43 protein-coding genes, 1 tRNA gene and 1 other RNA gene (2 of these 45 cut by a window edge) are annotated in these 57,671 nt (G+C 41.4%); 16 read left to right on the top strand and 29 right to left on the bottom strand.

All coding sequences use genetic code 11. From position 1 onward, the window contains the following. Positions 1 to 814 carry the 3' portion of a pectate lyase family protein gene (locus ACT29H_RS11090; protein ID WP_444821698.1) on the top strand. 716 nt of this gene lie to the left of the window's left edge, so the window shows 814 of its 1,530 coding nt (coding positions 717-1,530); the start codon falls outside the window, past its left edge; it ends in the stop codon at positions 812 to 814. On the opposite strand, the gene ACT29H_RS11095 is transcribed toward ACT29H_RS11090, so the two are convergent. The 20 genes from ACT29H_RS11095 to ACT29H_RS11190 form a co-directional block, all read right to left on the bottom strand. After that, positions 811 to 2,001, bottom strand: a complete 1,191-nt coding sequence (locus ACT29H_RS11095; protein ID WP_444821699.1) for a glycosyltransferase family 4 protein — start codon at positions 1,999 to 2,001, stop codon at positions 811 to 813. The genes ACT29H_RS11090 and ACT29H_RS11095 overlap by 4 nt on opposite strands. A gap of 111 nt (positions 2,002 to 2,112) precedes the next feature. Continuing rightward, positions 2,113 to 3,177, bottom strand: a complete 1,065-nt coding sequence (locus ACT29H_RS11100; protein WP_444821700.1) for a glycosyltransferase — start codon at positions 3,175 to 3,177, stop codon at positions 2,113 to 2,115. 241 nt (positions 3,178 to 3,418) lie between these two features. Continuing rightward, on the bottom strand, positions 3,419 to 4,861 hold the full coding sequence (locus ACT29H_RS11105) for a glucosamine inositolphosphorylceramide transferase family protein (protein WP_444821701.1): 1,443 nt from the start codon (positions 4,859 to 4,861) through the stop codon (positions 3,419 to 3,421). Next, positions 4,858 to 5,949, bottom strand: coding sequence for a glycosyltransferase family 4 protein (locus ACT29H_RS11110; RefSeq protein WP_444821702.1), 1,092 nt, complete (start codon positions 5,947 to 5,949; stop codon positions 4,858 to 4,860). The genes ACT29H_RS11105 and ACT29H_RS11110 overlap by 4 nt, the downstream gene beginning before the upstream one ends. Continuing rightward, on the bottom strand, positions 5,946 to 7,082 hold the full coding sequence (locus ACT29H_RS11115) for a glycosyltransferase (RefSeq protein ID WP_444821703.1): 1,137 nt from the start codon (positions 7,080 to 7,082) through the stop codon (positions 5,946 to 5,948). Before ACT29H_RS11115 ends, ACT29H_RS11110 begins: the two co-directional genes overlap by 4 nt. Then, positions 7,079 to 8,302: an asparagine synthase-related protein gene (locus ACT29H_RS11120; RefSeq protein ID WP_444821704.1), complete on the bottom strand. Its 1,224-nt coding sequence runs from the start codon at positions 8,300 to 8,302 to the stop codon at positions 7,079 to 7,081. The genes ACT29H_RS11115 and ACT29H_RS11120 overlap by 4 nt, the downstream gene beginning before the upstream one ends. Positions 8,303 to 8,306: 4 nt before the next feature. Beyond that, on the bottom strand, positions 8,307 to 9,485 hold the full coding sequence (locus ACT29H_RS11125; RefSeq protein WP_444821705.1) for a sugar-transfer associated ATP-grasp domain-containing protein: 1,179 nt from the start codon (positions 9,483 to 9,485) through the stop codon (positions 8,307 to 8,309). A gap of 19 nt (positions 9,486 to 9,504) precedes the next feature. Further along, a complete protein-coding gene (locus ACT29H_RS11130; RefSeq protein WP_444821706.1) occupies positions 9,505 to 10,668 on the bottom strand; it encodes a sugar-transfer associated ATP-grasp domain-containing protein in 1,164 nt (387 codons plus the stop codon). 49 nt (positions 10,669 to 10,717) lie between these two features. Next, the gene (locus ACT29H_RS11135; protein WP_444821707.1) at positions 10,718 to 11,548 is read right to left on the bottom strand and encodes a glycosyltransferase family 2 protein; all 831 of its coding nucleotides are present in this window, start codon (positions 11,546 to 11,548) and stop codon (positions 10,718 to 10,720) included. After that, positions 11,541 to 12,803 carry a glycosyltransferase gene (locus ACT29H_RS11140; protein ID WP_444821708.1) on the bottom strand — a complete coding sequence of 421 codons (1,263 nt, stop codon included), beginning with the start codon at positions 12,801 to 12,803 and terminating at the stop codon, positions 11,541 to 11,543. Before ACT29H_RS11140 ends, ACT29H_RS11135 begins: the two co-directional genes overlap by 8 nt. Positions 12,804 to 12,901: 98 nt before the next feature. Beyond that, a complete protein-coding gene (locus ACT29H_RS11145; protein WP_444821709.1) occupies positions 12,902 to 14,284 on the bottom strand; it encodes an MATE family efflux transporter in 1,383 nt (460 codons plus the stop codon). Beyond that, positions 14,259 to 15,515 (bottom strand): O-antigen ligase family protein, encoded by a 1,257-nt coding sequence (locus ACT29H_RS11150; RefSeq protein ID WP_444821710.1) that lies wholly within the window; start codon positions 15,513 to 15,515, stop codon positions 14,259 to 14,261. Before ACT29H_RS11150 ends, ACT29H_RS11145 begins: the two co-directional genes overlap by 26 nt. After that, a complete protein-coding gene (locus ACT29H_RS11155) occupies positions 15,499 to 17,850 on the bottom strand; it encodes a polysaccharide biosynthesis tyrosine autokinase (RefSeq protein ID WP_444821711.1) in 2,352 nt (783 codons plus the stop codon). Before ACT29H_RS11155 ends, ACT29H_RS11150 begins: the two co-directional genes overlap by 17 nt. A gap of 3 nt (positions 17,851 to 17,853) precedes the next feature. Continuing rightward, positions 17,854 to 18,618, bottom strand: coding sequence for a polysaccharide biosynthesis/export family protein (locus ACT29H_RS11160; protein ID WP_444821712.1), 765 nt, complete (start codon positions 18,616 to 18,618; stop codon positions 17,854 to 17,856). A 714-nt stretch (positions 18,619 to 19,332) separates the two neighbouring features. Then, positions 19,333 to 19,890 carry a peptide deformylase gene (gene def / locus ACT29H_RS11165; protein ID WP_444821713.1) on the bottom strand — a complete coding sequence of 186 codons (558 nt, stop codon included), beginning with the start codon at positions 19,888 to 19,890 and terminating at the stop codon, positions 19,333 to 19,335. Positions 19,891 to 19,992: 102 nt separating this feature from the next. Beyond that, positions 19,993 to 20,409: a Holliday junction resolvase RuvX gene (ruvX, locus tag ACT29H_RS11170; protein WP_444821714.1), complete on the bottom strand. Its 417-nt coding sequence runs from the start codon at positions 20,407 to 20,409 to the stop codon at positions 19,993 to 19,995. Between the two features lie 128 nt (positions 20,410 to 20,537). Further along, complete coding sequence (gene ppdK, locus ACT29H_RS11175) at positions 20,538 to 23,243, bottom strand: pyruvate, phosphate dikinase (RefSeq protein ID WP_444821715.1); 2,706 nt, start codon at positions 23,241 to 23,243, stop codon at positions 20,538 to 20,540. 544 nt (positions 23,244 to 23,787) lie between these two features. Next, positions 23,788 to 24,798 carry a dihydroorotate dehydrogenase-like protein gene (locus ACT29H_RS11180; RefSeq protein WP_444821716.1) on the bottom strand — a complete coding sequence of 337 codons (1,011 nt, stop codon included), beginning with the start codon at positions 24,796 to 24,798 and terminating at the stop codon, positions 23,788 to 23,790. 479 nt (positions 24,799 to 25,277) lie between these two features. Continuing rightward, positions 25,278 to 28,814 carry a pyruvate:ferredoxin (flavodoxin) oxidoreductase gene (gene nifJ, locus ACT29H_RS11185; protein ID WP_444821717.1) on the bottom strand — a complete coding sequence of 1,179 codons (3,537 nt, stop codon included), beginning with the start codon at positions 28,812 to 28,814 and terminating at the stop codon, positions 25,278 to 25,280. A gap of 157 nt (positions 28,815 to 28,971) precedes the next feature. Next, the gene (locus ACT29H_RS11190) at positions 28,972 to 30,138 is read right to left on the bottom strand and encodes an AAA family ATPase (protein WP_444821718.1); all 1,167 of its coding nucleotides are present in this window, start codon (positions 30,136 to 30,138) and stop codon (positions 28,972 to 28,974) included. Between the two features lie 371 nt (positions 30,139 to 30,509). On the opposite strand from ACT29H_RS11190, the gene ACT29H_RS11195 reads away from it, so the two are divergent. Further along, complete coding sequence (locus ACT29H_RS11195) at positions 30,510 to 30,809, top strand: hypothetical protein (protein ID WP_444821719.1); 300 nt, start codon at positions 30,510 to 30,512, stop codon at positions 30,807 to 30,809. A gap of 161 nt (positions 30,810 to 30,970) precedes the next feature. Here ACT29H_RS11195 and rho read toward each other — a convergent pair whose 3' ends face one another. After that, a complete protein-coding gene (gene rho / locus ACT29H_RS11200) occupies positions 30,971 to 32,749 on the bottom strand; it encodes a transcription termination factor Rho (protein WP_444821720.1) in 1,779 nt (592 codons plus the stop codon). A gap of 397 nt (positions 32,750 to 33,146) precedes the next feature. Between rho and ACT29H_RS11205 the strand changes: the two genes are divergently transcribed. The 3 genes from ACT29H_RS11205 (at position 33,147) to ssrA (ending at position 35,485) form a co-directional block, all read left to right on the top strand. After that, complete coding sequence (locus ACT29H_RS11205) at positions 33,147 to 34,016, top strand: sigma-70 family RNA polymerase sigma factor (RefSeq protein ID WP_444821721.1); 870 nt, start codon at positions 33,147 to 33,149, stop codon at positions 34,014 to 34,016. A gap of 361 nt (positions 34,017 to 34,377) precedes the next feature. Then, positions 34,378 to 35,028 carry a ribulose-phosphate 3-epimerase gene (gene rpe / locus ACT29H_RS11210; RefSeq protein WP_444821722.1) on the top strand — a complete coding sequence of 217 codons (651 nt, stop codon included), beginning with the start codon at positions 34,378 to 34,380 and terminating at the stop codon, positions 35,026 to 35,028. A gap of 55 nt (positions 35,029 to 35,083) precedes the next feature. After that, positions 35,084 to 35,485, top strand: a transfer-messenger RNA (tmRNA) gene (gene ssrA / locus ACT29H_RS11215). A 373-nt stretch (positions 35,486 to 35,858) separates the two neighbouring features. Here ssrA and ACT29H_RS11220 read toward each other — a convergent pair. Together ACT29H_RS11220 and ACT29H_RS11225 are read right to left on the bottom strand one after the other, a co-directional pair. After that, positions 35,859 to 36,845, bottom strand: a complete 987-nt coding sequence (locus ACT29H_RS11220) for a nucleotidyl transferase AbiEii/AbiGii toxin family protein (RefSeq protein ID WP_444821723.1) — start codon at positions 36,843 to 36,845, stop codon at positions 35,859 to 35,861. Next, a complete protein-coding gene (locus ACT29H_RS11225) occupies positions 36,842 to 37,564 on the bottom strand; it encodes a DUF6088 family protein (protein WP_444821724.1) in 723 nt (240 codons plus the stop codon). The genes ACT29H_RS11220 and ACT29H_RS11225 overlap by 4 nt, the downstream gene beginning before the upstream one ends. Before the next feature lie 984 nt (positions 37,565 to 38,548). Here ACT29H_RS11225 and ACT29H_RS11230 point away from each other — a divergent pair. The 5 genes from ACT29H_RS11230 to ACT29H_RS11250 all read left to right on the top strand — a co-directional run bounded on the left by ACT29H_RS11230 (position 38,549) and on the right by ACT29H_RS11250 (position 45,377). Further along, a complete protein-coding gene (locus ACT29H_RS11230; protein WP_444821725.1) occupies positions 38,549 to 39,556 on the top strand; it encodes a zinc-binding alcohol dehydrogenase family protein in 1,008 nt (335 codons plus the stop codon). Positions 39,557 to 39,559: 3 nt separating this feature from the next. After that, positions 39,560 to 40,225, top strand: a complete 666-nt coding sequence (locus tag ACT29H_RS11235) for an NAD-dependent epimerase/dehydratase family protein (RefSeq protein WP_444821726.1) — start codon at positions 39,560 to 39,562, stop codon at positions 40,223 to 40,225. 939 nt (positions 40,226 to 41,164) lie between these two features. Then, entirely contained in the window at positions 41,165 to 42,895 is a 1,731-nt protein-coding gene (locus tag ACT29H_RS11240) for a cellulase family glycosylhydrolase (RefSeq protein ID WP_444821727.1), read from the top strand. Positions 42,896 to 43,188: 293 nt separating this feature from the next. Continuing rightward, positions 43,189 to 44,352, top strand: coding sequence for a DUF418 domain-containing protein (locus tag ACT29H_RS11245; RefSeq protein WP_444821728.1), 1,164 nt, complete (start codon positions 43,189 to 43,191; stop codon positions 44,350 to 44,352). 317 nt (positions 44,353 to 44,669) lie between these two features. Next, complete coding sequence (locus ACT29H_RS11250) at positions 44,670 to 45,377, top strand: cytidylate kinase-like family protein (protein WP_444821729.1); 708 nt, start codon at positions 44,670 to 44,672, stop codon at positions 45,375 to 45,377. Between the two features lie 79 nt (positions 45,378 to 45,456). On the opposite strand, the gene ACT29H_RS11255 is transcribed toward ACT29H_RS11250, so the two are convergent. The 3 genes from ACT29H_RS11255 to ACT29H_RS11265 form a co-directional block, all read right to left on the bottom strand. Further along, complete coding sequence (locus tag ACT29H_RS11255) at positions 45,457 to 46,311, bottom strand: fructosamine kinase family protein (protein WP_444821730.1); 855 nt, start codon at positions 46,309 to 46,311, stop codon at positions 45,457 to 45,459. 85 nt (positions 46,312 to 46,396) lie between these two features. Further along, positions 46,397 to 46,876: a low molecular weight protein-tyrosine-phosphatase gene (locus ACT29H_RS11260; RefSeq protein WP_444821731.1), complete on the bottom strand. Its 480-nt coding sequence runs from the start codon at positions 46,874 to 46,876 to the stop codon at positions 46,397 to 46,399. 56 nt (positions 46,877 to 46,932) lie between these two features. Then, entirely contained in the window at positions 46,933 to 47,115 is a 183-nt protein-coding gene (locus ACT29H_RS11265; RefSeq protein WP_444821732.1) for a hypothetical protein, read from the bottom strand. An 83-nt stretch (positions 47,116 to 47,198) separates the two neighbouring features. On the opposite strand from ACT29H_RS11265, the gene ACT29H_RS11270 reads away from it, so the two are divergent. Together ACT29H_RS11270 and ACT29H_RS11275 are read left to right on the top strand one after the other, a co-directional pair. After that, on the top strand, positions 47,199 to 47,525 hold the full coding sequence (locus tag ACT29H_RS11270) for a hypothetical protein (protein ID WP_444821733.1): 327 nt from the start codon (positions 47,199 to 47,201) through the stop codon (positions 47,523 to 47,525). 205 nt (positions 47,526 to 47,730) lie between these two features. Further along, positions 47,731 to 49,047: a sigma-54-dependent transcriptional regulator gene (locus tag ACT29H_RS11275; protein ID WP_444821734.1), complete on the top strand. Its 1,317-nt coding sequence runs from the start codon at positions 47,731 to 47,733 to the stop codon at positions 49,045 to 49,047. 49 nt (positions 49,048 to 49,096) lie between these two features. Here the strand turns inward: ACT29H_RS11275 and ACT29H_RS11280 are convergent, their stop codons facing one another. Then, positions 49,097 to 51,562 carry an ATP-binding protein gene (locus ACT29H_RS11280; RefSeq protein WP_444821735.1) on the bottom strand — a complete coding sequence of 822 codons (2,466 nt, stop codon included), beginning with the start codon at positions 51,560 to 51,562 and terminating at the stop codon, positions 49,097 to 49,099. Between the two features lie 926 nt (positions 51,563 to 52,488). On the opposite strand from ACT29H_RS11280, the gene ACT29H_RS11285 reads away from it, so the two are divergent. Next, positions 52,489 to 52,562: transfer RNA gene (locus ACT29H_RS11285), tRNA-Met, on the top strand. 96 nt (positions 52,563 to 52,658) lie between these two features. Here ACT29H_RS11285 and gap read toward each other — a convergent pair. Together gap and ACT29H_RS11295 are read right to left on the bottom strand one after the other, a co-directional pair. Next, the gene (gene gap / locus ACT29H_RS11290) at positions 52,659 to 53,651 is read right to left on the bottom strand and encodes a type I glyceraldehyde-3-phosphate dehydrogenase (protein WP_444821736.1); all 993 of its coding nucleotides are present in this window, start codon (positions 53,649 to 53,651) and stop codon (positions 52,659 to 52,661) included. 1,149 nt (positions 53,652 to 54,800) lie between these two features. Next, a complete protein-coding gene (locus ACT29H_RS11295) occupies positions 54,801 to 55,154 on the bottom strand; it encodes a DUF6249 domain-containing protein (protein ID WP_444821737.1) in 354 nt (117 codons plus the stop codon). Positions 55,155 to 55,292: 138 nt separating this feature from the next. On the opposite strand from ACT29H_RS11295, the gene ACT29H_RS11300 reads away from it, so the two are divergent. The 3 genes from ACT29H_RS11300 to ACT29H_RS11310 all read left to right on the top strand — a co-directional run. Next, positions 55,293 to 55,871 carry an RNA polymerase sigma factor gene (locus ACT29H_RS11300; RefSeq protein ID WP_444821738.1) on the top strand — a complete coding sequence of 193 codons (579 nt, stop codon included), beginning with the start codon at positions 55,293 to 55,295 and terminating at the stop codon, positions 55,869 to 55,871. Between the two features lie 12 nt (positions 55,872 to 55,883). Further along, positions 55,884 to 56,291 carry a hypothetical protein gene (locus tag ACT29H_RS11305; RefSeq protein WP_444821739.1) on the top strand — a complete coding sequence of 136 codons (408 nt, stop codon included), beginning with the start codon at positions 55,884 to 55,886 and terminating at the stop codon, positions 56,289 to 56,291. A 283-nt stretch (positions 56,292 to 56,574) separates the two neighbouring features. After that, positions 56,575 to 57,671 carry the beginning of an endonuclease MutS2 gene (locus ACT29H_RS11310; protein WP_444821839.1) on the top strand. Its footprint extends 1,405 nt past the window's final position, so 1,097 of the gene's 2,502 nt are visible here — the first part of the coding sequence; it begins with the start codon at positions 56,575 to 56,577; the stop codon falls past the right edge of the window.

Genomic DNA, 57,671 nt, shown 5'->3' on the forward strand with positions numbered 1-57,671 from the left:
ATCTCATAGTCTCCACAATGAAGGAGAACATTCAAAAGGTTTATTAATGTTAAATAACCTGCATGAAATATCTATCATCAAAAATCTTTTTGCGCACAACATGAATCGTAATCCTTTGATTTCAAGCAACAGTCAAGATATTCATGTGGTAAATAATTTAATTTACAACTGGGGCCCCATCAAACCTGGATATGGAACACATACGCAAATATTTAAAGACGAACGTCCTATCAATGATGCGGTAATTTATCGTAACTTCTATCGTAAAGGGCGTACCAGTTCAGATCTACCTTTGTTTCGTACTGGAAACTGGTACTTGGTTGACGGGTCCACTTTCTTCATTGACGAAAACTATATTGATGACAATGGCGATGTTAATCCCATAAAAAAGGTTAGCTCATCTTACATTTCATATCCTGAATTTTATGCCTCTTTTATGGTAGACGCGCCACCCTCCAGATGGGACAGCAACTATGATGACATCCTGAAAATCAATGAGGTTGAAGACTATGTTTTGAAAAATGTAGGCGCCAGATATCCCATTTTAGATAATGTAGATGCAAGAATTATTGAAGAAACCAGGACTTATTCCGGTGATTTCGTAGACTCCCCTGATGATCGAGGCGGTTATCCTTCTCAATTCCAAGGAGATGTTCCACAAGACTCTGACGAAGATGGGATCCCTGACAAATGGGAAATAGCCAAAGGTCTTGATCCCAATTCATCCCAAGATGCTAAAGAATATACCATTTCTTCCTATTACACCAATTTAGAAATGTATATCAATGAATTAGCAGGTGATTATCAGCTTTAGTCACTAGAAAAATAACTTTTACTTCCCCTGAGTTCCGGAAATTGATCCCGGCGATTCAGGGGTTTTTTATGCTCAATCATCCAACGGTAAATTTGAGCATACCGCTGGGCCAGTTTTTCCCAATTGTATTCATTTTTCAATTTTCTATAGGCTTTACGAGCTACTTCAATGGCTTTAGCTTCATCCTTAAAGATAAAAGTCATTTTTTGGGCCAGATCATCGGAATTGCCCGACTGAAAAAAGAAAGCCTCGCTATCGTCAAAAACTTGCCTATTGCCCGGAATATCACTGCAAATAAGAGGCACTTGAGCCGAGGCTGCTTCCAACAACATATTTGACATACCTTCATGATAGCTTGGAAAGACGAACAATCTCGCATTTTTAAGATAGGCCATCAATAATGATTTATCTTTAATAATATCAATAAACCGGACATCGAGTGCCTGAGATATTTCATCCAGTTTTCGGGCATACTCAGGAGAATGGGAGCGATTTCCAATAACAAGCACTCGACCTTTATAATTAATTTTCACCAAAGCTTCCAACATCAAATGAGCGCCTTTGGATTCCATAATTCGGCCAGAGGCAAAGAGCACATAATCTTTTTCATCAATATCCGGTAATTGAGCATCTTCCTCAAACACAATGCCGTTAGGAATAAATAATATTTTTCTTTTTGTCCGAGTCTGAAACAGCTCTGCCACAGGCCTATTCACCGTAGTAACCACATCAGCCGGCATTTTAAAAAAAAGCCACTCCATAAAGCGAAAATACTGACGCACTGGCCAACTCCACTTGGCGGCAAACTGAGGACGAGCTCTATGACCAGAGACGACACGAAACCTAAGTCTCAACAAGGGAACTATAAAAGCCGCATCCACATGGAACACATGTATCACGTCAAAGTCCCCTGCCAGCAAACAATGCCAGGTAGCTCTCAAATAGTAGTATATAGTATTCAGTGCGCCAATAAAAAACTTTTTATACACGATTTGTTCTACTCCATCGTACACACCAGTCTTTCGGAAGGTATGGGTATCGGTATTAAAAACCACAAAATGAAATTCATCTTTTAAATAGAACATCATGTTTTCTCCGGCACGCGCCGAGCCGCCAAAGGCAGGCAGTCCCTTAAGACCAATCACCCCTACTTTTGGTTTGGAATATTTTGATTTTCCGCTTTTCATATCTTTTTTATATACCTCTTAACTAGCATGTTGCCAAGATTTTCATATAATGAACCCATTATGATATTCGCCTATAAACCTCTTAATAAAAAAATAAATTCATTTCAAGTTTTAACCGATAATCCTTTCATCCAATAGCTCTCGATAACGGTAAAAAAAATGTTGCGTTGAAAACTTCTCTTTAACCAACCGAAAACCATAATCTCCCATCTTTTGCCTAAGTGGGTAATTTTCAATGAGTTTTTCTAAAATTTCTGCTATTACCTCTGGTGATTTTTTAGAAACTAAAAAGCCGTTTTTTCCGTCTTCCACCAAGTGATTATTATCTCCAACATTGGTAGCCAATATTGGCAAACCAGAGGCCATAGCCTCCATAATTGAATTTGACAAGCCTTCCTTTAATGAAGTGGAAAGATAGATGTCGGCCCTCTGGAATAACTCTCCAATATTTGAAGGATCCGTCATTATTTCGACACAGTCGTTTAGTTCTAAATCTTCAATCCATTTTCTAATATCAGCTTCCTGTGCACCGTAGCCGGCAATAACATATCTGAATTTCACCCCTCTCTTCTTCAGCAATTGTATGGATAACAACGCAGTGCAATAATCTTTTTGAGGAAGAAAACGTGCTGCGGTAAAAACAATTGGAACATCAGACTCATTACGCACCGGCATCTCTTCATTGGTATCGATGGCATTGTGAATCACCACCATCTTATCAACACGAAAGCCCTGTTTCGCAAGAATTTGAGTGCCCGAATAATTATTAAAAATAGTTTTATAAGAGATGTGATTATGCAATAGTTTTTGCCATTTCAATTTGGAGGGGGCAATTTCACAATTGCGAATACCTCCAAAAACAAGAGGTACACCAGCCAGCTTCCCGGCAATACCTCCCGCCAAATTATTGACCAATAAAAAATTAAACAAGCAAGACACTTTATTCTTCCTAAAAAAGCGCCACAACTGAAATAATTTGACTCCAAAATTTCCATTCAGAAAAGTCACATTCAAATTGTGCTCTTTAATAAATTCCTGAAAAGCGGGTGCGACTACACTTTTGTCCCACACAAGCAAAAATACCGGATATTGTTTACTGAGTTCCCTGGTCAGCATAAGACTTTGTTTTTCAGCGCCACCCACACTCAATTGTTTTATAAAAACAGCAATTACCATAATGACTAAATCATTTATTTTTTCCAAACAACTTTATTCTGTATGATCTGAAGGTTCGCAATGCTACTTTTTCCGCACAAGGGAAAACATGCATCATTCCACTATTTATTCACCTGATTAATGACAGTCATCCACTCATCGGCACATAACCTACCTAAAACATTATCACAATGAAACTTGCACAACACCCCTAAATTTATAAATACACTTATTGTGGCAAAAATCGTCATACTCGTTTCATTTAATAATAACAATCTCCCATTAAACGGTCATTGTTAACTGCCACAGTGTGAAAAGAAGACAATTTACTGTACCATGGGAAAAGAAATTCTCCTTCAACCGACTCCGAATACTCATATTCTGATAAGATATCTACTCGGCATAATTTCATCCCCCCTCCATATTTGTGAAGACAATTTTGAGTCGGCCGATACAATTTCCCATTAAAATTAAATAGCGGCCCTGCCGGTCTGGCATGTCTGATATCAGAAACCACGGGATTTTGGGGATGAGCAACCCATTTCCCCTGAATAATATCATCGGTATAAAACAAATACAAATCCTGGTACGAAGAAGCATATGCTTTAGGCTTTTTAACTGAAAAAATCCACCATTTATTATTATGGTAAAATGGTGTGGTATCCACCCATTTCTCATTTTCAAAAACCGTTCTGAATGGCTCCCAAACGTCCGGAAAATGAAGAGCTCTGTAAATGGTCAAATTGTTTCCCTCGCTATTTTCTGGGATCATGTACCATTGGCCCTTTTCTGAGAAGACAAAAGGATAGGAAAGGTGGGTGGACAGGTTAAGCACCACTGATGGGTTTTCTAAAGGTTTTAGCGTATTTCGATCCAAAGTCGTAACCGAGATATGTCCTTTTTCGTTCACTTCCTCTTCAATGAAAAGATATAAATTATCCCCTGCATCGACCAACATAGGATCAGCCCACTCAACCCCTTTGGGGGGAGAAATAACTTCTCCGCGAACACGCTTCATAAGCTTCAAGGACTCTACAGTCATGATGATTAGCCTCCATCTGGGAACAAGGTAATTTTCCCGAAATTTTTGAAAAAAATCCCAGAAGGGAAATTTCAGCACTTTCAAAAAAGCTCCACCTTCTATATCAGACAATTGCGCCAAACACAATCGATGCGGTTGCCCATAGATCAAATAATCGAAAACCCGTTCCAAGTTATGTCTTAAAAAACCAGTGTTTTTACCCAATGTATAACTTCTAACCTGGAAAAAAGCCTGATAACATTTTTCTCGCCCAAGCTCGTTCAAGACAAGCGGACGTGCCTGAGCAAGAAAATAAAGCCAAAAAAACCACAAACCGCTAATACCACTTGCTATTATTTTATTTCCTCTTTGAACTGATACTCCATTCGTATCCTTAGTAATTTCTAAAATACTATTTTGATGTTTTTGAGAATCCATTGCCACGAATGGTGTTCCATTTATTTCTGAAACTACAGGAAACAAGGTTGTCAAATCAACGGGTTCAAAAACTTTTTTGATGGACTTTGGGAAAAACATAAAAGGAAAAAAACTCCCCTTTTTCCGTCGATTTTTAATAAGTACCTTGACTTCTACATTATTATCTTTTGAATATTCAATAAGCATATTTGCAACCCAGCGGGCCACCCATTTATGCTCAAAGATGACAATCAGCTGATGCTTCATAGTTTAACTACTTCTTTGTAAATATTTTCATATCCCGTCACCATCTGATCAATGGAATATATTGAGGAGACAATATCTCTTCCTTGCCTACCAAACTTCAGAGATAGTTCTTTGTTATCCAATAGTGTAATGATCTTCTTGCCCATTTCTTCATAATCGTCCTGCGGCACTAAAAAACCACTTTTACCTTCTTGAACCACTTCATTTATCCCAAAAACGTTGGTAGCCACCACCGGTTTTTCAAACAGCATATACTCTAATAGGCTGTTGGACGTACCTTCCCCAAATGAAGCCAAAACACCTACGTCGAAGATGGATACATAATCCTCCACATTTCTCACCTTGCCTGTAAAAATGAAATGTTTTTCTTTCCCTGAAGGAACCATTTCCTTGATTCGTTGCTTATCCGGACCGTCCCCAACAATGAAAAATACTACATCATCTCTTTTATCGAGGACATATCCGGCAGCCTTCATATACATAGAGAAATTTTTTCTCCAGTCGATAGTAGCGACCATTCCCACCACTTTCAGATTTTTCCTAATTTCCAATCGTTGTCTGACTTCTTCATTTTCCGGAACATTCACCATTCGATCAAAATTAATCCCATTTCGTATCAAGCGTCCTTTATTTTTCGAAACTTTATATACCTGAAGTCCTATTTCCGAATTAGAAATGATAACATCCGAGAAGGGGAATGTACACCTTACCCGAAACCAGTCGGCCGATAAGAAACGCAACCGGGAGTTGGCGATCATTCCATTAACAAATGGCTTTTTGTACAACAAGATATAAGGCAATCCGACAATTGCTGGCAACCCCCCCCACGAATGAACCAGGTCTGGATTAAACTGCCCTGCTCTCCTGAAAAAAGACCAGGCAACACGGGGATCTGCCCTAAATTGCCTTTTTAAATAAACCAGTTCAACATTGGGAAAACCATATATCTCTTCATAATGCACCTCGTTTTTCAACAAAAGAACCAATACCTGATATTCACCCTGCTTTGAAAGAACACGTAAAAGTTCCACAAGTCGTCGCTGTTTCCCTCCGTCCCGCAAACTTTCTATGATCATTAAAATTCTCATGAGTAGTTTTTTTCACGTTCAAGTATCCATTTATTAATGGCTTCCGCTCTTTTGTTCCAGGTATGGCGATCGCAGAAGTGGTCATAAGCTTTCATTGCTATAGCCTTTCGTTTTACCTCATTATTCGTTAAAAGATCCAAGGCCCCCACCCATCTGCTTTCGTCGGAAGGGGGCACCAGCATGGCACAATCTTCCGTCAACACCTCTCTCAACACCGGCATATCACTAACAATAATAGGTTTACATGCCGACATATATTCAAATATCTTTAAGGGTGACATATATGAACTGGTAGAATAAGCTTTTTTTTCGGAGACAAAAACTTCCGGTTGATAAGGAGCCAGTAACACATCACAGGCATTGCGATACAAATGAACCTCAGAAGGTGGGAGAAATCCATAAAAAAAGAGGTTGTCAGGAATTTCATACCTGGGATCTATATCATCTGATAATCCCCCGATTATATGAAACCCTACTCCGGGCATTCTATGTGCCATTCCGATAATAATATCAACCCCTCTGCCTTTGTAAACATTTCCAAAATATCCTGCATTAAAGGGCAAACTCCCCTTCAATTCACCTTTGACATCTAATGGTTTTGCATCGGCACCATCATGAGCCACGAAAATATTTCCAGGAGGAGTCCCCCTTTCCACGTATAAATTTTTCAAAGCAGAGGAAATGGCCACCATCCCCAAAAATCGATGGGCTTTAGAAAAACGGCGAAAAAAAGAGGCCAGCCATTTATGTCCGGTATGATGTAAGAGGACGTGTGCCTCATACACAAATCGACACCTCAGGAAGGAAAAAAAGAAAGATGATACGGGCGATCTGGTATAAGCTATATCCGGACGATAAAACAAAACTTCCATCACAGCTCTGAATGCCAAGTAGAAAGCAGATAAACGACCGGTTCCTGGGCTTTTTAATAGTTTAACTTCAAAACAATCTTCCACATCATAATAGCGGAACAATTCCTGTTTGTTGGTAAATTGCTTTGAACTAAAGGCCAAAAGTTTAACCTTTATTCCCTGTAGGGCAAATGCTCTGCACATACGCATCACATGGATACTACTGGCTTTTCGGCCCGGAAGCTGCACTTCTGCCACATATAACATTCTTTGATTCTTCATAACTTTTTCCCTGCTTTTAAATGAATTTCAAGAGAAACAAGTCCCAGGATTAGGTTTCCGTGATTTTGGATGTTGTTTTGAGTTTCTTGCCACAAAATATCGGGATTTATGGTTTCGGGTAGAATTTTGCGTTGCTGCAGATCGCTCAACTGCGACTTTATCAGATTTTTGAACTTATCATCCACAACGAGTCTTTCTGAAAAATTGAAATAATTGATATTTGGATCTTTCCACCGCCCCAATCTTTTTTTAACCCCAAACATTTTTTTTCTAAACTGGATTCTCCATCCGGATGCTCCAAGAGGCAATCCTAAATTATTTTTAACCGGTAGCGCAAAAAGATTTGGCTTCCACCATTGCAGGAACTCTTTAAAAAATGTCTGATCCCGCTTTTGCTCCTCTTTAAGTCCCAAAAAAAATCCTATTAATTCAGGTTCATTGAATGGTGCTCTATGATCAAACCCGTTCAACATGACATGTGGTGCAATATACTTATTCTGACGATTTAATAGGTCTAAGCCTTCTTCATAAGTAAGAAATCCCTGTTCCGGCAAGGGTCTCACTAATTTCTCGTAGGAATAGGCTCGTCCACCTTCAAGTAATCGTTGATCAGCCCCCTTTACAAAAGCGTTACCATCCAGAAATTTCAATTCAGCCTCATTCATCGACCGCGCCAAAATTCCACGAATATGATCGCCTGTTATAGCTTCTCCAAGAAATCCCGACCAATGGACACTGCTTGAAAAATCACGCTTTATAATTCTGTAAGGTGCATGGTAAAACAATAGCGTTTGATGATCCATGCTTCTGGAAACATCCAATAATTCATCCAGCGAATAATCATACTTTTCCAGAGGAATTTGAATATTATTGACACCTACCGATCTGGCCACCCGCGCTGCAATTTCATAATCAAACGAACCGGGTATTCCATAAGTATATGTAACAATGTTTGAGGCATCGGTAAACTGAAGCAATCCCCCCAGTACGGCTCGACTGTCAAGTCCGCCACTTAAGGGGACAACACAGGTTTGCCCTGGAGAAAAGGCTGCGGCAAATGATTTCAGTAACCTTTGCCGAACTGTTTTAAAAAGTTCTTCTTGAGTTAAATCATGCTGCCTCCATTGGGTAATATTTTTCGGAAGTCGAACGATTTGTTTCGGATAATCCAGAAAGTATCCCAATTCAAGGAAGGACATTATTTTTGAGTATTGTTCCATTCTTTTAACGAATTATATGCCTGAATGATTTTCTTTTCATCCGACAATATTGGATAATTTCATCGGTAAACGGACCAAATAAAGGTCCGTTGCATTGCTGCAAAATATCAACTCCCACATCGAAATTATTCAGTTCGATTAATCGTACCTGAGCCTCAAAATCAACACAAAAATCAAAACCTATCAATCGGGTATAAAACTGTTTTTCGGCTATTTTTTTTGCAATTTCTACAATTTGGTCATAGTGATACAAAATGGTGCCCTGTTTTGCCTCCCCAACACCGATGCTGTCATAGACATTTCCGTCAATATCGCAAACCACCCCATTAAGTTTTCCGTCTGAAGTAACTCCGCACGCTTTTCCCCCCATACTGATATTATCCAGCCAGGCTCCTTCCTTCCCCACTCTCAAAATACTATGAAGAACATGAACCGATTCATCTTTTACCGACCGATAGGTGTAAACTCTCACCGTATTCAACGATGATTTATTAAATCCGGCATAAAATGGATGCTGTACAACAAATTGTTGAAACAAAAAGTTATCTCCCATTCTTTCATCCAGCCATTTCCGATTAACAGGTTCTTCATCACAAAACAAACCTTGCCCGTTGCTTTTAAGAATAGAAATATTTTTTCCCCCTTGCGATGCAATCGCATATTTAAATACAACTCGTTGATGTTCGGCAGCCAGTTGTTTCAACCAATCATCCACATCTACCACCTCACAGTATGCTGAATCATAATACCTTCCGTGGATTTTACGCAAAAAAACATCCGGCAATACTTCCCGATCTATCAATAAGTGATACAAATTCTTATCGGCAAAACTGCGAGAGTATTCAACATTATTGAGCATAGGCTCTATATGGGTAAAGAATAAACTATCAGGAACATAATCAGAACTCTTGACCTGCGAAAAGGCAGGATACACATTCATAAAGAGAGCAGGAACCCTGGATGACAAAGCCTTCCATTTTTCCTTATACATTTTGAGGTCCTGTTTATCTATAACATTTGGACCCGTTTTCATCACTGTATACAATCTCAAGCCCTCCAGATAAGAATTAAAAAAAGTATAATACCCGGAAAAGGCCCTCAAAAACTTTTTCGCACCTCCATACCCCAGCCCCAAAATTCTCTTATATTTTTTTGCTAACAAATATTTAATATCAGATGCCATTATATTCAGTTCTATTTAATTAAATTCTCAAAAAATCAATTTTCTTTTTCGACTTACAATATTCTATCACTTCATCGGTAAATTCCCCTAAAAATGGATATCCAAATATTTGAACTCCATTTCCCGCTTCTGATAAATTAAGCTCAACCAATCTAGGACGTCCCGAAATATCTATATTAATATCGAAGGCTGCCAACCGGTGATAAGGCAGTTGCAACGTGATTTTTTTTACCAAATCATGCATTTCCTCAAAACCAGGAGCCTTATCTAAGTCCTCTATCTGTGTTTCAGGCTCATTAGGGAGCGTGTTAGATGCAACCAACTCCATTGTTTTTCCGGGAAGAACGGTCCCATCCGGTTTTATGTAAAAAGCCACACCTCCGGCCTTAAGGTTATCAACCACACTACCCGCTTGTCCGGCTTTTAAAATAGAATGAAGAATATGTACCGTCTCGTCGACGGGTGAACGATAGGAATAAATCCGGATGGTATTAAAAGACGAAGGATTAAACCTCTCATAGTAAGGATGCTGCTCCAAAAATTCCTGAATAACGAAACTATTTTGATAAAATTTTACCAGATACTTTAAATCCAGTTCAATCTTCTGATTCAAACATTTCCATTGACCCGATTTGTCACGTTCAAACACAATAATATTTCTCCCGCCCCATGAATCCACCGCTGGTTTTATTAAAATCTTACTATAAGATTTTAATTTGTTATCTAAAAATTTCTCCGGATCATTGATAATATTGCCCCCAAAATCGAGATAAAGACCATTGATGTATCGAAGAATAGATAACGGTTCATTGTCAATGCCGAACAGTTTGGCGTAATTTCCTTTTTCAGAATAACCCCACGACATCTGCTTATCGTTCAGTATGGGATCTATGGTAGTAAAATAAACACTACTGGGCATAAAATCGATACTCCTATTCTTGCCATAAAAGCAATAAATCTCCAGTTCTTTTTTAGAAATCAAAAAGGAATCACTCCAGGGCAACCATTTTTTGCGATACTGCCGAAACAGGTCATTATTTATTCGAAATTCTTTAGGAATGTAGTGTTTCTTTTCCGAATATTGATCCATATACTGTAGATCATACCTCAGATAATACAGTTTGGCGGCAGCAGTTCTCATCGCCTTATAGGTAAAATCTACCATTTTAGTTTTGGTGCTCATGTCCGGCATTTTTTAAAATTCAACTAATAACAAGTCTGGAGACAATTCATCACTTATAAATCTCATTTTTAACCTCTTCCTTAATCAGCCGTCGAGTTCGTCTGTTCTTTTCATAGGCTTGGCGAACTAGGTTAAAATAACGAACCATTTTTCTCAGCAGAGATATTCGGGATAAGAGACTACTATAATTTTTCCTCAAATAGTAGATCTCTTCCATGGCTTTATCTGACTTTTCCTTGCCTAAGCCATACACCGATTTAGACTCTTCATGATTACGATAAGCCCCCATAAATACGGGGATGTGGAAAAAACGTGTTTCATCAAGAAAGCGGTACCAAAGATCCGAATCCATTACAAAATGCAATGACTCATTCAATCCTCCTACCTTATGCCAAATACGAGATGTAAAAAAGGTCGTTTCCTGCGGTATTCGTAGGGCAAACCTGGCCATTCTTCTTGACACCGCCACCGGCTCAAAAACATCCACTATTCTTCCTTTATTATCTATAACGACCCTGTCGCCATAGACCAATTCGTAGTTTGGATATTTTTGCATAAAATGAACCGCAATACTAACCGTTTCTGCATACAAAATATCGTCAGAATTAAGCCAGTTGTATATTTCCCCGGTGGCATGAGCAAACCCTTTATTTATAGCATCACTCTGCCCGTTATCGGGTTCACTGACCCACCAAGCCAAACGATCTTCATACTTCTTGATAATATCCACACTGCCATCGGTTGAGCCTCCATCCACCACAATATACTCTATATTGGGATAGGTTTGATTCAGTACTGAAAGTATGGTCTCCTCCAGAAATTCTGCCTGGTTATATGAAGGGGTTACTATTGTAACCTTAGGTAGATTTATTTTATTCATAATTTCGCTGGGTAATAGATCCAAATATTTGTTTTAATTTATTTCCGACAATTTCGGGTGAAAACTGTTCTTCCATTTTCGTTCTTGCCGCTACTTGCATGGACTTGTAGGTATCAACCGGCATAGTCACCATTCGCTCCAATGCATCAGCCAATAATCTGGTATCAGTATCTTCCACCAGCAGTCCGTTCTTTTCATGATCAATCATATCAGAAATTCCACCAATATCGAACGCAACTACAGGTGTTCCACAGGCCAGGGATTCCAATACCGTATTGGGAAGATTATCCTCTAATGAAGGCAAAACAAAAGCCGTACTGGCAGCATAATATTTTGCCAGCTCTTCTTTCTCCCGAATAAAACCAAGATTTATAACCCTAAATGGAATCTTTTCAAGCACGGGTGATTCTTTAGCTCCAAAAACCAGAAAAACCAAATCTTCAGCTGGTATCCTTCCCTCAAGTTTGGAGAGCGCTTCTATCAGCAAATGAGCTCCTTTACGGGTGTCATGCAGAGAATTCACCGCACCAAACAACAATGCCTTTTGATGAGGCTTTATTCCCAACGATTTGCGAAGTACCTCTGATGGCATCGGCTTGAATGTTTCCAGTTCAATGCCATAAGGAACCACCTCAAGAGGCCTTTTTCCAAACATCCCGCTTTTTCTAACCATATCGGCCATCCAGTTACTGGGACAAACAATTGTGATATCCAAGTCCTTCCAATTTTCATATTTTTTTCGCCATAAATAGCGACTCCAATCATGTTGATGCGGATATTTCAATTTAGGACAGTGCCCACACCCCGACTGAAATCCCTCACAATCGCCCGGATAGTGACATCCGCCTGTAAGCGCCCAAACATCATGAAAAGCCCAAACAATAGGGACTTTGAACTTACCAATTTCTTTTACCGACAAAAATTCGTCATTAATCCAGTTTAAACACAATATATCGGGTTTCAACTTTTTAATTCTCCGAAATTGAAAACGAGGGAGCAAAGAAACCGACCAATAACCTTCGCCCGGTATTTTTCTTTTAGAAATTTTTTTTCGCTCCAGTTTAAATAAATATTTCACTAGTTTACGTACCGGCCACGAAGGTTTCATACTGACGATGCCTTCACCCGGCTTTTCCACATTCAAAGACGCAAATGTGGTGTTCCCACCAACCTTACGAAAGGCATTAAAATATCGATGTGCTGCAACTGCCGCCCCACCTTTGGTTTGATTGGTATTTAAAAAAACAACATGCATTGTGATATGGTTAGATATTAAACTTACTGATTTTAAACGACAGTACTACACTATCCTTTTATTCTCCTGAAATTCATTGTATTTACAACAAACTCAACTCATTGATTCCAGATTCCCCGGGCGGTCCCGTTTATGATCTTTTTATATTGAATGGGGTGTAAAACAGCACCAAAAGCAAGACAAAGAATTGTTCCAAGAATGACGCCTCCAGATCCCATTCCCATATGCTTTGCAAAAAAGACAGAAACAGGAATATTAATTAAGGCTATTATGATGGACATGTAAAGCTGCAATCTGATCTTTCCAACTCCATTAATGAGATAAACAAAAATATTATTCCACGTTTTTATGGTAAAAAATAACATCATCAGCACTGATAGATGAAATGGCACCTTCACTAATTCACCGATCCAAATTCGGTACACCCATCCCGATAAGGCAAGCATGATTAAACTTCCCAACACTGAAATCCCCCACAACACCAGCAACTGATTAATAGACTTTCGAATCCAACGAAACTCTTTTTTCACAAATGCCTGGGTAAATGCCGACCAAAACGGTTCTAATACAATCATAAACAACATCTCGGTTATCCCGAAAAATTTTCGGGCCACATTGTATGGCACAACATCAGAAGGTCCGGTTATTTGAGAAATAATAATATTATCTGTCGAAAACATCACAATTACTGAAATCTGGACAATAAAAAACTGAATGCCCACAGAGGCAAGGCTTCGGAATTTATGCCAATCCACGTACCTGATGGATGGCCGTATTTTTTTGTATCGACCCGAAAACAAAATAATGGAAGCAATCGCCTGAACCATCAATACCGAACCACTAGACAAGACGCCAACCACCACCAGACTTCCAAACATAATCCGGTATTTTAACGCTATCCAAATGCCAATAAAAAACAACACACTGGAAATGGACTGCAACATCTGACTTAGTGCAGGGCGCTGATCTGCAACCAATATTATCCCTATCAACTTCAGCACAAAACGTATGGCAAAGAAGGAAAACACGATTAACAGCGTAGAAACAAGCATCCCTTCGTAGCTGTCTGAAATAGCAACAATCTTAGGCCAGTTAAGCGTTAATGCACCTATAATCAACAATATCAGCATTAGAAAACTTATCATGCTAATAATGGCATAAGTGGAACTAACATAAGACCGGGCCAATTTTGTATCTTTTTGGGCGAAAGCCTCAGCCAGTTTATTCCTAAGACCGGTTCCCAATCCGATATTAAAAAAGCCAAACCAATTGATGATTCCCCCAACAGTCAACCAAACGCCATGCAGTTCTGTGCCCAAAAACCTTAATGTTAACGGAAAACGAAGATAACTGATACCCACATCCACCCCACGTAAAGCTAGCAGGCCGAGAATATTTTTCTTCAGACCTTCTCCTCTTTTGGTTTCCGATTTTAAAAACCGCTTTTTAACAATATTAAACAGATTCTTCTTTTGAGCCATAATAAGATGCAAACAAATAACACAATATGAGTCCAAACGTAAAGATCCAATAATAGACCATCGTTACGTTTGCCCACCAAAACACCATAAATCCGAAAAAACTTCCATAAAAACCGGACTTCTTAGCTACTGCCCACAACCTTGCTGTTATTAATCCCCAAAAAAGAACGGCAATAGAGGTCCCAACGATTCCATATGAAAACAGGAGTGACAAATATCCCACGTGGATTTGTGAGGATCGATTGGCAATAGCAACAAGGACATCTTCAGTCAGGTGCTGTCCGGTCCCGAAAAAAGGGTTGTCGGGAAAAAACAGGCCGAAAATTTCAAATGCCAGCAACCGAGTATTACCTCCTGCTTCATCAAGCAATCGTTCATCAATATATTGGGAAACATCATATCCCACCAACTGAAGCACAAGCCCCATCATTAATGCCAATACTGCAAACCCAATGATGGCGACTATTGAATTTCTGATAATTCTTTTTTGATAAAACAAGGCAGGGGCTGCTGCAATAAAAAAACCAAGCTGTATGTATCGTGAATTATTCACCACTGCAATAAAAAATGATAAAATCAGAATTAGTACGGGAATCCTGTTCTTTTCTTTGATTTCATACCCGACAACCAAGGCTACTATTGGCAAAAAAGACAAACCCACATCGTTAACATCCGTAAAGCCAAAAATAGATAATCTTCTCACCTGAAGCACATTGGTCCCCCAATCATAATGCAACATGGATTCTTTGAATTTGGCTGGTGTGAAAAAAAAGGGATCATAAATCACCTGCAATAAGGAAACAAGGGCCCCCAACACAATTAATCCCTTCATCAACCGGACCAAAGTCTCTATCAATTTCTCTGAGAACCTTAAATTATCGACAACAAACAATACCGCGACTGTTTGAAGCGTACGATTGAGAAAAAACTCATAAAAGATTCCTTTTCTGGCTATGGTATCCTTCCATAAAACAAGATCCCATGTCATAAAATAGAGCGCCAATAAAATACCTACCGGCAGGTAATTCCGAAAAATCACATTTTGTGTACCCCGTCCCAACAACAACATCAGCGCTAGCACAACAATGGAACTACCGTATATCCGCCCAAAACCTTGTTTAGCGGTATAGTAATCCACAAAACAGATTAACGGGGAAAGTACCAATGCAATAAAATACCAATGGCCCCAAAAATTAAAAGAATATACACGTTTATTATTTTCTGTAACCATACTTATAGTTATAATATCGCCGGTTCAACCCCAGAGATACATCATTAAGAATTAAGCCTACCTTTTTGGCTTTAAACTCTTTCATATTGTGTATGGTCTTTTTCAATACAGTCAGAGGGGTATAACCGGCCCGGGTTACCATCAAAACAGCATCGGCCAAAGGAATTGTTGCCCTTGTATCTGCTACGATAAGCGGGGCTGAATCCAATACCACATAATCAAAATGCTTTTTAACTTCGGACAACATTTCCCTGAATTTTTCAGATTCAAGTATCTCACTTGGATTGGAGGGCATATTTCCCGATGGGATTATATAAAAATCCTCCTCTGAAGTAGGATAAATAATGCTCTTCAAATCGACTTCCCCATTTACATAATTAACCAGTCCTGATTTTTTTCTCAACTCAGGGGCATAAGCCGACACCAAACGGGGACGTCTTAAATCCAATTCAATAAGTAGTGTCGGCTTTTTCAACTTGGATAGAGAACGAGCCAAAAAATAGGAAGTAAACGTTTTGCCTTCACCCTGAACCGAAGAAGAAATCAATATCAGTTCTGATCGGCTGGATTGAATATTCCCGTCCTTACAAAAGGCTAAAAGATTACTTCTAAGAGTACGAATAGACTCTGCCTGTGAAGAAAACTGATTATCTCCCAATAATTTTTTCAAGGATCTGGTGTGCAATATTTCACCAAGAAAAGAAACCTCATCAAGATCTAAGAAATCCTTCTCATCTTTTACCTTACCATATATATTATCATAAACTAAAGCGATCATGGTAGAAAATAACAAGGCCAGAAAAACAGCAAACCCGGTTATTTTTTTTGATTTAGGACTAACCAATCCGGAATAAGACGGCGGATCAAACACCTCATAATCGGGAAGGTTAGAAGCTCTTGCAATCTGCGCTTCCGCTTTCTTCTGCATCAAATAGGTATAAGTCTCGTCGTTGAGGCGAAAATCGCGATGAAAAATTTGCAGATTTCTTTGTGTTTCGGGCAATTTTCGAATTTGCTCTTCAATTCCCGCCAGCCGGGTCTCCGTTTTTCTCAGATCTTGCTCTGCAATATTTAATGCATACCGCACATTCTCCCGAATGGTTTTTCTCAGGTTACTGATGCGTCCTTCAACTTGACTCAATAGTGGACTTTTGGTTTGTTGGTTTTCGATTAATCGGGTTCGCTGACCTACCAAACCAATGTACTCTTCCATAAGAATACTCAATGAATTATTGTTCAAGGCCATCACGGCCGACATAGAATATTCGGTATAATCGTCATCTCTGGAGATCTGGTCGGAAAGATATTGAAGATAATCAACCTGCGATTCAAACTCTTGTTTTTGATCTCTCACTTTGGAAAGTTCACTATATAGCCTTTCGGCACTTTGACTCACATCCAAAACATCGCGCACCGACTGATATTGCTGGAGCGTTCGCTCGGCCCTCTTTAGAGAATCAGACACCGACTCCAACAATTGGTCAATATAATCAATGGTTGAATTGGCAATATGGTTTTTACGTTCCAGGTTATTCTCAATGACTGTTTCCAGAAAAGCCTGAAGAAAATCCATTCCTTTGGAAGGATTACCGGTTCTAATACTTACATTAATGACGGTTCCGTTTAAGTTGGCAGGTTCCAATATCAGCCGACTTTTGTAGGATGCCACAAGCTGATCATCCGTTAATATCCGAAACTTATAACTATTCTCATCCTCATTTATCGTTTCTCCTTCCCAAAAAATAGTAAACTTAAAATACTCACTCTCAATAGGTTTCCCAAATTCACCATAGACCGAATACTCCAACCCTTCAACTTTACTGGTAAATAATTGATTTATAAAATCATAAACACCTCCGGAACCTTTCTGAATAAATAGCCGGTAGCGCTCCTTGGACAATACTTCCAAATTATAATAAACCCCTGTTAGTTGAGGGAAAGAGCCGTCAATCACCACTTTAAACGGAGTGGAATTATACAGTTCTTCATCCTTAAAGAATGCCGTTGACTTATAATATTCTATCCGAGTGTTAAACTTGGATATAGCTTCGCGTATAATTGGTGATGCCTGAATCGTGAGTAAGCTGTTTTCAAAATTGTTTCGCCCGGCAAATAATTCCGACCCAGGAATAAATGAACTGGGATCCTGAACCCCTCTCTCACGAACATGTACCACCAGTTTGGCACTCATTTCATGGATATAAGGTTTCGTCTTTAAATAAAAGTAGGACAATCCAATAAAAACAACCAGAAAAACTGGATATAGTTTCCAATATTTAGCTAGACGGCGAAACACATTTCGCACGTCATCAGAAACTTGATTTTTCTGAATCATAAATTAGTCCTCCTTAATATAATCGATGATTAACAATGAAGTTGTAGCCGCTGAAAGAATTAAAGAGAACGGAACTCGGTCAATACCCCAGATTCTTCTGTTCAATGGTTCCACATACACCACATCTCCCGATTTTAGGTAATAGAAATCAGAGATAAAAAGATTCTTATCCGTTAAATTGATGGTGTTTTTTCTAATGCGGCCATTGCTTTCGCGGATAACCACCACCTTTTTACGATCACCATACTCTTGAATATCACCTGCCAAACCAAGGGCCTGAAAAATGTTTATATTTTCACCGGAGTAAAAGTATCGGCCCGGATTTTCAACCATCCCTATCACTGTAACATTCTTATTTACGAAAGATACTTTCACCGATGGTGAATAAAAATAACTCTTAAGTTCCTCCTGTATTTCCATGGCCACCTGATCCACCGTCTTTCCGGCAACAGAGGTTTTACCCAATAGAGGTAAATCTATGTTTCCCTCTTCATCCACCTGATAGGATATGAGGGAATAATCGGTACTGTTACCTCCGCCCATTCGGACTTCCCCGGCAGAAAGCATGTCCGGATTATCTTCATTGAAACTGCTGACATTGATATATAACTCATCAAACGTCTGAATAAGCGCTCGTTTCTGCTCATTCAGGAATTCTACTCCCAAATCTTTTTTATTTCCTTTATCCTGAACATAAACCATTTTTCGGCGGGTCATACATCCCGATGAAATCGCAATAATTAGGCTGAATATTAATATTTTTCGCATACTATTTAATCTTTGTTTTTAACAAAAATAGAGAAGGTTTAGCCACAATGTCAATTTGTTTTTTATCAGTAGTAGATACGGAGAATCCCTAAAACCGGGATAAAAAGTTCCTGTATGCCTCTTATTAGGCTCTATCAAGCAATCAGTTATATTAACACAATACCACTAGGTAACCAATTAAAGAAAAAGATTATTCATTTGACAAAGTAGTAACTTGACGGGGTGAAAGATTTTTATTTTAGGATAAACAAACTTTCCAACCCCCTCTCATCACCATAAAAGACCTTCCAAACGGGCTATCTTTGGCGATCCAATTTCATTAGTATAAAATTTATCTATTTCATTGGTATAATGGAACTCGCATGGCTTACCAAAATTTATACATGTTCTTTTGTGGTCCAAATCGCCATGCTCGTTTCATTGGAGCATAAGAATATTGAAGAATGTATCAATCTGTACCGGCAATGCCATCTTTTCCTGTTCCAAAACTTTGGAACCAAAGATACCAGACAAGCAATACAGACTTTTATCAATAAAAAGGAGTAAAATTTGTAAAGAAGGAAAAGGAATGCAATTAAACTGGACAGTAAATATTTTGGAGCATTCCTCGAACCTTCTGTTTCATGGAATCCATCACTATATTTCAGGACGACGATTTACTCAACTGAAAGTAGAGGGTCAGGGTTGGGCAAAAAAGCATTTTCTCTGAAATTTCTATTTGGCCACCTTAATTCTATAATTCACATTAAGTTTTCCTTTACTGATGGCATTAAGTTTTCTTTTGAGCAATCGTTTTTTTAATGGTGCCAGATGGTCCACAAACAGAATACCCTGAATATGATCATATTCATGCTGGACAACACGTGCAGCCCACCCATTAAATATTTCTTCATGTTCGTTAAAATCGATATCCACATATCGGATTTTTATTCTGGAGGGCCTTGATACTTCTTCACTTATTCCAGGGAGGCTCAAACATCCTTCATGATCAATGACCGGTTCACCGTCCCGTTCAATGATCCGCGCGTTAATAAACACCTTTTTAAATTCAGCCAATTCAGGAAGATCTTCCGCCATGGGGGTGGCATCAATTACAAAAATTCTTTTTGACAAGCCAATTTGCGGTCCGGCAAGGCCAATCCCTTCTGCTTTATACATGGTCTCATACATATCTTCGACCAGCTGTTTAAGCTCACCTTTTTCTTCAGGCAAAAAATCTGCAGCCTCTTTTCTCAAAACAGGATGTCCGTAGACAACTATAGGATATATCATTTTTTTAATATTAGATTATCGGATTATTAGACTTTTAAAATTAGTCACTCTGTTGATGAGGTTGTATATTGATTTTAAAAGCATACACTCTTCAAACAAACGCTACGGGGTATTTTCTTCCAGATAGGTTTGCAGGATGATAGTAGCACTTATTTTATCTACCAGAAATTTGTCTTGCCTTTTCTTTTTGGAAATGCCGGCGTCGATCATGGTCTGGAAGGCCATTTGGCTGGTGTATCGTTCATCAACCATGTAAACAGGGATGTGCGGATATTTGTTTTTCAAAGACCTCACAAACGGCCTGATATATTTCATAGACTCTGAATCCTCGCCTGAATCCTGGATGGCATAACCAACCACAAAAGCTTCGACCTCTTCTGTGGCAAGATAATTCTTTATGAATTCATAAATCTTTGCCGTAGGGATCGTATCCAGCCCGTTGGCAATGATCTTTAAAGGGTCGGTTACCGCAACTCCCGTTTTCTTTTTCCCATAATCGAATGCAAGAATTCTTCCCACAACAATAAAATTAAACCGCAAAATTAATAAAAAAAGCGGGACCTCTAGAGCCCCGCTTTTGAATTAAAATATCTTCACTTGCCTGACCAATCATATTTTTTTATGATTAAGGCATTTACCCGAGACTCCTAACGCACCGACGCCTGGGCCGCTGCCAATCTGGCAATAGGTACCCGATAGGGTGAGCAGCTCACATAATCCAGTCCGGTTCGGTGGCAGAACTCTACCGAAGAAGGTTCACCCCCATGTTCGCCGCATATTCCCACTTTCAGTTCCGGTTTTACACCTCTGCCGCGTTTGGTTCCAAGCTCAACAAGTTGACCGACACCTTTCTGATCCAGCACCTGGAAAGGATCTTCTTTTAAGATTCCCTGATCCAGATAAACAGGCAAAAATTTACCTGCATCGTCACGTGAATAACCAAAGGTCATCTGTGTAAGGTCATTGGTTCCAAAAGAGAAAAAGTCGGCTTCCCTGGCAATATCATCAGCGACAAGAGCAGCTCTAGGTATTTCGATCATAGTTCCTACAAGATAGTCAATCTTGTCACCCCTCTCTTCAAAAACTTTATTGGCCGTTTTATGAATTACTTCGGCCTGAAGTTTAAATTCTTTCATAGTACCCACCAGAGGAACCATTATTTCGGGACGTGCATCAATTCCTTTTTTCTTAAGATTAAGTGCAGCTTCAATAATAGCCCGGGTTTGCATCTCCGTAATTTCCGGATAGGTGATACCCAGTCGACAACCACGATGGCCCAACATAGGGTTAAACTCCTCAAGATCCGCAACGGTATTCCTGATTTGTTCGATGGGAACTCCCATTTCTTCTGCCAGCGCTTTTTGGGTAGCCTGCTGGTGAGGCACAAACTCGTGCAATGGCGGGTCAAGGAGTCGAACTGTCACGCCATACCCTTCCATCGCCTCAAAAATACCTTCAAAATCTTCACGCTGATAAGGCAACAATTTGGTCAAAGCCTTTTTGCGCCCCTCGGTGGTGGAGGCCAGAATCATCTCACGCACCGCTTTAATCCGTTCTCCCTCAAAAAACATATGTTCGGTTCGACATAATCCGATGCCTTTAGCACCAAAATCACGAGCAATCCGCGCATCTTTAGGAGTATCGGCATTGGTACGAACACTCATACGGGCAAATTTATCGGCCAGCTCCATCACCAAACCAAAATCGCCACTCATATCGGGCTTACGGGTTTCTACTTTGCCTTCATACACTTCACCGGTAGAGCCATTCAATGAAATCCAATCGCCTTCCTGAAATACCCGACCACCAATCGTCATCGTTCGGGCATGATAATCCAGCTTTATTCCGCCGGCACCGGAAACGCAACATTTACCCATTCCCCGGGCTACCACTGCAGCATGCGAAGTCATACCTCCTCGGGCGGTAAGGATTCCTCGAGCCACATGCATCCCTTCAAGGTCCTCAGGAGAGGTTTCGGTCCGAACCAGAATCGTTTGTTCAAATTTATCTGCTTCATCGGCAAAGAACACAACTTGACCGGTAGCAGCTCCCGGAGATGCAGGAAGACCTGTTGTTAACACTTTGGCTGAACGGACCGCCAACGAATCAAATACAGGGTGCAACAATTCGTCCAGCTTAGAGGCTTCAAGACGAAGTAAGGCGGTCTTTTCGTCAATGAGCTTATCACGATACATATCCATGGCAATTTTCACCATGGCAGCCCCGGTACGTTTTCCATTTCTAGTCTGTAGCAACCACAGTTTACCTTCCTGAATGGTAAACTCAAGATCCTGCATATCTTTATAGTGTTTCTCAAGTTTTTCCTGAACATCAAAGAGCTCTTTGTAAAGGGCCGGCATTGTTTCTTCCAGAGAAGGATATTTCTTTGTTCTCTCCTCTTCAGATATGCTTTGAAGTTTTGCCCATCGACGGCTCCCTTCCAGCGTAATTTGCTGAGGAGTACGTATTCCGGCCACCACATCTTCACCCTGCGCATTGATCAGATATTCACCATTGAAAATATTTTCTCCGGTGGCAGCATCACGGGTAAACGCAACCCCTGTTGCCGAGGTATTACCCATATTACCAAATACCATTGCCTGAACATTTACAGCCGTCCCCCACTCATCAGGGATCCCATTTAATCGGCGATAATAAACAGCTCTGGCATTACTCCAACTGTTAAATACTGCCGATACTGCACCCCACAATTGCTCGTAGGAAGAAGTAGGAAAGTCTTTACCGGTTTGTTTTTTAACCGCCTCTTTAAATTGTGCAACCAGACCTTTAAGATCTTCCACACTGAAGTCGGTATCCAGTTCTATACCTTTATCTTCTTTCAGCTTATCAATAATTTCTTCAAACGGGTCTGCATCTTCTTTGGATTGAGGCTTCAATCCAAGGACTACATCTCCATACATCTGAATAAATCGACGATAAGAATCCCATGCAAAGCGTTCGTTTCCGGTTTTTTTGGCCAACCCATCCACCACTTCATCGTTCAACCCCAGGTTCAGAATAGTATCCATCATGCCAGGCATGGAAGCACGAGCTCCCGAACGAACCGATACCAGAAGCGGATTGTTCTTATCTCCAAATTTTGTTCCGGTAAGCCCTTCGATATGGGCAATAGCTTTTTCTACTTCATCTTTGAGCAGATCAACCACTTTCTCGTGTCCAAGTTCGTTATATTCGGTACAAACTTCCGTTGTAATGGTAAATCCGGGAGGAACCGGTACTCCTATTAAATTCATTTCGGCAAGATTGGCTCCCTTTCCTCCCAGGAGCTCTTTCATATCTGCCCGGCCTTCAGCTTTCCCGTTTCCAAATGTATAAACACGCTTTTTTCCCATAACTAGTTAATTTGCAATTTTAAGTATGTAATAATATAACTATAATAGATCACAAAATTTTCATCAACCATTCAGACAAATCACAATTTACACCCTATTTCACAGACTAATTTCTCTTAAAAACAATTCATTTCTTACGGAACCATGGTCCCATATTGGAAATATTAACCAAACCATTGGTTTGATTAACATCTAACATACAGCCATCACAGATCTATCGCTGTATGATTTCCCCAACATATCCTTCCCGCAACAAATCTAACAACCGTAATTTTCGTTTTGATTTTCAGTTTTAGAAAGTTAATAACCCCCTCTCTATTCTTGAAACGTCCGGAAGCTCATTAATCTGACCAATTACATAAGACATAAATGTCATACTACTTAAACCGGATTTATTGCCACCAGGACAAAATTAACAGTTTTTTTTATTCTAACTCAATATTTAAAACATTAAGAAAATTATTAGTGCCTATTTATCCCTAATCATTTCTAAAAAAACCGGACTGTATTTTGTACAATCCGGCATTTACTTTCTTCCCGGGATTTAACCCAGTGGGTATTTCTTCGTATATTCCTTTGATTTCATCAAAAAGTCAACATATTGCCCTCTCTTATAGGCATAGGGCTCATTGATGCGACTATGAGACATTTTTCCTTTAAAGTCATCAATGGTGTTGTAACCTTTTTCTTTCATCCATTCGGCCAGTTCATCCAACATCTTAGTAATTTGATCGGCTCCATTACGATAAATAGTACTAACCACCTGAGCCACGTCGGCACCAGCCAACAAAACGCCTATCAGATCATCCCCATCTAAAATTCCGGTATTGGCCGCAATATTTGCCTGCAAGTGACCGTGTAACAAACCGGCGTAACGTACAGACAATCGATTATCTCCCTTGTGACTAAGATTATAAGGCATTTCAAACGATTCCTTCCAGATATTAATGTCGGGTTGAAAAAGCCTGTTAAACAAAACAAAGGCATCTGCCCCATCTTCGCTCAATCGATTTATAAACTCCAATGCATTGGTATAATAAGGACTAAGCTTTACAGACACCGGAATGCTCACAACCCTTTTAATATTTTTCAATATGCTTATGCGGGTAGACTCGATCTCCTGTGGGGTTTTATTGGCATCGGTAATGGTATTATAGAAATTAATCTCCAGTCCGTCAACGCCGGTTTGCGCCAAAACCTGTGCATACTCCACCCACGTGGAATCAAAAATACAATTCAAACTGGCGATCACAGGTATCGACACCGACTCTTTCAGTTCTTTCAACGCCATCAAATGAGCTCGGGGACCGGAATGTTTAACATTGGGAAAAAGATTGACCATCTCGGCATTACGATTATCATATTCATGCAGATCATCTTCCAATTCAGCTGTCTCCAGGTTGATTTGTTCTTCAAACAATGTTTTGTAAACTATGGCCGAAGCACCTGCTGCTTCAAGTTTTTTCACGGTCTCCATATCGGTAACCAGATTGCTGGCTCCTACCATTATGGGATTCTTTAGCCGAATCCCCATGTAATGTGTTGACAAATCCATATTTGGGTCTATTTTATGATTATTAAAACTTATTCTCTGCCTTGGACCTCACTTTAATCCAAATGTACAGAATCACCACAGTTAAGCATCTCAAAGAATTCAAGTTAATCTTTGTTGCCTAAACCCTCAACACAATTTTTGCCTATCAAAATCAGGACAAGTGTTAATGAATTAACATATATGAAGCCTTTTTGTTGAATTAAAACAAATTTTTCATCAAAAACCTCATCCTTATAATCCCCGTCTTACTCCTTGAAGTCCTTTTCCGGTTCTTTCCCGCAACGAATTCAATAAACTTAGTACCAAACCACGTAATGCCTCATAACAACGAACCAAATTTCAATTAATTCAATTAACATCAGGTCTCGCAAATTTTGCTTTTGCAAATTACGAAAGAGAGAGATACAAATCAATTCAGTGAAACAAAAAAAGGCAGTCTCCGTTGGGAGACTGCCTCTAAAAGACAAGAGTAAAATCTATTACTCAGTGACGTATGACATTTCAGACAATCGCTTATAGGTATTATAACGCCATTGCGCATTTTCCTTAGCTTTAACAAAGAGTTCTTTAGCCTCTTCAGGGAAGGTCTTCATAAGGGCGGTATAACGTACCTCTCCTTTCAGGAAGTCCTCGAACTTAGACCAGTCTGGCTCTTTAGAATCCAACTGGAAGGGGTTCTTTCCTTCCGCTTCAAGCATCGGATTGTAACGATACAAATGCCAGTAACCACTCTCTACAGCTTTTTTCCCTTCACTCTGAGATGCCCCCATACCGGCTCTCAAACCATGGTTAATACAGGGTGCATACGCAATAATAAGCGATGGTCCGGGATAAGCTTCAGCTTCTTTTATGGCTTTAAAATATTGGTTCATATTGGCACCCATTGATACCTGTGCAACATATACGTAACCATAAGTGGTCGCCATAAGTCCCAAATCCTTTTTCCGAATTCTTTTACCTGCTGCAGCAAATTTGGCAACCGCTCCTACAGGGGTAGACTTGGATGCCTGACCACCGGTATTGGAATAAACTTCAGTATCCAAAACAAGCACATTTACATCCTGTCCGGAAGCGATCACATGGTCCAATCCACCGTAACCGATATCATAAGCCCAACCGTCTCCACCAAAGATCCATACAGATTTTTTCACCAAATAATCTTTCAGTGCAAGAATCTCTTTGGCTACGGCATGTTTCTCATTTTCCAAAGCTTTTAAAACAACATTGGAAACCTCGCGAGATTTTTCTCCGTCATTTTTGGCTTCGATCCAAGCCTCAAAAGCAGATTTGGTTTCGGCATCCACCTCCGACAGATTCTCTTTCATCAGTCTCTCTATGCGATCGCGCAGTTTTTCAACACCAACCGACATACCCAATCCATACTCAGCGTTATCTTCAAATAAAGAGTTCGCCCAAGCAGGCCCTTGACCATCCTTATTGGTACAATAAGGTGTTGCAGGGGCAGAACCACCATATATGGAAGAACAACCCGTGGCATTGGCAATCATCATCCGATCTCCGAACAATTGGGTGATCAGTTTGATATAGGGCGTTTCACCACATCCGGCACAAGCACCTGAGAATTCAAACAATGGTTGTGCAAACTGTGATGCTTTCAAGTTGGTCGTCTTAGGCATAAGCGTATCCTTAATGGATACTTTCTCTGTCATATATTCCCAACGTTCAGCCTGATCCATCTGAGAATCCAGAGGTTTCATTACCAGAGATTTCTCTTTGGAAGGACAAATATCCACACAGTTTCCGCAGCCGGTACAGTCGAGAACGCTCACTTGAATACGGAATTGCAAACCGTTAAATCCTTTTCCGTTGGCTTTCTTAGCAACCGTGCCTTCCGGAGCATTGGCCATTTCCTCTTCATCGAGCAAGAATGGACGAATGGCGGCATGCGGACAAACATAAGCACACTGATTACACTGGATACAATTATCTACTTGCCATTCGGGGACTTCAACTGCGATACCGCGTTTTTCATACGCTGTGGTACCGGCAGGAAAAGTACCGTCTTCACGTCCTCTGAAAGCACTGACAGGAAGATCGTCCCCTTTTTGTGCATTAATGGGAAAAACAATATTACTAATAAATTCAGGTACCGGCTTTCCTTCGGTAACCACCTCATCCTTTGCATCGGCCCAATCGGCAGGAACTTCTATTTTTGAAACATTTTTTCCGCCCATTTCAACGGCCTTGAAGTTCATATTTACAACGTCTTCTCCTTTTTTTCCGAAGGATTTAACGATGAACTTCTTCATTTCCTCCACTGCCTGATCGTAAGGGATTACTTCGGCAATTTTAAAGAAAGCCGACTGCATAATGGTATTGGTCCTGTTGCCCAGACCGATCTCCATGGCAATTCTGGTGGCATTAATCGTATAGAAGTTAATATTATTCTGAGCCATATAACGCTTCATGTCGGCAGGGATACGATGTTTCGTCTCCTCTTCATCCCAGATACTGTTCAGAAGGAAGGTACCACCCTTTTTCAGGCCTTTCAACATGTCGTATTTCCCCAAATAAGAGGGCACATGACAAGCCACAAAGTCGGGCGTATTCACCAGATAAGGCGATCGAATGGGTGAATCACCAAACCTCAAGTGAGAAATGGTGATACCGCCCGATTTTTTGGAGTCATAAGCAAAATATGCTTGCGCGTATTTATCGGTATTTTCTCCGATAATTTTAATGGAATTTTTATTGGCACCAACGGTTCCGTCAGATCCCAGACCATAAAATTTACCGGCAAATGTACCTTTGGGAGCCAGATCAATCTCTTCCTTGACCGGAAGGGATTTAAAGGTCACATCGTCAACGATACCAACGGTAAAGTCATTTTTAGGCTCATTCATTTTCAGGTTCTCAAAAACAGAAATGATTTGAGCAGGCGTAGTATCTTTTGATGACAAACCATATCGACCGCCTACTACCACAGGGGCATTTTCTTTTCCGTAGAACAGATCGCGGATATCCAAATAGAGCGGATTACCGTTGGCACCCGGTTCTTTGGTTCTGTCAAGTACTGCGATACGTTTGACACTTTTGGGGAAAGCTTCAAAGAAATATTTAGCGGAGAAAGGACGGTAAAGATGTACGGCAATCAAACCGACTTTCTCTCCTTTTGCCCTAAGATAATCCACCGTTTCCTTAATGGTATCGGTAACGGATCCCATGGCAACAATAAGGTGCTCCGCATCCTCGGCTCCGTAATAGTCGAACGGACGATATTTTCGGCCGGTGATTGCGGAAATCTTATCCATATAGTCCGCTACGATGTCGGGCACAGCATCATAAAAAGGATTGGCAGCTTCACGCGACTGGAAATAGATATCCGGGTTTTGGGCTGTTCCACGTGTCACCGGATGTTCAGGATTGAGCGCATTGTCACGGAATCTTTGCAGGGCATCCCGATCCAATAATTCAGCTAACGCATCCTGGTCAATAGCTTCGATTTTTTGAATTTCGTGAGAGGTACGGAAGCCGTCGAAAAAATGAAGGAAAGGAACCCGGCTTTTAATCGCAGCGAGGTGCGCCAAACTACCCAAATCCATAACTTCCTGAACGCTTCCGGTGGCCAACATGGCAAAACCGGTCTGACGAGCCGCCATCACATCGCTGTGGTCACCAAAGATAGAAAGAGCTTGCGCAGCCAGACTTCTCGCACTCACATGGAAAACGGCCGGCAATAATTCTCCGGCAATTTTGTACATATTAGGGATCATCAATAACAATCCCTGAGAAGCGGTAAAGGTGGATGTCAACGCACCCGACTGCAGAGCACCATGAACGGCACCCGATGCCCCGCCTTCCGACTGCATCTCCTCTACTTTAACCGTCTCACCGAAAATGTTTTTGCGTCCGTTGGCCGCCCACTCATCAATATTTTCGGCCATAGTAGAGGACGGGGTGATGGGATAAATTGCCGCTACCTCACTAAACATGTAGGCAACATGAGAAGCAGCATAATTCCCGTCACAGGTAATGAACTTCTTGTTTTTAACCATTTGTCTGTTCTCCTTATTGTTTAAAAAATTCTGTTATATCATTTAAGATTTTCAAATTGAGAATTGCCGGCTTTTTTCAATCCATCCTTCCGGAACAACCCCCAACCCGATAGATCTCAGCATTATATTCTGTATAAACCAGTTTAATTTATGCCAATTAAAACAAAAAACCAAACAGCCACAACGGGATCTGGTTACCCTTACCAATCTCCACCATATCACGGGCAAAGTAACCATTATTCACATCGGTTCTCTTCTCTATATTTCGGCCACCTATATAAAACGGCATTTCATCATTCACCATAAAATCAGCAGTAGCGCTATAGCTCACATGTTCCATATACCCAACTTGATTATAGAAAAAGGTCTTATGCAAAACTTCGGTTTCCACCTCACCGGCAGCCACCGAAAACAGCAGATTGGGGTTTTGCATGAACACACACGAAGGTTTTTTTAGCGGATCCGGCTTTTCTTCATACAACAAGTTAATCAATCGTCCCTGCCGCAAATAATTAAGATAATTCATAACGGTGGCACGACTTGTTTCCACATCATTGCTCAGCCGACTGATATTGGGTTGAAAAGGTGCCGATTTACCAACAATATAAAGTAATTTGCGTAGTTTAGGCAAATACTTAAGCTCGATTTGTTGAAGATAGCTGATATCGATCTCGAGCACCAGATTAATGGTTTTCAAAAGATTTTCCAGATAATTCCTCTTTTCCAGAAAAAAAGGATAATAGCCATGATGTAAATAATCGGTAAAATAGGCCAGCGGTTTAATCTTATTTACCACCTCTGCGGCAATATCTTCATGATGTCGGAGTAGTTCGGAGAGGTTTACAGGCTTAAAATCATGCCCGGTTTTGAGGTTAAGATATTCTCTGAAGGTGAAACCTTCTAGGTTATATACCTTGGCACATCCGTCCAGAAAGGCATTACCTTCATCCAGCCGCATTAATGGCGATCCGCTGAAAACTATTTTCAAATCATCAAAATGATCGTAACAATATCTTAACTCTTCGGCCCAATTGGGATATTTATAAATTTGATCCAGAATCAATATCTTGCCACCCGTCTTCCTAAACTCATCGGCAAAATCCACAACCCTGGTCTCTGCAAAATATAAATTGTTTAAATTGACATACAAACACGACTTATCGATGCCATAGAAAGTTTTTGCATAATCAAGCAAGAAAGTGGTTTTGCCCACTCCTCTTGCGCCCTGGATACCGATCAGTCGATGGTTCCAATCAACATATTCAAGCAACTGCCGACGAACCGGTACATTCAGATGCTCCAGCAAGTTGCGGTGTGTTTTCATGAAAGCCTGCATCAAAACCATTAGCTTTTGTTGGCAAATTTAAACAAAGCTTTTTGTATTTTGCAATTTGCAGATTACATTTTTTACTTCCTGTTGTTATTTATAATTTGTAAAGATAAAACAAAAACAAATTAACACCCTATCTTTAAACCTTTTAATAACCTCACAAAAATTTTCTCCGAACCTTTATTTTGCCCCTGCTAAAGTTAGTGTGTGGTCCACTGGGACACAATTTACCCCATTTCATCATTCGCTAACCACTTTTCTGAATATCAAAACCGTCTGCACAAACATAGCTACTACCATAAATCATTCATCCTCCACGGAAATTGTTATAACTTCCACATATAACCCTGAAACTCATTTTTGTCATGCGAGGTGTATTCGGTCAATACCTTAAATTAATTTCATACGAAACCACAGTTCTTTCCGACTCTCTGGCTGCAGAAAGTTATCAGCTTACCATGGAACGCTTTCTTGCGGGAAAGGCTGATGTATTAAAACTCACCACTTCTCAAAGCGCCAAAGACAATGCTCATCTGCAATATTTAAATGCCATCGCCGATTATTGGTATAACTTTTATTATCTGCGCAGTTTGACCCTTTACGATTTCGACAAAAATGAAGACATCTCTTTTGATGAATCGGCTTTACTCAACCCCACGCAGTAAAACGAAAAAAGGCCACCATCTACCGGTGACCTTTCTTTTATCTTTATCAGATTAGAAATTGAAACATTCTAACCCTCTTACATCTATTAATCTTACATCTATTAATCTTACATCTATTAATCTTATATCTATTAATCTTACATCTATGTTTTTACTTCTCTTTATCCGTCATTCATTGAAATGAGGAATTCCTCATTGGATTTGGTTTTGAGCATACGGTCTTTCAGGAATTCCATCGCTTCAATGGGATTCATATCCGAGAGGTAGTTACGTAATATCCAGATGCGGTTCAAGGTATCTTTATCCATGAGCAACTCTTCACGGCGAGTGCTGGAGGCGTTAATATCCACAGAAGGATAGATCCGCTTGTTGGACAAGCGACGGTCGAGCTGAAGCTCCATGTTACCGGTACCTTTAAACTCTTCAAAGATAACATCATCCATTTTGGAACCGGTATCTGTCAGAGCCGTAGCCAGAATGGTCAGCGAACCACCCCCTTCGATGTTACGTGCGGCACCAAAGAATCGCTTGGGTTTGTGCAATGCGTTGGCATCGACACCACCCGAAAGCACTTTTCCGGATGCCGGAGAAACGGTGTTATAAGCTCTTGCCAGACGGGTAATAGAATCGAGCAGAATCACCACATCGTGGCCACATTCAACCATTCGTTTGGCTTTTTCCAAGACAATATTGGCCACTTTCACGTGGCGGTCGGCCGGCTCATCAAAGGTGGATGAAATCACTTCGGCATTAACGCTGCGCGCCATGTCGGTAACCTCCTCCGGTCGTTCATCGATAAGCAGGATGAGCATGTAAACTTCAGGATGGTTTGAGGCGATGGCGTTGGCCACATCTTTCAACAATACTGTTTTACCGGTCTTTGGCTGCGCCACAATCAATCCACGTTGCCCTTTTCCTATGGGGGCAAACATATCGACTATGCGAGTTGAGATGTTGCTGTAAGAGCCTTCGGCAAGATTAAACTTTTCGTCGGGAAAAACCGGGATCAGATGATCAAAAGGCACGCGATCACGCACATAGTCTGGCGAACGTCCGTTAATGGATTCCACCTTTATCAAAGGGAAATATTTTTCACCCTCTTTGGGCGGACGGATGGCTCCCTCTACTGTATCTCCTGTTTTCAGTCCAAAGAGTTTGATCTGCGACTGGGATACATAAATATCATCGGGGGAGTTGAAATAATTGTAATCGGAAGATCTCAGAAACCCATAACCATCGGGCATGATTTCCAACACGCCTGAAGCACTAACGATACCTTCAAATTCGAAGGCTTTATCATTGTGTTTGTTATCCTGCTGCTGGTTCTGTTTATCGTGTCGTTTACGCTGCTGGTGTGGCGTTTGTTGGTCTCTCTCTTTGTTGTTTTGCGTCTTATCGTTACGTTGATGTCTTTTATCCTGCTGCTTTCGGGAAGGTTGGGGTCCGTTCTGCTCCCCGTTTTTGTCACCCTGTTCCTGTCCATTTTTTTGTTCTGTTTGAGTCTTGGGTTCGCCCGACTCTTTTCCAGACTTGAACTCCTTGTTATCCTTTCCGGAAACGTTCTGTTCTTTCTTAAGTTCCGGTTTAGCGTCGTTAATGGTTTGATGTTCAACTTTTTCTTTAACATCAATTTGGGCGGCAGGTTTTTCCTGATCGGCGCTTTGACTGTCTTTTTTATCGTTTTTGTCCTTAGGTTTGGCAGGTGCCTTTTTAGCGGGTCTTCCTCTTCTGGATCGGATTTCCGATTTACCGGCCTCTTCTGAACTTTTCTTTTTCTCCGGACTCTTTTTTATTTCCGGTTCCCGGATAGCTTGTTCATCCAGGATTCTGTAAATAAGATCTTGCTTCTTATATGATTCAACGCGTTTAATACCAAGTTCTTTGGCAATTTGACGCAATTCAACAAGCTTTTTGCTATTTAATTCAATAATATCAAGCATATGAGTATACTACTATAAATTTTTTAATATGTGAAATGGGTTTGATTTATCTAAACATCAGATTTCAATGGCTAAAAGAAATCAAAGTATTGATTTTATACTGAGGATTTAATTTTAATGTCAGGAAAACACCAGGATTAGCAAACGAACGGCTATCCGGAATGGAATTTCCTTGCAAATATAGAGCATTCCACCTATTTCTGCAAATATATTTTAATTAATTATTTACAACACCAATCTGCTATCACAATCACCACAACGGCGCACATAGCTCCGTAACAAAATTAGAGATTCAAATAATCCGCTGCGCCATTCGCCAAAAACCAGAAAATACACTAAACAGAATAGTGAAATTTTTGTTAATATTACAATCCCTAAAAATCAGAATTCTAAATTTATGAGACAACTAAAAATCACCAAACAGGTAACCAACAGGGAATCCCCATCCCTGGACAAATACCTCCATGAAATTGGAAAGGTTCAGTTGATTACCGCCGAAGAAGAAGTTGCCTTGGCCCGTAAAATCAAACAAGGTGATGAACAAGCCCTCTCTCAGTTAATTAAAGCCAACCTTCGTTTTGTGGTATCGGTAGCCAAGCAATATCAAAATCAAGGCCTTGGACTGCCCGACCTCATCAATGAGGGAAATCTGGGACTCATTAAAGCGGCCCAACGATTTGACGAAACCAGAGGTTTTAAATTTATCTCCTATGCCGTATGGTGGATTCGTCAGTCCATTCTGCAAGCTCTGGCCGAACAAGCACGCATCGTCCGATTGCCACTCAACAAGATCGGCAGCGTCAACAAGGTGAATAATGCTTTTGCCCGACTGGAACAAGAGTTTCAAAGGGAACCAACCTCTGAAGAGATCGCCGAACTGCTGGATATGGCCCCCAAAGATGTTAAGGAAGCTCTGAAAGCGTCCAACAAACACATCTCTATGGATGCACCACTCAAACCGGACGATGACAATACGTTATACGACATCCTGCTCTCCGACGGTGACGGTAGTCCTGACGCAGACCTCCTCGATGATTCGCTGCGCAAAGAGATCGAACGCTCTCTATCAACCCTTTCTATCAGAGAGGCAGATATCATTCGGCTCTATTACGGTTTGCACGGTGAACCCCCTTATTCCCTGGAAGAAATCGGTAAGTTGTTTAATCTTACAAGAGAACGAGTGCGCCAGATCAAAGAAAAAGCCATTAAACGGCTGAAAAACACCTACCGAAGCAGAATACTTAGAAACCTCATGAACGACGACTAAAAGTGAACGGGCCGGGCAAGAAATCTTGCCGCTACAAGGTCCCGATTTGTTAGAAAAAATGATTAAAAAAGGGCTGTCATACCAAATCCATTAAACCATCAGTGATTTTGCCCTAATAAAAAACAGATACAACCAGCCCACATAGCCCGGCCAGACAAATGATTTTTAGTTAATGGATCATAAAACCCTCCGGCATGGTATTCATGGGAGAACCGGCCTCAGCTCGCGAAAGGGAGGTGTTTTGCGGTCTTAAGAACAGAGATCTTTTCATCTCCAAGCCTGCCGAGTACTCCATACTGATGTGAAAAAAATTTCTTAAAATTGCCAAATCTTTTATCATCGCAAACAAAAACAAATCCTCATGAACAAAATGGTTGCGCCGTCATTGTTGGCAGCAGACTTTTCGAATCTGGCAAAAGATATAGACATGGTGAATCGAAGCGATGCCGACTGGTTTCACCTCGATATTATGGACGGTGTATTTGTTCCCAATATTTCTTTTGGCATTCCGGTGGTGGAAGCAGTCAGCAAACTGGCAAAAAAACCGCTGGACGTTCACCTGATGATTGTTCAGCCCGAGAGATATATCGAAGCCTTCAAAAAAGCCGGTGCGCATCTGTTGAATGTTCATCTTGAAGCTTCCACGCATCTTCATCGTACCGTGGAAGAGATTCATAAAAACGATATGAAAGCAGGGGTAACGCTCAATCCCCACTCTCCCGTTCATCTGCTGGAAGACATCATCGAACAGGTGGATCTGGTTCTCATCATGTCGGTAAACCCCGGGTTTGGCGGACAAAAGTTCATCCATAACACTTATCAAAAAATTGAAAGCCTCAAAAATCTGATCGAAAGAAAAAAGAGCCGCGCACTCATCGAAGTGGACGGTGGCGTCTCATTGGATAATGCCGCCGATCTCTATCGGGCAGGAGCCGATGTATTAGTCTCCGGCAGCTTCATTTTCAATTCGTCAGACCCTCTCCACACCATCTCACAACTAAAAAAATCGTAAACCATACCGATTGACAACCCATTAAAAAGTATTATCTTTGCACTTCCACAATATCGGGGCTGACATGGACTTGACAGCAGGGTAAAGTGGTAAGTAAGCATGTCGAGCGTTGTGTGGCTGGCTCGTTAATCCCAGGACTCTACCTTTATAACTGGCGAAAATAATTACGCTCTCGCTGCCTAATCGAAGTATAGTAGATTAAGCTTAATCCCGGCCCCAGGGGCTGGGACGTGACATCTCCCGGATGCCTTTGTTTCGGGGCGATCCGATCAGGAGGTGCAGGTAAACCGGAACTAGTTTGAAGAGGGCTCCGTTCTTCAGGCGAAACTTAAGGAGCTAAGGGTTGGTTCGGGTGTCGTTTCCCAGACCTATCACGAAAATTAAGAAACGACTAAGCATGTAGAAAGCTTATGGCTTCCTTGTCTGGACCCGGGTTCGATTCCCGGCAGCTCCACTCATTAGAAAATTCCATCAAATCTGATGGAATCTTTAGTTTTATGTCCTAATATATCCTTGAGTATTTGCGGAAATAAAAAGGAAACAGGCACCCCCATAAAAATGGCAGATTATCGTTTTTCAAACCATAAATTTTAGCTGCATAAAAAAAGTTAATATAAACTAACACAAATATTAAGAGAATCTCTAAAACTTTCAGGGAAGACTAGTGATTCTATTTTCAGAAGAATTCAGGGGATACAAAGAAATTAAAAGTTGAACTATTATTTCACTTCTTTATTTATCTGGTTTTCTAAGGAAACAAATAGTTTGCTCTTATTTAATTAGGAACATGCAGCTTTATACGCGCCCTTTGATGACCCAAAATATCATTTTCAAACTAGAGGAAATTGTGGATCCCATTTAACTTGTTGGAGACGGCTAAATACTGTTTTCAAAGATTCAATTAACTCTACCTCCCTTGGCAATTCCCCAATAACCAACTCTCTAAATTTTGTCCGATAAACAGATTTAATATTTTCCCAGGCCTTTTCCGGGTTTTTGAAAATAATTGCTTCTGAGGGATGTGTTTTTAACCACTCGTTATTGTTTTTGTAGCTAATAACATCATCATTGCCTACTTTCTTCATCATTATATCAAACTGCTCACTCTTAAAGAAGGAATTGATTTCCTTGTTTTTCAGCATCATGTGAATATCATAAATATGACGAATTTTATTGGCTAAATTTTCATAAGGATTCTCCATAAATGAGAACCGGGCGAGGCTCATTATTTTTTCACAAACAGTTCTCTCTTTGCTTAAAACCTGAAGCTCAAAAGCTTCCAAACCATATTCATATATTAAATCATTTAGTTGGTTTCGTTTCATCATATCAGCAATATAACTATTTATGAACCTTCTGGTGAATGGTTCAAAGCTTCCAAGCCAGGTAGCCTCAAAAACGATATGTTCGCGAACCTGACCAAAATTACCATGGAAAAGTTTTTCATATTGATGCACTGTTTTCCTGATATTTCCCATTTTATTGGTTAAGCCGGAAATGGCTATTTCAGGCATGACAGCTTCAACAATTTTCCCTGCTGCTCTAATTTTTTTCTTCATTTGATTGTCGTTTTCTCCTTCCTGCCTCAGAACAACAACATCAATATCCTCCGAAAATCTTTCTATTAATTGGTAACATTTTGAAAGTGCTGTACCTCCCTTAAAAACTATTTCCTTTGCCATTTCAGAATGAAAAATCCGGTACAATGCAAATGTGACCCAATAGTCTTTTTCAACATAAATCTCGGGTATTTCCATCATTTGGGAAGTAGCTAAAACAGCATCCTGAAAAAGTTTTTTGTTTTCATGTAGCTTCATTTTATGTTCCAATTAGGTGCAGTTTTTAAAATGTCTTCGTTTAAATTAAAACGGTATGTGGTCAACGGATTCAGGCTTTGTTTTAAATTACTGTTTTCCTGTCCGGTTATTACGTTTAATAATGCTCCCAGGAAAGCCCTGACACGGGGTGGGTATTTTAAGGCATATTTAACCAACATATTTGTTTCCTTTTCAGATAAATCCTTTAGTTTATCCACCAAAAACCGGATTCCGCTTTTTTGGTCCATGTCAGGTATTTTGGTAAAATCCTTTAATACATCCAATATTTCGAGCAGTGAATAATTTCCTTCGGTAACGTCAATGTAACTTTTTACAGGTTTTGCTTTTATGCTACCGGAATCAATAAATATACGTTTGCTCCGGCTGGCAATTTTTACTGTTTTCGGAACCTGCGTTGTCACCCCCATATTGTTATAAAGGGCTGTTCCTGTAACATAAGCAATTCTCTTTCCCTGTTCATATAAATAAGGTTTTATGATTTCTGTTTCCGTCGGTCTTAGCTCCCCAAAAACTGATTGCTTAGGTTTATAAAATACACCTCTGTTTATTCGTTTTATAACGCCTTCTTTAATTAGCCGTTCAATTGCTTTTGCAGCTCCACTATATTCAGTTACTGATAGATCCAATTGTTGGTATTTAAACGTAGTCCCTTCCGGCATACCTTTTATTTTTTTCTTTATCTTCTCTGCAATATTCATAAATAAAAGCCGTTTCTGTAAACTTTCACAAAGTTACGTATTAAAAAAATAATGTCAAGTTTTTTGCGCATTTTACTTGACATCCATTATAAAAACAATCAAAAGTTAAACATCTCTATTTATGCATCTTACAACACACCAAACTGTTATCTAAACAAAAAAAGTGTAACCAATAAACCAGATGACTTATTAGATACGTTACCTTCTACAAACTTAAATCCTTTTCGCCCTAATTAAAGGATTAAAATAATTTAAGCCCCACTCAATCTCCGACCTCCTAACTCAAACTCAATTCTCAATTTTTAAACTCTTCTGCATATCTGTTGTTTTGCTTAAGGGACTGTATTAACCCGAAAAATGCATTAGAAAATCTATTACGAATTAAAATTGCTGCCAATCAAGTCGCAGGCTAACTTGTTTCAATTCACCATAGCGTTGCTATGCCTCATTTCAACAAGTTCTTGATTGATTGCACTTTTAATTCTCATGACAAAGTTCTAATGCATAATTCGGGATTAATGTCTTCAATTCTAATTCTTTCCTAAGCCACGGAAGTTTACAAAAAGCTATCTTCCCGTCAGCACCAACCAGGAGATTGGAAGTATTAGACCAATAGGCCAATAGGTTATTAGGTTATTAGGTTATTAGGCCAAGAGGCCAATAGGTCAATAGGCTATTAGGCTGTTAGGCTGTTAGGCAATGAGATTGAGGGGATGGAGGAGATTGATGTGCTATTCTGATGGGCTGATATCAAGTTATTGTTACTGTAAAACATTCATCTTGTATCTAATAATCTAAACATCTGGTATTTGATGTGCTAAACAGACTAACAACTAATTTTAAGAGACAATAATTCAATGAGATAAGTAAATTATATACAAATGAAACGAGCATGACCAACTAAGTTTGTCACAACAGAGAATGTATAAAACTTAAAATCATGCGAATTCCATCAGACCAATGATTTAACCTAATTTTATACTGATGAAAGCCATAGGATACAAACAGAATCTTCCCATAGAAGATGTAAAATCCCTGCAAGACATAGAAATAGAGACCCCCAAAGCTACGGGCAGGGATATTTTGGTGGAAATAAAAGCCATTTCGGTAAATCCGGTAGATTACAAAGTCCGAAGCGGCCGCCCCGTGGAAGGGGATGACTGGAAGGTCATCGGCTGGGATGCTGCCGGCATTGTTAAAGAAGTGGGCGAAAAGGTCACTCTTTTTAATGCAGGTGATGAAGTATGGTATGCGGGCGACTTAACCCGTCAGGGAAGTTATGCCGAATACCAGTTGGTGGACGAACGTATTGTGGGCAAAAAACCCAAAAGTTTATCGTATGCCGAAGCGGCAGCACTGCCTTTAACAACCCTTACGGCCTGGGAAATGCTGTTCGACCGATTACAGGTTGCCAACGACGATGCCAACAAATCGATATTAGTTATTGGTGCTGCCGGAGGGGTGGGATCCATCCTGGTACAATTGGCTAAAAAGCTTACCAAACTGACCATTATCGGAACCGCTTCCCGTCCCGAAACGACCGCATGGCTAAATGAATTAGGGGCCCATACCGTCATCAATCACAGAAACAAGCTGAGTGATGAATTTAAAAAGCACAATTTACCACAGCCCGAATATGTGGTGAGTTTAAATGGTACGGAACAACACATCGATGAGATCATTAAATTGATTAAACCGCAAGGCAGGTTCGGCTTTATAGATGATCCATCATCCTTAAATGTCATGCCATTTAAAGTAAAAGCCGTTTCAACACACATCGAGCTAATGTTCACACGCTCCATGTTCCAGACAGAGGATATGATAGAACAACACTACATTTTAAACAAAGTCTCGGAATTAATTGACAACGGAACCATCCGGACCACGCTGGGTGAAAATTTCGGTACCATCAATGCCGAAAATTTACGTAAAGCGCATGCTTTTATGGAGACCGGAAAAGCTAAAGGGAAAATTGTACTGGAAGGGTTTTAAAAAATGATAAAAGTAATTATAACGGGCTCAACAGGGATGGTGGGCCGGGGGGTCCTCCTCGAATGTCTGGAATCCCCTCAGGTGGAACACGTCCTGGTAATCAACAGAAGTCATTTACCAATAAAACATCCCAAATTAACGGAAGTCATTCACGACAATTTCTTTGATTTTAGTGCCATCAATGACCATTTAAAAGGATACGACGCCTGCTTTCACTGCATGGGCGTTTCATCCGTCGGCATGAATGAGACGGAATACCATCGTTATACCTATGACATTACCGAAGCCCTGGCCACAACACTTTTCCGGATGAATCCGAACATGGTATTCAATTATGTTTCGGGAAAAGGGACCGACCCTACCGAAAAAGGCAAAGTGATGTGGGCGCGTGTAAAAGGCAAAACGGAAAACCTCATCCTCAACATGGGATTTAAAGATGCCTATATGTTTCGTTTGCAATTGGTCATTCCGAAAAAAGGCGTCAAATCAAAAACAGCCTGGATAAATGCCTTTTATGCTGTTATGCGACCTTTTTTCCCGCTTTTGGAAAAAAATAAAAACAACACCACCAGTGTTAAGGTGGGACAGGCCATGATTAACAGTGTGCTAGTGGGTAGTTTTACTAAAATTTTAGATAATCATCTGGTCAATGAGCTGGCCAAAGGGTGAGATTAATAACTGCTGAAGTGATTTTAGAAGCGGCATCCGGCGAAACCTACCTTAAGGTATTGGGCCGGTGCCGATGCGAAAGATACACCAAAGCATCGCCTTGCTTTATTCTTTTATCAGTGGTTGGCTCGGTTTCAAAAACCTGATAATAGACTTTGGGTGCACAGGAGGTGATTAAAAGAAGCATCAATAAGTTACTCCGGCTGCCTGCTCTCCCATCCTGTCGCCTTTGCGGCCCCCGGGCAGTCTTCCCTCCTACTTCTGCGTAGTCCGGTCCTTATCGCCGCCGTCCCGGCGGGTGGTGGGAGCTCCTGCCAGGGGAAGACCCGTCCTGCCGATAAAACACCCCTCCTGGCGGGTGATAGGCCCTCCTGGCACGGTTTTGAGGGGCGCTGGCGGGGAATGCCCCCTCCTGCCGGGGTAGGACCTCGTCCTGCCGGATAGATACCCCGTCCTGCCGGAGTTTCGCTGCTCCTGCCAAAGAGTTGTGGCGTCCTGCCGTACCTGTACCCCCTCCTGCCGGTGTGGTGACCCGCGCTGGCGGGCAGGAAGCACCCGCAAAGCGCCTGCGACGCATACCAGGTCGGCAGGAGACCCCAACATGCCCCCTGCGACGGGCTTAAAGCGACAGAAACCTCCATAAACCCACCAGCACCACCTCACGCTCCATCCGGAACGCCCCAATGGGCCCCGGAAATCAGAAGGTTCTGATCGGAGCATGGCCTTTTTTTCATGATGAGGGATTCGACAGTTAGCCATGCTTTACCTGGCAAAACACCAATATTCCTCTCCCGGGCCCGTCTTAATTGTTGTACAGGCCATCAGACGATCCACATCCCGGACAGATCAACAACCAATCCCATAAAATTTATTTTGAAATCATTCCTCAAAACAGCTATCTTAGATTGAACGAAATACTTAAACTAAAGCCCATCAGTTATGTTTCGATCAATGATAACCGTGATATTATTATGGACACTAACCACCATTTGTGCCCAACAGCGTAAGGATGCCTTTGAAATCAACCAGCGTCTGGGACGCGGCATCAACATGGGAAATACTTTTGAAGCCCCTTCGGAGGATGCCTGGGGCAATCCCTGGCAACCCGAATATTTTGAGATCATGGCCAATTTAGGGTTCGACCACGTGCGACTGCCGGTGCGGTGGGAACCCGAAGATCGGAGTTTGTCCGAGGCTCCCTATACCATTTCGGCCGACTTTTTGGAAAAGATTAAGACAGTGGTCGACAAAGCATTGGACGAAGGTCTGATGATCATCCTTAACATGCACCACCACGAAGCTTTGTATGCCGATCCGGAAGGAGAAAAAGCACGTTTCCTTTCCCAGTGGTCTCAAATAGCCGACTATTTCAGAGATTATCCCCAAGATCTGCTGTTTGAGGTGTTGAACGAGCCGCATGGTGCGTTGACACCCCAACGATGGAACACCTTTTTTTCCGAAGCGCTGGAGGTGATCCGGACAACCAATCCCAACCGGGTGGTTCTGATGGGAACGGCCGAATATGGCGGTCTGCAAGGCTTACCCTACATACAACTGCCCGACGACGAAAACATCATCGTATCGGTTCATTATTACAACCCTTTTCCGTTTACTCACCAAGGGGCCGAATGGGTGGGCGACGATGCCGAAAATTGGTTGGGAACCCAATGGTATGACACGGAAGCAGAACGAGAAACCATAGAAAATGAATTTCAAGCCTTACTCAATTTTTCGGAAACCAATCATATTCCGGTACATATCGGCGAATTTGGTGCCTACAGTAAAGCCGACATGGACTCGCGCGCCCGCTGGACCACCTTTCTGGCCCGCTGGTTCGAGCAACAGGGTTTTAGCTGGGCCTATTGGGAATTTAGTGCCGGCTTTGGCATTTATGACCCCAACACGCAAGAATTCTATCAGCCATTGGTGGATGCGTTACTGAATAATCCCATGCCCGACCCAACAGAAGTACACTATTCCGTCGTCTATGATTCCGATTTTTCAGAGGGGCTGGATGGATGGAATTTTTATCTTCAGGGGGGTGCCGCAGGGGATTTGTCTCACGACGATCAAAAAATAGTGGCCCGGGTGGAAACCTCCGGTACCGAAGCATGGCATGCACAAATGGTCAAAAGCGGCATATCGCTGGAGCAAGGTGTGATGTACCGTCTCTCCATACTCGCCGGTGCAGGTTCATCCATCAATATCCCGGTCTATATTGGAAAAGCGTCGACGCCCTGGAATTCGTACAGCGGAACATTTCAACTGAATTTGGACCATCATCCGGCCTGGCATTCTTTCTCATTTATCATGACAGAACCTTCCGATGCCAACAGCCGGATCGTTTTTGATATAGGCCTTATCAACGAACAAATTGAACTGGAACAAGTGAAGCTGGAGAAGGTTTCTCTTGACCTTGCCGTGCCGGCACCCGGCGAGACCGGTATCAGCATGTATCCCAATCCTGTGCGGGATGTCCTCTATTTTGTGTCCGAAAATCCCGTCAACCGGGTGAAGATTATGGATCGCCATGGGCGCGTCCTGTTGCAAAAATCTTTCGCCGCCCCTAGCGGTGATATAAAGATGAATGCTTTCTCACCCGGCCTCTACTTCGCTATCATTTCTTTAGAAAACGGCCAGACAGCACTCCAAAAAATTATGGTCTTATAATCGACCTTGATATTCAGCACTAAAATGGTTCAAGGGAACAACATCCCTTCTTCCCATTGTGATAATTCCAAAAATTTTAACATTTTTGATTTCTAAATTCACCAACCAATAGATTACAGTTACGGATTACAAAGAGTGCTTCCGAAGCCCTTAAAAGTATTTGGGCGGTTCAGTCGCCTGATTCGGAGAGCTTTGAAAAAAAATCCGTTGCTGAATTTTTTGGGCAACCAAGAGATCTGCGCCATAATGCCGGCTCGCTGGTTGATTGAAAACTAACTACAATTATTTATACTATGGCCCCATCATCCAGCACGCCACGACTGATCGTTGTTGACGCCCTTCGGGGATTTGCTATTCTTTCCATCATGTTGTTGCACAACATCGAGCATTTTGACTTATATCATTTTCCCGACGATCTGCCGGAGTGGCTCAAGGCCATCGATTCCATAATCTGGGATACCTTATTTTTTCTTTTCGGCGGAAAATCGTATGCCATATTTGCGCTGTTGTTTGGGCTGACATTTTACATTCAGTACAACAATCAACAGCAAAGAGGAAATGATTTCAGCGGTCGTTTTCTTTGGCGTTTGTTGCTGCTTCTCTGTTTCGGATTTCTCAATTCCATCTTTTTTGAGGGAGATATACTGGCCATATATGCCATCATTGGAGTCGTTCTGGTTCCGTTTCGGCGGCTCAGCAACAGATTGGTGTGGAGCGCAGCCATCGTATTGATGATGCAACCACTGGAATGGATTCGTCTTTTCGGATATTTGATCAATCCGGACAATGTGGAAATCGCCTCTCGTGCCGACGGGTATTTTAGCTTGATAGGAGAACCGTTGTCGAACGGAACTTTTTTGGAGGCCATGCGAAGCAACCTCACGAATGGTCGGCTGGCCGTTTTCTTCTGGTCGTACGAAAATGGCCGATTCTTTCAGACGGCTGCATTGTTTCTCACAGGCTTTATGCTGGGGCGCACTCAGCGTTTTACGACTGCCTCTCACAACAAAACCTTTTGGCAAAGAGCCCTGACAACCGCCATTGTGGCATTCATTCCGCTCTTCCTGCTGCACAAAGCTTTGCCACACATGGAATGGCATCCGTATGTCATCGCCCGAATACAAACAGCCGTAACCTCCTGGTCGAATCTGGCCTTTATGACCATGCTGGGATCCACCTTTGTCCTCTTATTCGGACATACCGCCGCCCGGTCGTGGCTGAACAAATTATCCCCCATGGGAAGGATGAGTCTTTCCAACTATGTGTTGCAATCCATTCTGGGATCCTTTGTCTATTATGGTTTTGGATTGGGCCTTTATCAATACACCGGAGCGAGCTTCAGCCTTATCATAGGCCTGGGACTGGGCATCCTTCAAATTCTTTTCAGCACATGGTGGCTTAAACAACATAAGCGAGGGCCGTTAGAGCAGATATGGCACCGATTGACGTGGATTTAAGGTTCCGCCGTCAAATAAACAGGAATTTGTGGCCATTGGATATTCTTGTGCATCGGACTTTTGCACCCATTTAAGAATGGGATTTCACCGGTTCTAAACAACCCTATTTATCCTCATTCCTTATTGATAAAATCTCAAAAAACTCTTTTCATTTTTGCAGAAAAAGCGTATTTTAGAGACATCTGACAGAACATACCCGGAACCCACTTTTTCACAACCCGCAATGTGATTTAATAACCTGAAAAAGGCGACTACTTCAAGGGATGGAAATATGCACGGAGGTGTTGTATCAACCTACATTTCAATAAAAAAAATATATGGATAATCTGTTCTTAAAATATATGCGCGAACGCACCGGACGGAAAAAAAGCCCCAAGGGACCTACTTTCGAATCGCCCGGTCCGGTTATTACCATTTCACGGGAGTATGGCTGTCCGGGAAGAAGAATTGCCAAAAAACTGGCACAAACCCTCACAGAAAAAAATAAGGCGCAACGCAACTCTCGTGAATGGAGATGGATCAGCAAAGAAATTATTGAAGATTCGGCCCGAGAATTGAAATTATCCCCCTCCTTGATGAAGGAACTGTCTGAATATAAAGAAAGAGGTTTTTTTGAAAATCTGGCGCTTTTCTTCTCCGACGAATACTACCCCAGTGATGTCAAGATAAAAAATACCATAGCCAAATTTATCTATAACGCCGCCGTGGAAGGAAACGTCATCATTATTGGAAGGGCGGCCGAGGCCATCACCAAAAACTTCGTCAACTCACTGCACATCAAACTAAAAGCACCACTTGACTGGCGTGCAAAAAGGGTTGCTGACATACAAGGAATGACCATGCAGGAAGCCCGCCGAGAAGCTTTTGAGATGGATCAACGTCGCGACGCTTTCCGCAATTATTTTGAAAAGGAACGTCCCGACATCGAATATTTCGATATCTTTTTTAACTGTGCCACCCTTACCGATGAAGAGATTGTTGAAAGTATTGTCATCCTTGCCGAGTCCCGGGGCTTTGTCGTGTAGAAAGGTTGATTTGACCATACCCGTTTTGCGCTCCCGGTTTACTTTGGATGCCGGCTTTTATTCAGCATCCATCATCTTCTCAACCAACCAGTTTCTGTAACAATCCGATGGTTTGACCATAGTATCCTGATCCAAAAAGATTCAGGTGATTCATGACATGGTAAAGGAGATAGATCGGTTCTCTTATTGCTGCCCCTTCTTTTAACGGCCAGGTTTCTTGGTAGGCGCGATAAAAGGCGGAAGAAAAACCGCCAAATAGTTTTGTCATGGCCAGATCTGCCTCCCGATGGCCATAATAGACTGCCGGATCAATCAACACCGGCTCTCCATTCCTGTCGCACAGATAGTTTCCGCCCCAAAGGTCGCCATGCAACAGAGAGGGTGGTTCATCACTCCCAGCCATAATTTTTTCATAGTTCGTTTCAAGTGAAGCAAACAGCTTCTGCATGACCGAATCGGCATATCCGTTTCTTTCTGCCAGTCTGTACTGGTATAACAATCGTTTATTCCAGTAAAACAGGGGCCAGTTATGAGCTTCTTCACCGGCAGGAATATTCTTCTGGGGCGTAGACCCTATAAAATTATCTTCAAAAAAGCCGAACGACGCACCACTATACTGATGCATCAATGCCAGCTTACGGCCAAAAACTTCAAAAAAATCTTTCTTTTTGGCCCCCTGCTCGATATGTTCCAGAATCAGGAAATCGTCTCCGGAACAGATGACTGCCGGAACCTTCAGGATGTTGGGTTTGGCCAGTTCGGTAAGGCCATTTGCCTCTTTTCGGAACATTCCGTCTGCAAACCCCTGCTTTAAGAAATAGCTTTTCCCGGATGCTGTGGTAACGATCCTGGAGTCGGCGATGCACCCTCCTGATGCACCGGTGGTTTGGGAAATTTTTTCTCCCAGCACCTGTTCCAATTGATGTATATCCATAGCTTTTCTCTTTCTTGAATCATCATTCTATCGGACGTAATAAAAAAGCCGGTTCAGGAAGCTGGCAAAAGAATTATCATTTTGCTCAGGGATTACTCTTCAGAAAGTCAATTAATCCTTGACAGGCCTGTTCCAGCAGGTCGAGCACCAGTTCGAAGCCTTCATCACCACCATAATACGGATCCGGAACTTCATCTTTGTTACAGTCGTGACAAAAATCGGTCATTTTAAAAATTCTGGAAATAGCGGATGACCCTTCGGCCAGCCGTTCCAGTTCGCGTATATTCTGGTCATCCATCCCAATAATCATATCGAAGTAGTCAAAATCCTTCATAGGATTCACCGGTCTGCTGATACTGGTAAGATGATACCCTCTTTTTATAGCGTGTTCCTGCATTCTTTTATCGGCCTGTTCCCCCGCATGAAAATCGCTCAAACCGGCAGAATCAATCTCCAATTGATCCGCGATACCGGCTTTTTGAGCCATTCCTTTCAGGACGGCTTCGGCACTGGGAGAACGGCATATATTTCCTAAACACACAAATAATATTTTCTTTTTCTCCATGGTTTTCATTTTGCTTGCAAATATACAAGTTTCCCCGTGCCATCCGAAAAAACTCTTTAAGGATAGGATCGCCGCTCCCCTCCCAAGAACCATAAGGCGGTTACGAAATAAAGAGTGTAGCGGCCTTCCACAATTTGTGGATTTTTTTCCACACCCACGCAACGGTAAATAATATCGACATTTTCACCCTCACGCACCATCGCACTGTATTCCAACCACCTACCCATCCCCCACCACATGGCATCCAGAAATTGGCACGTTCTTTTCTTATATAAGAACCGAACGTTTGATTATAGTTTGTTTAACCTAAAATAATAATGTTATGAAACGTAAGTTTTGGTTCACCCTAACTGCTTTGTTGCTTTTTGTTGTTGCAACACCCACGATGTATGCCGTTGAAAACGACCACACCCTTTACTCTGCAACTCAGCAAGATGAAGTCACTTTCAATGAAATTGAGATCAGTGAGGTCCCTGAAGCTGTTCTTGAAGCCGTTAAAAAGGAACATCCCGAAACACCTGTTACTAAAGCCAAAGTTGCCGAAGTTGACGGAAAAAAAGTCTACAAACTCGTTCTCGGAAATGAAGGAGATGAAAAAGTCATTGCCCTTTACAACAGCGATGGCACAACATATACCCCTAACTCCTAAACTGTTATAATTTCCTTATTTCTTAAGAAGGACTGCCATGTGATGGTAGTCCTTTTTTTTTGACCTCTACCAGCTGAAACACCTGTAACCAAATAAACAATGATACCAACGCGCCCCAACTCTTTTTAACAATATAAAATCGGACCAAAATTATCCCTACAGCCATAAAATTGGTTATATTTAACCAATCAAAACGATCAGGGGCATGAATAAAAAAATACTGATTATTGATGATGACACCTCATTTGGTTTAATGGTGAGCGGGTATTTGAGAAAAAAGGAGATGGAAACGTCTCTTGCCGGCTCCTACCAAAAAGCCAAAACATTAATCAACCATGAACATTTCGATTTAATTCTGTCCGACCACCGCTTGCCCGACGGTAGCGGCTTGGATGTTTTGAACTACGCCAAAAGTAAATATCCCAATCTGCCGGTGGTATTGATCACTGCTTATTCGGACATCCGAGTGGCTGTCAATGCCATAAAAAAAGGGGCTTTCGAATACATTACCAAACCCGTAAATGCCACTGAGCTGATTCATGTGGTGGAAAAAGCTTTAAAAAGCAGCGATCATTCTTCTCCTTTATCCAACGGGTACATCGTTAGTGTGGGGGATCACTCCAATGAGATGGATGAACACATTCGACTGGTGGCACCTACCGAGGTATCGATACTGATACAGGGCGAAAGTGGCACCGGCAAAGAGTTTGTGGCGCGTCGCATTCACGAGCTCAGCCAACACCGGAACGAGCCATTTGTAGCGGTGGACTGCGGAGCCCTCACCCCGGAAATCGCTTCCAGCGAATTGTTCGGACATGTCAAAGGAAGTTTTACAGGAGCGCTGGATGACAAAAAAGGCCATTTCGAAAGCGTCGGAAAAGGAACCATCTTTCTGGACGAAGTGGGGAATTTGAGCTACGATGTGCAGGTAAAACTACTCAGAGCCATTCAGGAACGACGGGCCCACAGAGTCGGCGGCAATCAGGAATTTCCTATTGAAGCTCGTATTCTGACGGCGACCAATGATGATTTGAGAATAAAAGCGCGCGAAGGAAATTTTAGAGAGGATTTATTTCACCGGCTCAATGAATTTACGATAATCGTTCCCCCACTTCGTGAAAGACAGGACGAATTAATGGTATTCACCGACCATTTTTGTCGCCAGGCAGCCGATGAATTTGGAAAAGAGATCAAAGGCTTCACAGAAGAGGTGATGGAAGCTTTTGGCACCTACGACTGGCCGGGAAATCTCCGGGAACTCAGAAATGTTGTCCGACGAGCCGTATTGCTCAGCAAAGACCATTGGATTGGCCGGGAAGTCATTCCCCCCGAAATTTTGGAACCACACCCCCGGTCCATTAATGCCACCAGCTTTTCTGAAGAAAAAGAAAAAACAGAGAAACAATTAATCGAAGAAACTCTTCGTAAAGTGAAACACAACAAGAGCAAGGCTGCCCGATTGCTGGGAATTGACCGCAAGACTCTCTACAATAAACTTCAAAAACTGAAAATTGACTACTAACCCAAAAATCAGACACGGCTGCCATATTTTTTTGCCCTTGGGATGGGACCTATCCGTTCACTTTTTCCAATTCCTTTTCCACCCGTTTCCAATGTTTTTTTAACCGTTTAAAGCTCCGTTTAAGCTGTGAATGGTAGCCGGGTTTACTCATCACTTCCATCCCTTTCAGGATGGCCACCCCTTCTTCTATGGCATATTGGCGGAATCCCGTTAGCATTTTATGAGCCAAATCCGAGATGGCATCAAACTTCCTTTTTCGGATCAGGAACGACATCTCTATTAAATTCTTATTGGTCTCATGAATAAAAGTCGTCACCACCGAAGCAAGAAACGCCTGATCCTCTCCGGTAAATGACAAAACACCGTTTAAGTCGTACAGAGCTGCAGCAGCCGCCTCTTTATTTCCGACATCTTCATGGGGAAGAGTTGGAGCCTCGATCAATCGCCGGATAGCCTTTAACAAATCGCTTTTGGAAAATGGTTTGGGCAAAAAAGTAATGTTTTCCATTTGCGATGTTTCGTCCAGAAGATGTTGGTTCGCAGCCGCCGAAAATAAAAGAACCGGAACCGTGCTTCTTTTACGTATCTCCTTAACAAACTCGACACCGTTCATTCCCGGCATTCGGTAGTCGGAGATAATCAAATCAAAAGATCCCTGGTCAAGCCACTCAAGAGCTTCTGTGGCAGTGGAACATCCATGAATATTGGTATGATGCTTAAGAAACCCACGCAGCAACTGTTGTACGAGTGGGTCATCATCAACCACCAGCAGATTCTTTCCATCAGGCACAAGAACTTTATTCTCTCCATGGTTTTGCCGACCGGAAGTTGGTAACAGCAACGGTATGCGAAACCAAAAGGTACAACCTTTTTCCGCATTGTTTCTGAAGCCAATGGTACCCTCCATGGCTTCAACAAGTTTTTTACTGATGGCTAGCCCTAAGCCGGATCCGGATGCTTTAGGTGAGGTCACCGTATTGAACCGTGAAAACGCCTCAAACAACTCGTTTGGATCATCAACGGATAGGCCTGGGCCGGTATCTTTAACCGCAAACAATAAATCTTTTTCTTCTTTTTCCAGAGAAATTATTACGGCGCCCTCTCCCGTAAACTTAATGGCATTGCCCACCAGGTTGATCAAAATTTGTTGGAGACGGGTTTTATCACCACGAAAAGTGGGAATATCGGTCCCAATGGAATAGCGAAAGTTAATTTCTTTTTCTTTGGCTTTCCCGATAAACGTTTCCCACACTTCACGCACCAGATCGTCGGGATGAACAGCCTCATAATGAAGCGTGATCTTACCTTCATTCATCTGAGACATATCCAAGATATCATTCACCAGCGCCAACAAGTGCTGGGCAGCGTTGTAAATGATCTCGGCGCTGTGGTTATCAGACTTCATAAGTTCTGAAAAACCAATAATAGATGTCAGGGGAGTTCGAATTTCATGACTCATATTAGCCAGAAACCGTTCCTTGGTCTTCATGAGCGACTCAACTTTTTCTTTGGATTTCACCAACTGTTCTTTCATACGTCTGCTTCTTCGCAAATCCCGGTTGATCCAAAACACAAAACCAATAATAATGATGAGGGCCGATATCCCAAGAAAAATAAGCTGTTGCAACAGGTCAATCCTCATATTTGTCAAGCCTTCCTGGTATTGAGAGGATGCGGCCAGTGCCTCCCCTTGCAACTGGTGCACAATCTCACGAATGGTACCGGTAAGCTGGTCATCGAGACGAATCAGGCTACGCTCTCTCCCCAGCAACAGCTCGGAAAAACGACGATCTTGTTTCTCTATGATATCCAACTGCTTGCGTACTTTTTCTATGGCAGGATCTTTGGTCACCTTTGTAATGAAAGAGGAATCAACGATCTGGTGTATTTTAGGCGTGGGAGAAATCACCACCGAGTCTTCCCCTTTATTGCCGGTGATAAATCGCGAAATGCGCCCCAAGAAAGTTATTTTTTCTTCATCCTCATCAGGAAGAATTGGCGTTTCAACAGAATCGACCACAAAGTGAGAATAGGTAATTTGACTGATCTGATAATTAAGGCTATCGGGCAAGAAAAACCGAACATCCTGATATTTACTTCTATAACGATTAATCTCACTGAGCTCAAAAAGTTGCTGAATACGCTCTCTCTTTTGATCATAAAGGATTTTAAGAGTATCCACCTTAGTCAGAGACAGGGTGTCCGAAAAAACAATTCCCAAACTGTCCAGAAGCACATGGACGGAGTCGTTTAAAGACTTAAACCTCTGATGGTCCTGCCTTAACCCGGTCAGCACATATATTCTGGAGGCTCGATCAACATCCTGCATTCTAAAAATCAATTCATTAAGCAGAAGAAGCCGTTTGCCCACCGGGTCGGTTCGCGGATGGTTACTCAAATGACGTACAACACCAAAATAATTGATCCCAAAAGCCAAAGCGGCCACAATCAATAACAACACAAAACCGGTGGTAACTTTGGTATTAATATATCGTTCAGGCCAGTTGCTTCTCATTACAATACTTTTTGGTTTATGGTTGGCATCAGCCTGCCTCGCAAAGTTATGCCATCTGACATCTCAATTTGAGGCTGACAACCATTAATATTCCCCTATAGCGAGACCTTTATAGTCCCATGCATAAGCTCTGGTTGCATTCGTATCACACTTTTTAAGTCATTGGTCGAATGAAACTCGCAGGAACAAACAAGTTCCAAGTTTCTAGTTCACAGTGCGTAGATACATCCAAACGGCCTAATCGCCTAATGGTCTATCTGACTATTGACCGAACAACCTAAAGATCAGGCTTTTTTTGTGACAACCTTAATTGGTCATGCACGTTTCATAATGCAATATAATGATTAATATAAAAACCAACATCCGGCCGAATTGGCAGCAAACATGGCAAAGCGCAATCATTTCCGGGAAAAAATTATGCATCAAACTTAACCATTCCAACGCTCCCGGGTTGTCCATCAACGTGGGTGAAAATTGTTCGGGAAAACTTCAAATGCCAACATCGCAGATAGAAATTTTTAGTATCTAATTCATCTAAAACCATAAGCAAATGTAACGCACATGACAATGGTTACATAGTGCTCCTTTTGGGCAATCACATTTATCCTCCTCGTTTCCTTAGAATAAAAGCAATTGTTTAACATACGGATAAGAGGGTATAAGGATGGCACGTTACAGCCCTACTGTGAAAAATGGCAAGCTATTGCTCGTATGGGAGATCACCATGAAGGTCCGATTCCACGAAAAAAACAAAACTAATGTCAGGACCCCAAATGACCGCATTTAGAAGCAAGAATACAGGGTCCTTCAATTTACGATGGGTGAATTAATTAGGAAATTCCATGTTGAAAAAAGAAAAAAATACCCCGATTTTAATTGGAAAATATTCCCAAAAGACCTACATTTGCAACCGCAAAAACAGGAATGGCGAGGTAGCTCAGCTGGTTAGAGCGCATGATTCATAATCATGAGGTCGGCGGTTCAAGCCCGCCTCTCGCTACACAAAAAAGAGTTATAACACATCATTGTTATAACTCTTTTTTTTTATTGTTACATCCCCGCGTTTCAAGATCACTTTCCGATATCTTCGAAATAATTATATATCGACCAGAATCTGTCGAATCATTTGATTGGTAAACCCCCATTCGTTGTCGTACCAGGCCATCACTTTAAGCAAGTCACCATCTACCACACGAGTCATCCCCAAATCCACCGTTGCGGCATACGGACTTTTTACAATATCTGATGAAACCAATGGTTCGTCTGAAACTGTTAACACATTCCGGTAACGATCAGTTACCGACTCTTCCTTAAACACTGCATTCACCTCTTCGACAGTGACATTTCGCCGGGCAACAAAAGTTAAATCGGAAATGGACCCTACGGGTATGGGAACACGCAGGGCTACACCATCAAATACTCCTGCATATTGGGGTAATGCCTTGGTGGTGGCGATGGCTGCTCCGGTTGTGGTAGGAACAATATTGGCTGCTCCGGCACGTCCCATTCGAAAGTTCTTTTTTGAAGGGCCGTCTACGACGGACTGTGAAGCGGTATAAGCATGAACCGTTGTCATAATCGCCTTTTTGATTCCTATCCGACGCCCCAGTATTTCAACAACCGGACTAATGTTATTGGTGGTACAACTGGCACAAGAAAAGATTCTGGTTTTCCCGCCCTCAGAATTAACCCCATGAACAACCGTCGGCACATCAGAACTTTTTGTGGGGGCTGAAATAATGACAGTTTTAGCTCCTGCAGTAATATGATTTTCAGCATCTTTCCCCGCTGTAAACAAACCTGTCGCTTCTATGACAACATCAATAAGATACTTCTCCCAGGGCAACTCTTCCGGATTCCGAATCGAATGATATTTAATTCTTTTCCCATTAACAATAATGTGATTGGAATCATAAGTCACCTCCTTTTCATAGATGCCATAAACCGAATCATACTTTATGAGGTAGGCGATATTTTCCACAGAAACAACATCATTGACTGCCACCAAATCCAGATTGGGGGTATCCAATATTACTTTAAGGGCTGCTCTGCCAATGCGCCCCATCCCATTAATTGCAATTTTTCTCATTCCTATAAATTTTTCTAAGTTATCGGCCGAATGGAACTCGCACAATATATGGGTCTATACATCTTCTTTTGTCACAATTCCATATTGTCGTGAACGTTTCACATCCGTTTCATTTTTTCCTTTTGTTGTATCCTGCCTTAAACGACACCGAACCCAACCCTGCGTCTCCTCACCAAATAAATATTCAAAGGAAAGGTCACGTTCAACAAAATATCCACCTCGATCATTTTCTTATTTATTGGGATGGCGTCAATTTCACAAGGAAGACCCGTCATTCAGCTTGCAGTACAAACCCACCCTACTCTCATAAATGAAAAATGATTCAATGAAAGTTCAATTACTTTTTGGCCTTCTCAACCGGGAAAGACTAAACCATTTTTCCAAAATTATAGCCTAACAAAGTGTTTGTCAATAAAAAAGTGAGAGTCACTAAGAAGATTATTCAACTTATGAATAAGATTAAGAATTCATCGGGGAGAGGAAAAAATCACTAAACCTGGTTCATTTAAGAGCAACAAAAAAAGGGCTGTTGAAAACAGCCCCTTTCCCTTTAAATCAGCATTTGCTAACCAAATCCAAGTCTATGAAAAAAATCTACGTTGCAAAGATGGTCATTTTTATTATTAAGAACATCAAAACTGCCTTAAAGCTTGTTAAAGCGTCACCCGCTCCCGATCTTTATCCTTCAACAAAAAAAAGGACAGCAACCTTGAAGCACTGTCCTTTTCCCTTAAATCAGCTTTGTTAACCAAATCCAAATCTATGAAAAAAAATCTATTACAAATATAAGATTGTCTCCTATTAAAAAGACACAACTCTGGTTAAATGTGGTTAAAAAACAACTGGCAAAAAGGAACCTAAAATCATGGTTCCTTTACCCAGTCATTTTTAAATCCAAGTTTTATGAAAAAATCCCAATTACAAATATGATCAATCTTACACAAAATCTACGATCAAATAGGTTAATTAATGTTAACCAAGCCCCACAAAACCTCCAACATACACCCATCGTAACGCACTTAATAAAAGGACCAAACATCCATCATTGACACACTAATCCTTTTTACTATTTTCTTGCCATCTGCACTTCCGAAAGTGAAAATAAGCCATTTCAATAGTCATTCCGGGACATACGAAACCTGAAACGAATCACTCATCATCGGTCAGAGACTTATTTTTTCTGATCAACATATAAAAGATCAGGAGGGCTAGTCCACCAAAAAGCAAAACCATTGAAATGTAAGCGACACCTTCCGAAAGTTGGCCTCCAACAGCCAAAAAGTCGCCTACGACAAACCCTAATGCCAGTCCCACAAGGAAAATGCCGTATTTCAGAGCATTTACTCGGTTCTTTTTTCCCTCTTCCTTAAAGATGGAGGCATCTCTACCCGAAGCAATCAAAGCCGTGCGTTCTATCCGTTTATTTCGGTAGTAACTTACCAAAACAACAATTCCGAAAATCATTCCGAAAAATGCTACCGGTACAATTATTTCCACATTCATAGTCATAAATTTTAGTTTGTTTTACTTGTTTTGCCCGTTGGACGACAAATTTTTCAATAGGGTTACACTCAGAACGATAAAAAGAAAAATCTGATTACCTTGTAACCTGAAGACCACCTAAAGCGTCTTATATCCACCATGAAAATGCAAGACGACAAACATATCATCAAGCTCGTTCTCCAAGGGGATGTTGCCGCTTATTCGGAACTTGTTGATCGTTACCGTCACATGGTTTTCACCCTTGCAATGCAATTAACAAAAAATGAATCGGATGCCGAAGAGGTTGCTCAGGATGCCTTTTTAAAAGCATTCCGGGCTTTATCCAAATTCGAAGGAAGATCTTCCTTTTCAACCTGGATCTATCGAATAACTTACCATCAGTCGATTACAATGCTCAGAAAGAACAAGAAACACGCTGTCGTATACGATGAACGTTTTGAAAAGGAAGAAAACAACCCTGACGAAGAAAACGTCCCATTCGAACGATTGGAAAAAGACGATAGAAAACGGTTTTTAAAAGCTTCTCTTGAACGATTAAAAGGTCAGGAAGCATTTATTTTGACTTTATACTATTATGAAGGACGCAAGGTAGAGGAAATTTCTCAAATAACGGGTTTTTCAGTATCCAATGTAAAAGTAAGGCTCTTCAGAGCACGAAAAAATTTACTCAAAGAATTGAAATACATACTCCAATCGGAGGCAGGTTCCTTATTATAAACCTACGGAATTATGGTTAATAAAAAATCAAACAATGAAGACCGAATGCTGAAACAACTGTTTCAGGAAAGTTTTGAGCCGGAAGAGATTCCGACGGCCGACTTTAATAAGAAAGTGATGGCCCGTATTTTAAACGAATGGGTCTCACGCTCCAACTATTTTGATCCCCTGGTGAATACCCGAAACCGATGGTGGATCGTTCCCGGCATCTTTGTCCTCTTCATCATCGGATTTCTGCTAGATCTGGGACAACTCAGTCAAAACGCAACAGAATTTGCCTGGTTAAAAAACATATCCGGAACTTTCCAATTCCTTTATTCATGGATAAAACCCATCCATTTAATGATCATTGGAGCCTTGCTCGCTGTTAGCCTCCTGCTTGGGCTCGACCATCTATTTAAAAAACTATCGAATATTTAAGCGAATGGTCTAATACAGGTCTCACACTTGCAGTAAATGATCCGTTAAATCGGAGTAATGCCATCCAGCCCCAATTGCGACAACAAATGTTAGCCCTTAAAAACAAAATCATACGTCTCTGTTGGAGATGAAGATATCTCCACAAAAAAAAGTTTTTCTCTCCAAAACACAAAAATCCATCATCATCTCAGGTTTCCTCTGCCAACCGAAGGGCCATAATCCTTTTCTCCAAAGCAAAATATCATCAATCTTTTAGTTAATTTTGCAGAAAATTCAAAGCAACGTGATCTATCCGGAAACATTTGAGTCAAAGCTATATTTTCATAAGATACGGGAATATATCAGTAATGGGTGCCTGAGTCCGATGGGCAAGGAACGAGTGGAAAGGATGACCTTTTCCAATAAGTACGACAATGTTGTCGTATGGCTTCGTCAAACGCACGAAATGCTCCATATCGAAGATGAAGGGCAAGCCATGCCTGCCTCCAATTTCTTTGATCTTCGCGATCCACTAAAAAAACTAAAAGTGGAAGGGCTCTTTCTGGAAGTGCACGAACTCTTTGATTTGAGGAGAGCATTGGGAAGCATCCGCGATATTGTACGGTTCATTCAATCAAAAGATGAAGAGCAGTACCCGACTCTTTATGAATTGACAAAGCCGGTGATGGTCTATCCCGCTGTTCTCGACAAAATAGATACCATCATAAATAAAAAGGGCGAAGTAAGAGATAACGCCAGTCCTGAGTTGCTTCGCCTACGTCGCGAAATACGACACAAACACAGCAGCATCTCCGGAAAGATGCAGGACATTCTGAAAAGAGCTCGTCAGGCCGGCATTGTAGAGGCGGATGCCACCATCACCATCCGCGACGGGAGAGCTGTCATTCCGGTCAATTCGGCCAACAAAAGAAAAATACAGGGCATTGTGCAGGATGAATCGGCCACCGGAAAAACCTCTTACATCGAGCCTGCCGAAATAGTAGAGATCAACAACGCAATCAGGGAGCTGGAATACGCCGAGCGCAGGGAACTCGCCAAAATACTTTCCGAATTATCAGACTTCCTTCGCCCCTATCTGGAAGAGATGATGTACGCCTTTCGTTTTATGGGCATTATCGATTTCATTCGGGCCAAAGCACGTTTTGCAAAAAAAATTAACGGGATAGTCCCTGTCGTTCGAAACGAAACAGAATTTCGTTGGGAAAAGGCGATTCATCCTCTTTTGTACCTTCAACATCAGAAAACTGGAAAAACCGTTGTTCCTCTGGATATAGAACTCACCCCCGACAACAGGATTCTGCTCATTTCTGGGCCCAACGCCGGAGGTAAATCGGTCTGCCTGCAAACCGTAGGACTGCTTCAATATATGTTGCAATGTGG

Source organism: Thermophagus sp. OGC60D27 (genome assembly GCF_052400625.1).
In the GTDB taxonomy this organism is placed as follows: Bacteria; Bacteroidota; Bacteroidia; order Bacteroidales; family Marinilabiliaceae; genus Thermophagus.

Coding starts and splice junctions, on each gene's coding strand:
- ACT29H_RS11220 (WP_444821723.1), bottom strand. CDS start 36,845: ATGAAGCTACATGAAAACAAAAAACTTTTTCAGGATGCTGTTTTAGCT.
- ACT29H_RS11255 (WP_444821730.1), bottom strand. CDS start 46,311: ATGGATATACATCAATTGGAACAGGTGCTGGGAGAAAAAATTTCCCAA.
- ACT29H_RS11100 (WP_444821700.1), bottom strand. CDS start 3,177: ATGGTAATTGCTGTTTTTATAAAACAATTGAGTGTGGGTGGCGCTGAA.
- ACT29H_RS11270 (WP_444821733.1), top strand. CDS start 47,199: ATGAAACGTAAGTTTTGGTTCACCCTAACTGCTTTGTTGCTTTTTGTT.
- ACT29H_RS11245 (WP_444821728.1), top strand. CDS start 43,189: ATGGCCCCATCATCCAGCACGCCACGACTGATCGTTGTTGACGCCCTT.
- ACT29H_RS11135 (WP_444821707.1), bottom strand. CDS start 11,548: ATGAATAAAATAAATCTACCTAAGGTTACAATAGTAACCCCTTCATAT.
- ACT29H_RS11150 (WP_444821710.1), bottom strand. CDS start 15,515: ATGGTTACAGAAAATAATAAACGTGTATATTCTTTTAATTTTTGGGGC.
- ACT29H_RS11275 (WP_444821734.1), top strand. CDS start 47,731: ATGAATAAAAAAATACTGATTATTGATGATGACACCTCATTTGGTTTA.
- ACT29H_RS11260 (WP_444821731.1), bottom strand. CDS start 46,876: ATGGAGAAAAAGAAAATATTATTTGTGTGTTTAGGAAATATATGCCGT.
- nifJ (WP_444821717.1), bottom strand. CDS start 28,814: ATGGTTAAAAACAAGAAGTTCATTACCTGTGACGGGAATTATGCTGCT.
- ACT29H_RS11305 (WP_444821739.1), top strand. CDS start 55,884: ATGGTTAATAAAAAATCAAACAATGAAGACCGAATGCTGAAACAACTG.
- ACT29H_RS11180 (WP_444821716.1), bottom strand. CDS start 24,798: ATGGATTTGTCAACACATTACATGGGGATTCGGCTAAAGAATCCCATA.
- ACT29H_RS11195 (WP_444821719.1), top strand. CDS start 30,510: ATGCGAGGTGTATTCGGTCAATACCTTAAATTAATTTCATACGAAACC.
- gap (WP_444821736.1), bottom strand. CDS start 53,651: ATGAGAAAAATTGCAATTAATGGGATGGGGCGCATTGGCAGAGCAGCC.
- ACT29H_RS11190 (WP_444821718.1), bottom strand. CDS start 30,138: ATGAAAACACACCGCAACTTGCTGGAGCATCTGAATGTACCGGTTCGT.
- rpe (WP_444821722.1), top strand. CDS start 34,378: ATGAACAAAATGGTTGCGCCGTCATTGTTGGCAGCAGACTTTTCGAAT.
- ACT29H_RS11280 (WP_444821735.1), bottom strand. CDS start 51,562: ATGAGAAGCAACTGGCCTGAACGATATATTAATACCAAAGTTACCACC.
- ACT29H_RS11265 (WP_444821732.1), bottom strand. CDS start 47,115: ATGTGGTGGGGGATGGGTAGGTGGTTGGAATACAGTGCGATGGTGCGT.
- ACT29H_RS11130 (WP_444821706.1), bottom strand. CDS start 10,668: ATGAGCACCAAAACTAAAATGGTAGATTTTACCTATAAGGCGATGAGA.
- ACT29H_RS11205 (WP_444821721.1), top strand. CDS start 33,147: ATGAGACAACTAAAAATCACCAAACAGGTAACCAACAGGGAATCCCCA.
- rho (WP_444821720.1), bottom strand. CDS start 32,749: ATGCTTGATATTATTGAATTAAATAGCAAAAAGCTTGTTGAATTGCGT.
- ACT29H_RS11155 (WP_444821711.1), bottom strand. CDS start 17,850: ATGATTCAGAAAAATCAAGTTTCTGATGACGTGCGAAATGTGTTTCGC.
- ACT29H_RS11115 (WP_444821703.1), bottom strand. CDS start 7,082: ATGAAGAATCAAAGAATGTTATATGTGGCAGAAGTGCAGCTTCCGGGC.
- ACT29H_RS11110 (WP_444821702.1), bottom strand. CDS start 5,949: ATGAGAATTTTAATGATCATAGAAAGTTTGCGGGACGGAGGGAAACAG.
- ACT29H_RS11140 (WP_444821708.1), bottom strand. CDS start 12,803: ATGCATGTTGTTTTTTTAAATACCAATCAAACCAAAGGTGGGGCGGCA.
- ACT29H_RS11235 (WP_444821726.1), top strand. CDS start 39,560: ATGATAAAAGTAATTATAACGGGCTCAACAGGGATGGTGGGCCGGGGG.
- def (WP_444821713.1), bottom strand. CDS start 19,890: ATGATATATCCTATAGTTGTCTACGGACATCCTGTTTTGAGAAAAGAG.
- ppdK (WP_444821715.1), bottom strand. CDS start 23,243: ATGGGAAAAAAGCGTGTTTATACATTTGGAAACGGGAAAGCTGAAGGC.
- ACT29H_RS11295 (WP_444821737.1), bottom strand. CDS start 55,154: ATGAATGTGGAAATAATTGTACCGGTAGCATTTTTCGGAATGATTTTC.
- ACT29H_RS11240 (WP_444821727.1), top strand. CDS start 41,165: ATGTTTCGATCAATGATAACCGTGATATTATTATGGACACTAACCACC.
- ACT29H_RS11300 (WP_444821738.1), top strand. CDS start 55,293: ATGAAAATGCAAGACGACAAACATATCATCAAGCTCGTTCTCCAAGGG.
- ACT29H_RS11125 (WP_444821705.1), bottom strand. CDS start 9,485: ATGGCATCTGATATTAAATATTTGTTAGCAAAAAAATATAAGAGAATT.
- ACT29H_RS11120 (WP_444821704.1), bottom strand. CDS start 8,302: ATGGAACAATACTCAAAAATAATGTCCTTCCTTGAATTGGGATACTTT.
- ACT29H_RS11095 (WP_444821699.1), bottom strand. CDS start 2,001: ATGAAAAGCGGAAAATCAAAATATTCCAAACCAAAAGTAGGGGTGATT.
- ACT29H_RS11225 (WP_444821724.1), bottom strand. CDS start 37,564: ATGAATATTGCAGAGAAGATAAAGAAAAAAATAAAAGGTATGCCGGAA.
- ACT29H_RS11250 (WP_444821729.1), top strand. CDS start 44,670: ATGGATAATCTGTTCTTAAAATATATGCGCGAACGCACCGGACGGAAA.
- ACT29H_RS11160 (WP_444821712.1), bottom strand. CDS start 18,618: ATGCGAAAAATATTAATATTCAGCCTAATTATTGCGATTTCATCGGGA.
- ACT29H_RS11145 (WP_444821709.1), bottom strand. CDS start 14,284: ATGGCTCAAAAGAAGAATCTGTTTAATATTGTTAAAAAGCGGTTTTTA.
- ACT29H_RS11105 (WP_444821701.1), bottom strand. CDS start 4,861: ATGAAGCATCAGCTGATTGTCATCTTTGAGCATAAATGGGTGGCCCGC.
- ACT29H_RS11230 (WP_444821725.1), top strand. CDS start 38,549: ATGAAAGCCATAGGATACAAACAGAATCTTCCCATAGAAGATGTAAAA.